We start from the raw sequence: 57,671 nt of genomic DNA, 5'->3' as shown, positions 1-57,671 counted from the left end.
GTCGCAGCCCAACTCTTCAAAGCGCGCACAGGCCGCGACGATATCCGGCACCGAAATGCAGATATGACCAAAACCACGCGGGTCGGTATTGCCGTTGTGATAGGCAAAATCCGCATCGTTTTCGGTGCCGTGGTTATGGGTCAATTCGAGAATGCCCGGGATCGATTTCATCCACTCAGTGCGGGCAGCCGCGTCGGCCGGGATCTGCGCTTTGTCGACCAGTGCGAGGAAGTACAGGCTGAACTCGGCTTCCGGGAAATCGCGTTTCTCCACCAGCGAGAAGCCCAGGACGCGGGTGTAGAAGTCCAGGGATTTGGTGATGTCTTTGACGCGCAACATGGTGTGGTTGAAAACGAAGTTGCGGGTTGCGCTGTCTGGGGTGGCGGTGACGCCGGGGAACGTATTGAGTTCGTGCAGGCTCATGGGCCCTCCAATAACTATGGGCGAGTGAATGGACGCAATGATACGCATGCCTGTCGGCATCGCCAAATGAAAGGGCAGGCTTGCCCTGCGTGCGGGCGAGCCTCAGACTTTACGGCTCAATCTGCGAGTGCGTCCGGCAATGATCCGACTGTTCAAATCCGTGTTTGTTTTTTTTGTGTTGTCGCTTGTGGCGGTCTGCGCGTCAGCGGACGAACCAAGCATTACCTGGCCAGCCGGTTGGCAAGTCGAGGCGCTGCCCGAGGCAGCTGCACAGGTTTCCCGTCAGCGCGCGGTCAAGAATGACGCCGATGGCAATCAGGTGATGGTCATGGAATTGACCATGACTCATGTCGAAGCAGGGCATCAGGTCAATTTGCAGGGCGTGCTGCTGGAGATGCGCAAGTCGATACAGAAGGACTTTTTCCAGAGCGGTTACCAAAGTGTCTGCAACAAAGTGCATCCGGCGACGCTGGGTACTTTGCCGGCACTGGAAACCACTTGCACCATCACCGAAAACGGTCGGCATGTGTTGTCGCAAACCCTAGTGGCGGCAGTCAAGGCGGACAAGGCTTATGTTCTTTCCTACGCCGGGCAAGCTGAGATTTATAAGGCCAGCGCAGACGAGATAGTGGCGCTGAGAAACAGCTTGAAACTTTAAGGTGCTGTACTCTTCACGGAGAAGGTTAGATACCCGAACGGATTAAGCACAAAGTTTAATGGCGGCCTTGATCGCAACATCGCGCCGCAAAATGTTTAGCTTTATGACTCAGCAACGTTACAGAAAACCCGCAACTTGTTCGATGAAATTCATTTCATTTGTTAGATATTGTCAACAAAAAAGCCCTGCGTCATGCAGGGCTTTTTTGTTGGCGTTGGATTAACCGCGCAACCAGGAATCAACGGTGGCTGCACCGTATTGTTCCTTCCAGGCTTTCAGGCCACGGTGATTGCCGCCCTTGGTTTCGATCAGTTCACCGGTATGCGGATTCTGATAAACCTTGACCACGCGAGCGCGGCGGGTTTTAGGGGCTGCAGAGGTCTGCAAAGCGGATTTTGCCGGGTTCGGATCGAGGATGGCGACGATGTCCTTCAGGCCTTTGCCGTAGGTTTTCATCAGCCCCTGGAGCTTTTCTTCGAATTCGATTTCTTTCTTGAGCCCGGCATCGTTCTTCAGCGATTCCAGCTGTTTGAGCTGTTCCTGAAGGGCCTTTTCAGCTGCACGAAATTCAGCGAGTCTGGACAATATCTTTACTCCAATAGTGTGTTTGGCTGATACCAACCGCAAACAAAGCTAATAAGCCAAGAGCCTTGAAGCGACTCGGTGATAAATGGCTCCCCTGCCAATCTTGCTCAGGTTGAAAAAATTGTAGTAGTTAATGCGCCAAGAGTAAATCCTGATGTTGTCCTCATGTAACAACAGCGGTCTTTTGTATCAATTTGGTGCGCCTGGCCGGTACGCTCGTCTTAATCCGGCTTAGTTAATGGTGAGTTAATGCGCTGATGAATTCCGTAGCCGGCATCGGTTTGCCGAACAGATACCCTTGCAGGAAGTTGACGTGATGTGCGGTCAGATAATCGGCTTGCGCCTGAGTTTCGACACCTTCGGCAACAATACCCAGATCAAGCTTGGCCGACAGGTCGATAATGGTATCGAGAATGTGTCGGGACAACGCATCGACACCGATCATGGCGACGAAACTCTGATCGATCTTGAGGAAATCCACATTGAATTTGCGCAAGTAGCCCAGGCTTGAGTGGCCGGTGCCGAAGTCGTCAATCGCGATCTTCACGCCCAGCGCGTGCAGTTGCTCGAACAGCTGGCGAGTGATGTCGGTCGGCTCGATCAATTCGCGCTCGGTCAACTCCAGCACCAGGTTGATGCTGTCGGCGGCGAACGCGGCGAGAAACGTTCGACAATCCTCCACCAGTTCCAGGTCTTTGCAATGGCTCGCGGTGATATTGATGCCGATATGAAATGGCGCGGTGAACGTTGCTGATAGCGGCCCCAGCAGCGCGGCAGTTTGTTGCATCAGGGCGCGGGTCATCGGCACGATCAACCCCGAATGCTCGGCGAATGGAATAAACAGATCCGGACGTACCAGGCCTTCTTTCGGGTGAGTCCAGCGCATCAACACTTCAGCTCCCGACCATGCCTTGCTGTCGCCATGCACCACGGGCTGGAAGTAGGGAATGAACTCGCCAGCCTCGAGCGCGCGGAGCATTTCGTGGCTCGGTGAAGTGGAGCGCTTCTGCAGGACATGGCCGATGGCCCCCGACACCACGCCAAAAAAAATCAGCAGACTGAACAGCGGCGGATATTCATCGACCATGTAGCGCCAGGTTTCGCCCTCGGGAAACCCGGCAGAAACACTGAACGCATAACGGGAGGAGGCTAGGGTGTTTTGCGCTATCGGCAGCGTGGGGAGGGTACCGGTGTGGACTTTGCCGTCGCCCGACAGCCAGTTATCGCCCACTTGCAGCACCAGCAACATGTGCCGGCCGATCAAACGCAACATGTTGCTTAGATGGTAACCGTCCAGTGTCGTCAATGCGCCGCCGCGACCTTCGCTGAGCCGATAAACCAACAGCGCGGTGTTGGGGGTGACCGGATTGCCGTTCATCAGCCACAACTTGCCCTGGTTGTAGTCGCCCGCGTTGACGGCTTCCTTGAAGTCGCCAAACAAAGAGCTGCAATAAAGGTTGTCGTCCCACACCAGATTGGTCGAGCGCACGAACGGGCGGCGGGTTACTTGCTCGCGCAAGGCGAGTTTGACGTTTTCGCAATTCTGACCGGCCAATGGCAGCAATTCGCGCGCCGCTTGCGCGGTGTTGTCGAGCATCAACTCGAACTGGTGCAGCGCCTCTTCGGCGGTCTGTTGTGAGCCTTGCTCCAGCGTGCGTCCGGCCTGCATGTAAAGAATGGCGCTGCCCAGCAGCACCGGAAGCAAACCGCTGAACAGCGTGACGGCGATGCGGGTGCTGCGTTTGCGGCGGGGTCTGACGGTCAACGGCATGGGCGCATCCTGTTGCGGGGGAGTGGGACTCTCGAACGCAGGCCGGATAACGGCGCGCCGCTGAAAAGCATAGTGCAACAAAGCCCTTGCGCCGGGCGCCAAAAAGCGGATTTTATAGGGAGGGCAGACAAGCCTATTTACGCTGTGTAGAATCGGGTTACGCATACAATAATAATCGTCTTCTGGCAGCAGAAGCCTCGCCCGCAAGAGCCTTGGGTCGACAATGAAGATATTCGGGTTTCAACTGATCTACGGTGACTTCCTCGCCCGCAGTGTGCGTGGCATCTCCTGTGCGCCACCCACCGACCTCGCATGACTGACAAATAACCCTGGTTAATTGATAAGAAATGATGAGGCGCCACCATGGCAGATTTATACGAAAACCCAATGGGCCTGATGGGCTTTGAATTCATTGAGCTCGCATCGCCGGTGCCGGGCACCCTGGAGCCGATCTTCGAGATCATGGGCTTCACCAAAGTCGCGACCCACCGCTCCAAGAACGTGCACCTGTACCGTCAAGGCGCAATCAACCTGATCCTCAACAACGAACCGAACAGCGTGGCGTCGTACTTCGCCGCCGAACACGGCCCATCCGTGTGCGGCATGGCGTTCCGCGTCAAGGATTCGCAAAAAGCCTACAACCGCGCACTGGAACTCGGCGCTCAGCCGATCCATATCGAAACCGGTCCGATGGAGCTGAACCTGCCGGCGATCAAAGGCATTGGCGGCGCGCCGCTGTACCTGATCGACCGTTTCGGCGAAGGCAGCTCGATCTATGACATCGACTTCGTGTTCCTCGAAGGCGTTGATCGCAACCCGGTCGGTGCCGGCCTGAAGATCATCGACCACCTGACCCACAACGTCTATCGCGGTCGCATGGCCTACTGGGCGAACTTCTACGAGAAGCTGTTCAACTTCCGCGAGATCCGTTACTTCGACATCAAGGGCGAGTACACCGGCCTGACCTCGAAAGCGATGACCGCACCGGACGGCATGATCCGCATCCCGTTGAACGAAGAGTCGTCCAAAGGCGCTGGCCAGATAGAAGAGTTCCTGATGCAGTTCAACGGTGAGGGCATCCAGCACGTTGCGTTCCTCACCGATGACCTGATCAAGACCTGGGATCAGTTAAAGAAGATCGGCATGCGTTTCATGACCGCGCCGCCAGATACTTACTACGAAATGCTCGAAGGTCGCCTGCCGAACCACGGCGAGCCGGTTGATCAGCTGCAATCGCGCGGCATCCTGCTCGACGGCGCCTCGGAGCAGGGCGATAAGCGCCTGCTCCTGCAGATCTTTTCGGAAACCCTGATGGGCCCGGTGTTCTTCGAATTCATCCAGCGCAAAGGCGATGATGGTTTCGGCGAAGGCAACTTCAAGGCCCTGTTCGAGTCGATCGAGCGCGATCAGGTGCGTCGTGGTGTGCTTGCCACTGAGTAATCCGCCACTGAAATGAAAAAATCCCGGCCTGCTGAAATGCAGAGTCGGGATTTTTTTTGTAGATCAAAAGATCGCAGCCTTCGGCAGCTCCTACAGGAAAAACGCATTCCAAATGTAGGAGCTGCCGAAGGCTGCGATCTTTCGCTTTTAAGGACGGCGTTGGCGCATCAGGTGTTTGAAGCCTTCGAAGACCAGCACCACAACGGCCAGCCAGATCGGAATATACGTCAGCCACTCCCCGGACTTGATGCTCTCACCGAGCAACAACGCCACACCGAGCAACAGCACCGGCTCAACATAACTCAACAAGCCAAACAGACTGAACGGCAGCAAGCGGCTGGCAATGATGTACACCACCAGTGCCGACGCACTGATCAATCCCAGCAACGGAATCAGCCACATCAGCCCCGGGTACTGATCGAACACGCCGAAGCCTTGCTCGCCACCCTGCACAAACCAGTACGCCACCGGCAGCATCAGGGTCATGTCGACCCACAAGCCACCCAGGTTGTCAGTCTTGAGGTATTTGCGCAGCACGAAGTACAGCGGATAGCCGACCACCACCACCAGTGTTGCCCAGGAAAATCCGCCGACTTGATACAGCTCGTTCAAAACGCCCAGGGTGGCGAAGAACACCGCGATCTTTTGCAAATAAGACAGGCTCTCGCCGTAGGCAATCCGTCCGGTCAGCACCATCGCCAGTGGCAACAGAAAGTAGCCCAGCGACACGTCGAGGCTGTAGCCATTGAGCGGCGCCCACATGAACAGCCACAGTTGCACGCCGAGCAGGGCAGAGGAGACGAGCAGGCCGGCGATCAATTTCGGCTTTGCCGCCATCAACCGCACCAGCTCCAGCACCCGCCGCCATTCCCCGGACACCAGCATGAACACGGTCATGCACGGCACCGTCAGGAGCATCCGCCAGCCAAAGATCTCCACGCCGCTCAACGGTGTGAGCAACGAGGTGTAGTAATACATGACGGCAAACAGCACCGAGGCCGAAACCGATAGAGCGATACCTTTAGACAAACTGTCCTCGCGGGTTGATGGTCAAACGGGGCGCGAAGGATACGTGGTTTTTGTGCTGAATATTGGGCAGATGCTCAATATTCTTCACACATATACCGTCTAGGCGTTGCCGCAGGCTGCGATCTTTTGGTCTTGCCTTTAAAAGTCGAAGATCGCAGCCTGCGGCCATTCCTCCACAAGCGTAGTCAGTGCCAGGAAAACATCACTGAGCAACCTTCAACGGATTACCGAAGCGCTTGAGGTACATCTCGCCGAACTTGTAAGAGGCGTAATCGGTGACGTGACCAATATCACGATAGACCGGCAAGCCATCGACGGTGGTCATACACGCGTCGTCTTTGCATTGCACGATTTTCGGGTCAATGACGATCAAGCCGGGATATTCAGCCTTCAGGTCATTGAAGAGTTTTTCCAGCACCGGCTCTTTGGCACCTGACCATGGCGCTGTGGCGCAGAGACTGCTTTGCTCGGCACTGCCCATCAAGCCGCGCAACTTGACCTGTTGCAGCAGGCAGGTGTTGATCCCGGCAGGCATGGGCAGCGTGTTTTCCAGAAGGACCGGCGTAGCGCCTGACTCGACAATCTTGTCCAGCGCCTTGCGGATCGCGGTGCCGAGGCGTTGTTGCGACAGTTCCGGGCTGCGCGGGTCGTCCCGTCTGGTGACGATGTCGTCGTCGAGATAGGCCTCCCAGAACTGACCCACGATCACATACTTGAAATGCTGCTTCGCAATCATCTCGTAATAGCGTTGAGTGGCGTTATGGCATTTTTGATACAGCCCGTTCGTGTATTTACTCTCGTCATAGAGGTAGATCCCGGGCAAGGCCAGGCACGCCGGGTAACCCTGTGTGAGGACGGCAAGGTTGGCATCCCTGGCCAGTGTTTCAACGAAACCCCAGTAATGATTCGAAAACGAATCGCCCATCAGCAATATTTGCGGCGCGGCCTGCACGGCGCCTGATATGCAGCCAGGATCGGCGCCATCGCTGACGCCCAGGCATCCTTCCCGATTGGCTGGAACAGAGGCTTTCAAGCCATTGAACACCTCGTTATAGCCTTGGTTGAAACGGTCGGGCCAGCCTTCATGTCTGACGCTGGCAGCGTGGAGCAGCGACAGACCGATAGCCGGTACGATCATTAGCACGACCAGCGTTTTGGCAAAGCCGAGCCTGGCCTTTCGAAACCGGTTTTCGACCAGCACATAGCAGAGCCAGGCCAGGACGAACGTCGAAACAAAGTAAAAGATGATCATCGGCGGGGTGAGGGCGATGCCCATGTAACTTATCACTGCCAGGATCGGCCAGTGCCACAAATACAAGGAGTACGAGAGCGTGCCGATAAACACCAGCGGTTTGAAGGCCAGCAGTTTCGAGGTGATGCTTGCATCACCAATACCCTGGAACAGCAACGCTGCAGTGGCCAGGCACACGGCAATGGCGTGGTACTGCGGGAAGCCCGGCAGGATATCGTCGAGGGTGGCGCAATAGATAATCGTGACAAGCGCAAGTGCACAGACCATAGAGGCGCTCAGGCGATTGAGCCTGAACTTGCCTGTGCCGAAGATGACTGCGCAGGAGCCAATCATCAATTCGAAAATTCGCGCGGTGAAGAAGTAGTAATTTTTTTCTGGATTGGTGTAAGACAGGTACAGCGCGAGCGCCATTGCCGCCAGGGTCAAACCGAGCACCGCCGCTTTGAAAACGCTTTTTGCCAGATAGCGGTTAAGCAACCAGAGGCCCAGTGGCAGGGCCAGATACCACTGCCATTCGATGGCCAGTGACCAGGTGTGCAGCAGTGGCAGGCTCGCCGTATCCGGCGTGGCGTAACCCGTTGTCACTTTGGAAAAGTATTGGTTGGAGATGATTAACGACGTGTACTTTTCGCTTTTGAGAAAATCGACATAGTCATCGGGCAAATACAGCAGCGTGCTGACTATCAGCGTAACGACCAGCAACGCAATCACGGCCGGTTGCAAGCGCCAGATTCGACGCGTGTAGAACCCCGAGAAAGTGAACGTGCCGTTGTTCAGCGATTTCATGATGATCGCGGTCGTCAGATAACCCGAGATCACGAAGAAGATATCGACGCCAATAAAACCGGACGGAAAAAGCGCCAGACCGCCGTGAAAAATCAATACCAACAACACCGCGATTGCGCGCAGTCCGTCAATATCCGCACGGTATTCAATCGATGGTTTGCGCTTGCCGGTAGTCGCGTTTGCTTGCGAGGAAGAGGGATCGCGCAGCTTATCGCCTGGCAGTTTGAACAGCAGACTGCGCAAAAGCTTGCTGGAAACCGCAACGGGGCGATTGGGCATTTATCAGTCCTTGGTTATTTCTGAACGATCAATCAACTCATTCCGTTTGATCGCGCTTTGATCCGCTGAAAAAACAGCCGAGGGTGTCGGCTGTCGAAGAGAGGCGGGCAAACTCAAGCCTGGTGCGGTTTACGCCCCGACACAAAATGACTCACATCGTTGAATCCAGGTGTCGATGAGTGCCCTGGCGTGACCAGCGAATCGATAAATGCCTCATCTTCAGCGCTGATCTTCACGGTCTGCGCCTTGGTGTACGCATCCCATTGCTGCTCCGTCCGCGGGCCGACGATCGCCGACGTCACGGCACTGTTGTTCAACACCCAAGCGATTGCAAACTCCACAATTGCGACGCCGCGCTGCTCGGTGTACTGCTGAATCTGTTGGGCAATACGCAGCGACTCGACGCGCCATTCGGTTTCCAGAATGCGCTTGTCCTGACGTCCGGCGCGGCTGTTGGCGTCCGGTTTGGCGTCCGGTGCGTATTTGCCGCTCAGCACGCCCCGGGCCAGCGGGCTGTAAGGCACCACACCAAGGCCATAGCTTTGCGCTGCTGTGATCTGCTCGGTCTCGGCCTGACGGTTAACGATGTTGTACAGCGGCTGGCTGATCACCGGGCGGTCAACACCGAGTTTATCGGCGATACGAATCACCTCGGCGATCCGCCAGCCGCGATAGTTGGACAACCCCCAGTAGCGAATCTTGCCCTGACGGATCAGATCGCCAATCGCCGACACGCTGACTTCAAGTGGTGTGTTGTGGTCTTCACGGTGCAGGTAATAAATGTCGAGATAGTCGGTGCCGAGCCGGGTCAGGCTGGCATCGATGCCATTGAAGATATGTTTGCGGCTCAAGCCGCTGCGGTTTGGCACGCCGTCCACCGGGCCGAAACCGACCTTGGTCGCCAGCACCCATTCATGCCGATGCCGGGCAATTGCTTCACCGACGATCTCTTCGGAGCGGCCGTTGGTGTAGACATCGGCGGTGTCGATGAAATTGATCCCCTGATCCCAGGCTTTGTCGATGATGCGCAGCGAATCCTCTGCGCTGGTCTGCTCGCCAAACATCATCGTGCCGAGGGTGAGGGTGGACACCTGTAACCCTGAGTGCCCGAGAGTGCGAAAGCTCATGCCGAAATCCTTTTGTCGGTGGGAAAGCCCTAATCAAATACCAGAAGCGCGTGACGCGGCAAAGTGAATTATTAGCTCAATACAACCCTCACCTTAACCCTCTCCCGGAGGGAGAGGGGACCGACCGAAGTGTTTCAAAGAGGTACGCCGACGTGCAATACCGAGTCGAATTCAGATCCTGAATAGCCCGGCAATCGGCTCCCTTTCCCCCTCGCCCCCCTGGGGGAGAGGGCTGGGGTGAGGGGGAAAAGGATCTACAGAACACCACAAACTCCAAGCCGAACCCCCAATAAAAAACGACCCTGAAAAGGGCCGTTCTTCCGTGCATCAAAAACTCAAGCCCGCAACGTCCGCGTCATGCGCAACGCCAGCAGACTCCCGCCCACAATCACACCCGCCAACAGATACAACGCCGCGTCGGTCGAACCGGTGCTGTCCTTTACCCAACCCACCAGGTACGGACTGAGGAACCCGGCCATCTGCCCCATCGAGTTGATCAACGCCAGACCACCGGCCGCAGCCCCGGCGCTCAACATGGCTGTCGGCACTGGCCAGAACATCGGCAGGCCGGTCAGCGCGCCCATGGTGGCGATGGTCAAACCCAGAATCGCAATGGCCGGGTTGGCCGCGAAATTCACCGCAATCACCAGACCGATCGCGCCCATCAGCATCGGCACCACCAAATGCCAGCGGCGTTCTTTGCGCAGGTCCGCCGAGCGCCCGACCACCAGCATGAACACCGCCGCCAGCAGATACGGAATCGCACTCAGCCAGCCAATCACCAGGTTATCGCTGAAGCCAAGGTTCTTGATGATCGACGGCAGCCAGAAGTTGATCGCGTACACGCCGCTCTGGATGCAGAAGTAGATCAGGCCAAACGCCCAGATCGCCGGGTTCTTGAACACCGCCAGCAGCGAGTCGGAGGTGGTTTTCGGTTTGTTCGCCAAATCTTCGGCCTGATCCGCTTCCAGCACTGCACGCTCATGCGGGCTCAGCCACTTGGCGTTGGCGAAGCTGTCGCTCAGCAGGAAATAGGCGAGGGCGCCGAGGATGACGGTAGGAATGCCTTGCAGCAGAAACATCCACTGCCAGCCGGCCAGACCGCCCTGGCCCGCAGCAAAGTGATTGAGGATCCAGCCAGAGAACGGGCTGCCGAGCAATCCGGAAACCGGGATCGCCGACATGAACAACGCCATGATCCGGCCACGGCGGAAGGTCGGGAACCACTGCGAGAGGTACAAAACAACGCCCGGGAAGAACCCGGCTTCAGCCGCACCGGTGAACAGCCGCAGGGTGTAGAACTCGGTCGGGGTGGTGACGAACAACAGGCAGGTCGACAGCGTGCCCCAAGTGATCATCATCACCGCGATCCAGCGCCGTGGGCCGAATTTGGTCAACGCCAGATTGCTCGGCACGCCGCACAGCACGTAGCCGATGAAGAAGATACCGGCACCGAGGCCGTACACGGTTTCGCTGAATTTCAGGGCATCAAGCATCTGCAATTTGGCAAATCCAACGTTGACCCGGTCGAGGTAGTTGAACAAGTAGCAGATGAAAATGAAGGGGATCAAACGCAGGGTGATGCGTTTATAAACGGCGTTTTTACCGTCATCGATGGTCTGGGTAGCTGCGGCGCTCTGCGACATAGCGGCTCTCTCTTTATTATGATTTTTTGCGATGCAAAGGTTAACGTTGATCGCCCCGAGAGTCTCGGCCACCTTTGGCTGGATTGTCTTTGTGCCTGCGCACAGGGTTTGCCGTCAGACCCTGTGCGGGTGAACAACCGCCAGTGCCATAAATCAAGGATTGCCGCCGCTATGTTTGAACTCGATCACGACCTCGCCCAGGATATCGTCGACCGGGCCATGGCCATTTTGCCCTACAACGTCAACGTCATGGACAGCCAGGGGCTGATCCTCGGCAGCGGTGAACCGGAGCGCATCAACACCCGTCACGAAGGCGCGCAACTGGTGTTGGCCAACGGTCGCGTGGTCGAGATCGACGCGCAGACCGCCGTGCATTTGAAGGGCGTGCAACCGGGGATCAACCTGCCGCTGTTGCTCGATCAGCGCTTGATCGGAGTACTTGGCATCACTGGCGAACCGGAGCAGTTGCGCACTTACGCCGAACTGGTGCGCATGACCGCCGAAATGCTCGTTGGCCAGCGCAATCAGCAGGCCGAGCAGCAATGGCGGCGCCAGCGTTGTGATGATTTGCTGGCGCTGCTGCTGAGCGAGGCGGGGGATTCGCCGCGTCTGGTCGATGAGGCGCAGCAACTTGGCCTCAAACCGCAGTTGACGCGGGTGCCGTATCTGTTCGAGCTGGGTCTTGAGCATGGGCCGGGGCAAACCGTTGAGGCGTTGAGTGCCTGGCTGACGTCGCGTTATCCCGATAGCTGGTGCGTGAGTTCGGCGAAGTCGTCACTGCTGTGGTGTCGGCCGGCGAGTCAAAACGTCGAGCATGATCGCTTGCTGGAAAAACTCGACGGCCTCGGCTGGAAGATTCTGCGCATTGCCGTGGGCGGGCAGGCCGATGGACTCGCCGGGCTGCGCCGTTGTTATCGCCGCGTGGGCGACTTGCTCGCCTATGGTCGCGAAGTGTTGCCGCATTCGCGATTGCTGACGCTGAACCGCTATCGATTGCCAGTGATGTTGTGGCGGCATCGTAACGATGATGCACTGGACGAATTGCTCAAACCGTTGCGCAAGGTGATCGCTAAGGACGGCAACGGCCAGTTGCTGGCGACGTTGCGCAGTTGGTGTGAGCACGATGGCCAGAGTCAGGCCTGCGCCGATGCCTTGGGCATTCATCGCAACAGTTTGCGTTATCGGATGGAGCGGATTGCTGAACTGAGTGGGGTTGATCCGTTAAGACTGGACGGGATGCTGGCGCTTTATCTTGGGGTGCAGCTGTTGCCCCAGACAGATCTGTCGGCGTGAGGTGATTTTGAGGCCGCCATCGCTGGCAAGCCAGCTCCCACAAGGGTTGATGGTGTTCACTACATTTGTGTTCACCGACAATCCCTGTGGGAGCTGGCTTGCCAGCGATGGCGGCCGAACATTCACCGCCACTTTCCCTGTCTTTGTGAAAATGAACAATAAACGCCCCCGCCACTTGTGCAGCGGACAGGCGTCAAGGCGCAGGCCGACTGGCAGCATGAGGGGCATTGCAACCGGAGAATTCCCATGAAGATCGTCATCGCCCCCGACTCGTTCAAGGACAGCCTCAGTGCCCAAGGCGTCGCCGAAGCCATTGCCCTCGGCCTGGCCCAGATCTGGCCGCAGGCAACGATGATCAAATGCCCGATGGCTGATGGCGGCGAAGGCACGGTCGAATCGATTCTGGCTGCCTGCGAAGGCGAACTGCGCCGTACCCGCGTGCGTGGCCCGCTGGGCACAGCCGTCGACGCCGCGTGGGGCTGGTTGCCGCACAACCACACGGCAATTATCGAAATGGCCGAGGCCAGTGGCTTGCAATTGGTACCGCTGGGGCAACGCGATGCCTGCATCAGCAGCACCTTCGGTACCGGCGAACTGATTCGCGCAGCGCTGGATGCCGGCGCGCAACGGGTGATTCTGGCGATTGGCGGCAGTGCCACCAACGATGGTGGCGCCGGGGCGATGCAGGCGCTGGGCGTGAAGTTGCTCGATGCACAGAATCAAGCGTTGGTGGCCGGTGGCTTGGCCCTGGCGCAACTGGCACGCTTGGACTTGAGCGAACTCGACCCGCGACTGGCGCAGGTGCGTTTCGATATCGCCGCTGATGTGAACAATCCGCTGTGTGGCCCACACGGTGCCTCGGCGATTTTCGGCCCGCAGAAAGGTGCATCGCCGGCGCAAGTGCAGCAACTCGATCAGGCGTTGGGCCACTTCGCCGAACTGTGTGCACAAGCGTTGGGCAAAGACGTCCGCGATGAACCGGGGAGCGGTGCGGCGGGCGGTTTGGGGTTTGCGGCGAAGGCTTTTCTCGGCGCGCAGTTTCAAGCCGGGGTGGAAGTGGTCGCCGAACTGGTTGGCCTTGCCGAAGCGGTCAAAGGCGCTGATCTGGTGATCACCGGAGAAGGGCGATTCGATGCGCAGACCTTGCGCGGCAAGACCCCGTTCGGTGTTGCGCGGATTGCCAGGCAGCACGACGTCCCGGTCATTGTCATCGCCGGGACGTTGGGCGAGGGTTATCAAGAACTTTACGAACACGGTATCGATGCGGCATTTGCCGTGACCAGCGGCCCGATGACACTGGAACACGCCTGTGCCGAAGCACCGCGTCTGTTGCGTGAACGCGCCACCGACATCGCCCGCGTCTGGCAGCTTGCCGCCAAACGCTGAGCCAGATCGGGATCTACCCCTGAAGGAGCTGCCGCAGGCTGCGATCTTTTGATTTTGCTTTTAAAAGCTCAAATCAAAAGATCGTCCGATCGCGGCCCGAGCCTTCGGCAGCTCCTACACCAAGCGATCAACAGTGTTTCATTGTTGTAACACCCGGAAAAATAGTTGCTATTGACCCGCAATCTTCCTAAAGCCTGGCCGATACAGCTAACAGGCGCGCACATAACTTCCTAAAACAGCGACGCCAGACTGAGCCCGCCCCCCTCGGGCCAGTGACGACGCATGGACGCTCGTAGTTTCTATCTTTCGAGAGCTCAACTATGTCCCTGCGTAACCTGAATATCGCGCCCCGTGCCTTCCTCGGTTTTGCCTTTATCGCCTTGTTGGTGATCGTGCTCGGCGTGTTCGCCGTCAATCGCATGTCGATCATCCGTCAGGCTTCGATCGATATGGACTCGACGCAATTGCCCAGTGTCACCCACCTCAGTGCGGTAACGGAAAACGTCCTGCGCATGCGCATCCTGTCGTTCCGTGTACTGGTCAATCGCGAGCCGGCCAGCCTGCAAGAGGCGCAAACGCGCATTGCCGTGCTGGTCGACAAGGCGCGCAAGGCTCAGGCCAGCTATGCCGCGCTGCCGGCAGGCCCTGAAGAACGTGAAATCTACCAGACCTTCTCAACCACCCTGGACAACTACCTGCAAGCGCAGAGTCAGATGATTGAGCTGTCGCGTCAGGACAAACTCGACGAGATGCGCACCCTGATCAACACGCGGATCAAGGAGGGTACTGACCAGATGGGCGAGCAGCTCAACAAGCTGATTGCAATCAACACGACCGATGCGAAAACGGCGGCCACCAAGGCTGGTGAACACTACGACAGCGCCGTGACCGGGATCATCATCGTTGCCGTGATCGCAGCGCTGGCCACCGTGCTACTGGCCTGGCTGCTGACCCGCAGCATCGTCACCCCGCTGAACCGTGCCGTACTGGCCGCACAAACCATTGCCGACGGCAACCTGAGCAAAACCATCGAAGTCGACGGCAAGGACGAAGCGACGCAGTTGCTGCAGGCGCTCGCCACCATGCAGAGCAACCTGCGCAAAACCATCGAACAGATCGCCGGTTCCGCCACACAACTGGGCGCCGCTGCCGAAGAGCTCAGCGCGGTGACCGAAGAAGCCTCCCGTGGCCTGCAGCAGCAGAACAACGAAATCGAACAAGCCGCCACCGCCGTAAACGAGATGACCGCCGCTGTCGAAGAAGTGGCGCGCAACGCCGTGTCGACCTCCGAAGCCTCGAACCAGTCGACCCACGCCGCCCGCGAAGGTCGCGATCAAGTGGTGAAAACCGTCGACGCGATCCAGACCATGACCCACGACGTGCAGAACACCGCGCAGATGATCGAAGGCCTGGCCGCGCAGGGCCGTGATATCGGCAAAGTGCTCGATGTGATCCGCGCCATCGCCGAACAGACCAACCTGCTGGCCCTCAACGCAGCGATCGAAGCCGCACGCGCCGGTGAGGCCGGGCGCGGTTTTGCCGTGGTCGCGGACGAGGTTCGGGCATTGGCTCATCGCACCGCGCAGTCGACCCAGGAAATCGAAAAAATGGTCGCCGGCATCCAGAACGGCACCGGCGAAGCGGTGTCGTCGATGCAGCAAAGCAACCAGCGCACCCAGACCACCCTGGAAATGGCCCGCGCCGCTGGGGTTGCGCTGGAGCAGATCACCCAGTCGATCCATCAGATCAACGAACGCAATCTGGTGATCGCCAGCGCCTCGGAAGAGCAGGCGCAAGTCTCGCGCGAGGTCGACCGCAACCTGGTCAACATCCGCGATCTGGCTACGCAATCGGCCGCCGGGGCCAACCAGACCAGCGCCGCGACCCACGAACTGTCGCGACTGGCGGTGGATTTGAACGCCATGGTGGCGCGTTTCGTGATTTGAGATACGGTGAAGGCTGGAGACCGCGCAATCAGGAGACGTACATGCGCTATTCAGCCTTGACCCAACGAATCGCCGGGGAGGGAGCCGCTGCCTGGCAGATTCACGACCGAGCGCTGGAGCTGCGCGCCGAGGGTGTCGATATCTTGCTGCTGAGCGTGGGCGACCCGGATTTCGATACACCGCTGCCGATTGTCCACGGCGCGATCGACAGTTTGCTGGCGGGCGATACCCATTACTCCGAAGTGCGTGGTCGTCTGGCGCTGCGCAAGCTGATTGCCGACCGCCATCGTCGGCGTAGCGGGCAAGCGGTGGATGCCGACCACGTAATCATCATGCCCGGCGCGCAATGCGCGGTGTATTCGGTGGCGCAATGTCTGCTCGATCCCGGCGATGAAGTGATCGTCGCCGAACCGATGTACGTCACCTACGAAGGCGTGTTTGGCGCGTGTGGCGCAACGGTGGTGCCGGTGCCGGTGCGTCCGGAAAACGGCTTTCGCGTCGACCCGGTGGATGTTGCCGCGCGTATCACCCCGAAAACCCGCGCCATGCTGCTCAACAGTCCGAACAACCCCAGCGGCGCAAGCCTGTCACTGCTGATCTGGCAAGAACTGGCGGCGCTGTGCATCCGCCATGACTTGTGGCTGATCAGCGACGAGGTCTACAGCGATTTGCTTTACGAAGGTCAGCACGTCAGCCCGGCGAGCCTGCCGGGCATGGCCGAGCGCACGGCGACGATCAACAGCCTGTCGAAATCCCACGCCATGACCGGCTGGCGCATCGGCTGGATGATCGGGCCGAAGTCGTTGGCCGAGCATTTGGTCAATTTGTCGCTGAGCATGTTGTTTGGCCTGCCGGATTTTGTGCAGAAAGCCGCAGAGATTGCGTTGCAGTCAGACCTGCCGGAAGTGACGCAGATGCGCGAGGAATATCGCCTGCGCCGGGATCTGGTGTGCGAGCGTTTGAGCGGTTGCCCGGGGCTGTATCCGATCCGTCCAGATGGTGGCATGTTCGTGATGGTCGATGTGCGCCAGACCGGTCTCGGCGCACAGGCGTTTGCCGAACGGTTGCTGGAGGGCTATGGGGTTTCGGTGCTGGCGGGTGAGGCGTTCGGACCGAGTGCGGCGGGGCATATTCGCATCGGGCTGGTGCTGGACCGGGTGAAACTGGCGGATGCCTGTGCGCGGATTGCGTTGTGTGCGGCGCAGCTTTTACAGGCGCGTAGTGCTTGATGGTGTTGGGTTGCCTGCACTGGCCCATCGCTGGCAAGCCAGCTCCCACAGTGATTTGAGGTGGACATGATAGTTGTGTCCGCCCGAAAACCCTGTGGGAGCTGGCTTGCCAGCGATTAGGCAAGAACAGGCACTGAAGATCTCAACCCTGCCAGGCCGATGGATTCACCAGATTCGCCGGCCTCTCTCCCTTCAACGCAGCCAACAAATTCTCCACCGCACACCGCGCCATCGCCTCCCGCGTCTCATACGTCGCCGAGCCCATGTGCGGCGTCGCCACCACATTATTGAGTTGCAACAACGGCGAATCGTGATTCAGCGGCTCACGCTCGAACACATCCAGCCCCGCCGCCCGAATCCGTTGATGACGCAGCGACTCGATCATCGCCGCCTCATCGACCACCTTGCCCCGCGAGATATTGATGAAGATGCTTTCCGGGCGCATCAGCGCGAACTGCTCGGCGCCGATCAAACCTTCGGTCTGCGCCGTCAGCGGCAAGGTCAGGCAAATGAAGTCGGCCTGCTTGAGCAGATCTTCGAGGCTGCGGTATTGCGCATCGAATCGCGCCTCGACCGCCGGTTTGCGCGACTGGCTGTGATAGATCACCGGCATACCGAATCCGAAATGCCCACGCTGCGCCAGCGCTTCGCCGATACGGCCCATGCCGATAATCCCCAGCGTCTTGCCATGTACATCGGTGCCGAAATGCGCCGGGCCGATATTGCGGCTCCATTGGCCGCTGCGCACCATGTTCGCCAGTTCCACCACACGCCGGGCAGCGGCGAGGATCAGGGCGAAACCGGTGTCGGCGGTGGTTTCAGTGAGCACGTCCGGGGTGTTGCTCAGGAGGATCTTGCGCTGACTCAGGTAATTGATGTCGTAGTTATCGACGCCGACCGAGACGCTGGCGATGGCTTCGAGTCGCGGCGCGAGATCGAGCAAGGCTGCGTCGAGTTTCAGGCTGGCGCCGAGTAAACCTTGGGCGCGGGGCAGGGCATCACGCAGTTGCATGAGGCCGTCGGCGTCGAGGCTGTTGATCAGCGTCACCTCACACTGCTCTTGCAGACGAGTCATCAGCGCGGGTGAAAGTTTCTTGTACAACACGACCTGTTTTTTCATGGCAAAAATCTCTTCAGGAGTGCGCCGGCACGGCACGCGTGGCGACGGCTTTGGCGACGACGCGATCACTGGCGCCGGGCTTGAGAAAAATCGTTAACACCACCGACAGCAGCAACGCGCCGCTCATCAATAGGTACGAAGCGCCGGGCGAACCGGTGGAGCTGTTCAGGTAACCGACCAGATACGAGCCGCCGAACGAACCGAGCGCGCCCATGCTGTTAATCAGCGCCATGGCGCCACCGGCAACGTTGGCCGGGAGAATCTCCGGGACGATGGCAAAGAACGGCCCGTAAGGCGCGTACATGCACGCGCCGGCAATTACCAGTAGCGTGTACGACCACCAGAAGTGTTCTGCGCCCAGCGCGTAGGAGCCGTAAAACGCGATCGATGCGATCAGCAGTGGCGGCCAGACGAAGCGTTTGCGCTTTTGCAACTTGTCCGAACCCCACGACACCACAAGCATGCCGATCACCGCCGCCAGATACGGCAGCGCCGACAGCCAGCCGGCTTCGATCATGTCCATTTGCGCGCCGGCCTTGAGGATCGACGGCAGCCACAGCACAAAGCCGTAAACGCCGATGCTCCAGCAGAAAAACTGCAGCGCGAGAATGATCACCTTCGGCGAACGGAACGCCTCGGCGTAGTTCTTCACTGCTTTGATACCGACCTGTTCAGCAGCCAGTGCGCTTTCCAGATCCTGCTTTTCCTGCTCGTTGAGCCACTTGGCCTGCGCTGGACGATCATCGGCCAGACGCCACCAGATAAACGCCCAGAGTACCGCCGGCAGGCCCTCAATGATGAACATCCAGCGCCAGCTGAAATGCTGCACCAGATAACCCGAAACCACCGACATCCACAGCATCGTCACCGGGTTGCCAAGGATCAGAAAGGTATTGGCCCGTGAGCGTTCGGCACGGGTAAACCAATGGCACAGATACACCAGCATCGCCGGCATTACAGCGGCTTCGACCACGCCGAGCATGAAGCGGATGACGATCAGCCAATAGGCGTTGGAGACCACGCCGGTCAACGTGGCGAGGCCGCCCCAGAGAATCAGGCTGACGAAAATCAGTTTCTTCACGCTGTGTTTTTGCGCGTAGATCGCACCCGGCACCTGGAAGAAAAAGTAACCGAGGAAGAACAGCGCACCGAGCAGCGATGACAGGCCCGGGGTGATCATCAGGTCTTCGGCCATGCCCGATGCGGCGGCGAAGCCGTAGTTGGCGCGATCCAGATACGCCAGGCTGTAGGTGATGAACACGATAGGCATGATGTACCACCAGCGGCGGGTGGCGAGGGTTGCGGTTTTCATGGGTCTTGCTCCTGAGCTTGTTGTTTTTGTCGCAGCAGGTTCAATGAATCGGTTGCCTGTCAGGGCCTCATCGCTGGCAAGCCAGCTCCCACAGGGATCTCGGGTATGTCAAAGATTGCATTGCCAACATCAACCCTTGTGGGAGCTGGCTTGCCAGCGATGGCGGCCTCAAATTCGCTGAAGAGTTCAGCCCGAGTTGGAAGGCCCTCCATATCCCCGCGACTCTGCACCGCCCGACTGCCAATCCAGTTCGCACGCTGCACCGCCTCGGCAAAACTCTGGTGCTCAAGCAGGGCACTGATCATCCCCACCGCAAAACCATCACCGGCACCGACCGTGTCGACGACATGCGCCACCGGCACACCGGCGACAAATCCCGATGCCAGATGCGTTCGGTAATAAGCGCCTTCCGGGCCAAGCTTGATCGCCACCGCTTCGGCACCTTGATCAAGATAAAACGCAGCAATGTCCGCCGGGTCTTCGAAACCGGTGAGCAAACGGCCTTCGCTCAACCCCGGCAGCACCCAATGGGCGAGAGCGGCGAGGCGGTTGATCTCGCCGATCATCTCGCGCTCGCTGGCCCACAGGCTCGGACGCAGATTGGGATCGAACGACACACTGCGTCCGGCGTTGCGCATGCGTGTCATCAATTCAAAGGACATCTCCCGCGCCGAGGCCGAGAGCGCTGGAGGAATGCCAGTCGCATGAAGATGGCGAGCGCTCAGCAGATTGGTCGTAATCGACTGCGGCGACAAATGACTGGCCGCCGAACCGCGTCGGAAATACTCGACCTGCGGGTCGCTGCCATCGTCATTGCGCGATTTGAACTGGAAACCGGTCGGGTGCTGTTTGTCGACGTCGACGTGGCTGCAATCCAGACCTTCCTTGATCAAGGCTTCGACCACAAAGCGCCCGAGCGAATCGTCGCCGACCCGGCTCAGCCACGCGACGTTGAAACCCAGGCGCGACAGCCCGATCGCGACATTGCTGTCGGCCCCGGCGATGCGCTTGTGAAAGTGTTCGACTGCCGCCAGATCACCGGTCTGCTCGGCGACCAGCATCGCCATGGTTTCGCCGAACGAGAGAATATCGATCTCAGACATGAGCAGGCTCCAGACGCGATTGGCCGAGGCGGGCGAGGGCGGCGACGTGCTCGGTGGTCAGTTGCACCAGATCATCACCCTGCAACGGATATTCGGCGGCGCGCATAACGCCTTGGGCCATGTGCCGCAACAGTTGTTCCCACAGATGCAGGTCACTGACGGCCGGCGGCACCGCCACCAGTTTGCCGTCGGCGCGACGGGCCACGGCTTTGCAGTGCACATAGCCGACATGGCGGCCGAGCAGGCGGGCTGCGCTGGTGGCGGACTGGTCCTGCCACTGCCAGTTGCCAATGTCGAAAGTCATTTTGATCGGCAGATTGTGCTGCTCGACGGCGGCGAAGAAGCGCTGAAACGGTTCGATGCGTCCGCCGTGCAGAGTCTGGTCGTTTTCCACCAGCAACTGCACCGGGCTGAGCTTCAAACGTTCGGCCAGGGCTTGCAGATCGTTGGTGTCGGTGAAGTAGCCGAGGGAGACTTTCAGCCATTTCGAGCCGAACGCTTCGGCTTGTTGCAGTGCGGTGATCAACTCGGGATTGGGCTGCGCCTGACCGGCCAGCCACAGTTCGGTCGGTGAGGAATAGATGCTTAGCAAGCCCTGCGCCTGCGTGGCCTGCGCCAGCTGCGCAGGGTCTTCACGCGTCAGCAGTTCCTCGCGCCACTCAATGCGATTGGCCCCGGCGGCAGCCAGAACCTCGATGAAAGCATCCTGCCCGCGCTGGCGTACAAGCTCGGCGCCGTAGCTGGACAGGCTGATGGAAACGGCGGGTTTATTCATTGTTATTGACCTCTGAAACCGGTTTCATTTTTGTTCAAAAAAATATCAGGTGTTTCTGTGTTGTCCTTTTGGGCCTCATCGCTGGCAAGCCAGCTCCCACAGTGTTCGGGTCGTACACAAAGGCTTGGTACACCTCTGAACCTGTGGGAGCTGGCTTGCCAGCGATAGCGTCAGCTCAAACACCGCCAACCTCACGGGTTGACCCACGCTCAACCAGCACCGGCGCAAAATCCACCACCCGCGCCACCTCATCATCCCCACGCAACCGCTTGAGCAAACACTCAAACGCCCGCGCGCCAATCTCCTGCGTCGGCTGAGCCAGCGCGGTAATCCCGCTGCCCACCAACGGATACCAATCCAGATCGTCCAGGGCAATCAGCCCGACATCCTCGAACAACCGCACACCCATCTCCCGCAATGTCGTTGTGGCAGTAAGCGCCGCCACACCATTGGCGCAAAACAATGCTTTCGGGCCGTCGCCGGGAGTGTTTAAAAAGGTTTGAAGTTGCGTGTTCAGGTCATCGCCGGTTTCTAGCACCGCCCCGGCCAGGTTCGAGTGCAGCGCGATCTGCGCCTGAAAACTGCTGACCCGCTCGATCCGCGAGCTGGTGCCGTCATACGGTTCAGTCACCAGCACCAGATCCCGATATCCATGCTGCTCCAGATGCGTGATCGCCATCTCAACGGCTTGCGGGTTGTTCAGCCCGACCATGTCGCTGTCGAGCCCGTCGACCTTGCGATCCACCAGCACCAGCGGCATCTCGCGGCGCAGTTCATGCAGTTCGTCACGGTGATGGCCAAGGGTGTTCACGATCAGCCCTTCGATGTTGTACGAACGCAACAGCGCCAGGTGCTGGCGTTCCTGCTCGTCATCGCGGTCGGTGTTGCACACCACCAGGCTGTAGCCATGCGCACGGCAAGCGGTTTCCACCCCGTGCATTACGGCAATCGAATAAGGGTTACGGATATCGGCGACGAGCATACCGATCAGGCGTGTGCGCCCGCGCTTCAGCCCGCGAGCCATCTGGTTAGGTCGGTACCCGAGCTCGGCGATGGCGTGCTCGATGCGCAGAGCGATGGCATCGGAGAGCAGGGCGCGGTCATCGCCGATGAAGCGCGAGACACTGGCCTTGGACACGCCGGCGCGCTCGGCGACGTCGAGCATGGTTACACGGCTGCGTCGGGCGGTGGAGAAGACGTTCATGGTGGCAACTTTATTTTTGTTGGATGAGTTTTGTTAATCGTTGAAACCGGTTTCAGATAACACCAAATACTCCGCCTTCGTCAAGACACGCCTACTACCTGAAGACGTATGCAACCTGAAAATCCCGACAAGCGGTCACGTACCCTGTCAGATCTGACAGTAGGCGGAACTCATTTTGAAGCGCCTAATAAAAGTCATAGCGTTGCAAGCCGATTCAAGCAGGTACGTCAAATGAACGATCCAAAAACAACAAACCTAGCGGGGCGGCCTGGCACTGATCCAATCGGTGTATTTGATTACGACCCCCCGGTAGTTATTGAGGTCGATGCGAATGGAGTCATTCTTCCTATTGCCCATCAAAATGGCTTGACTGTAATAGTACCGAGATGGCCTTTTCCGGCGCCGGTTGGGTCATCGAATTTTCTTTATATTTATTTGGAGGGGGACGAGGTTTTTAATCAAAACTATCCGAGTCCACTAACCGAGCCAGATTATCGGCCAGTCATTGCGCCTAGGTTCTTCGCCGCCGATGGAACGTACCGTTTGCATTACGAGACCATCACGGAAGGAAATCCCGCTTACTCGGGCGACACAATTCTTGTCGTTAGACGCACGCCACCTGTTTTATTGGTTGAGCCTGAATTTCCGAGTAGAAATCTGAACGGATATTTGAATTGCCATTCGACTCCCAAGTTATGGGAGAAGGTGATCGTGCGCATTCCAGTGCCAACGCTGGTGGATTGGTTCGAGAACGACGAGTTGCGTTTGGAGTGGACCGGGTATGCAAGTTTGAATGCTTCCGGTCCAGTGCTGTTTACCCACGAACTGAAGAAGGTATTGACCGCTCAGGAAGTGGTAGAGGGATATGATTTTTTGATAACCGATTATGTGCAATATGTAAAACCGTTGGAAAAAAATTCCTCGGCGTTGGCGGTCTATTCGATATACCGAAACGGTGTGCCTTTTGCGAAGTCATCTCCTGGGCTTATTAAGGTAGACAGGATAATTCCTGGAGAAAATCGCAGCTGTGAACCTTGATTGTTATTGTTTTTTGAAACTTGCTGGATTGCGTTGTTTTTTTGCTGGCGTCGTTAATAAACGGAAGGGAGCTGTTAACATGACAATCGATATGAAGCTAAGCGCTGTACAACAGGCCGCGGAGAACTCTCGGAAAGAACTCAGAAAAAATCGATTAAATATAGGCGTTTCGGCAGATTCGCCAAAACCTGTGATTGTGGGTGTGGCAGATGGTGGAGTAGTGCCCGTTACGATATTGAAAAGCGCCGCGGCACAGGCGGGGACTACAACAGTTGCACGCCAGCCCGATCTTCCCATTACGGTTACTGTTTTCGCATGGGAGTTTCCGAGTGACAGAGACGAAGTAGTTATCGAGGGCTATGCCTTTCAGGAGGGTATCGACGACCCGGATGCTCCTGATAGCTGGGCATGGGTGGAGTGGCTGCGTCAACCGGCCCCCCCTGTTTCCGGTCGGCCTACTCAATGGAATGTCACGTTGCCTGCGGGCAGGCTCACGGATATTCTCACGACGGGTTCTGCCTCACCTACCCAGTGGAAAATCCAAAGTTCGGGACAACTGGACGGCAACCCTCAATACTCTGAAATCACCACTTGTTTCGTGGATACTTTCGCGCCTTTCCACAACAAGGGCGATGTCCGTGTTCTGGCACCCACCCGAGTGGACTTTCCACTGCCTGCGAACGCTAAAATTGATACGGCCTATCTTGAAACCATTCGAACTACCGGGATGGAGTTCACGTTGCCGGTCACAGATGGCAAGTGGGAAATTAAAGCTACAGATAAATGCTTTATTTACTTGAGCCCAACGCTAAGGCCTACACGTCAGCTCACCCCGACTTTGACTGTTGATCCTGTACCAGCGGATGGGAAGGTGTCTATCCCGATGCTGGACATCAGTAAACTGGCAAACGGTACCGTGTGGCTGATCATGGCCTATGAAGATGCGGCGGGTAACCGCAGCGCAGATATGCTCGCCTACAGTCGAATCGTCGAATTTGTCCCACTTCCTGTCCCCGCTCCTCCGATCATTGACGCTGCCAACACCGCCGGCGATAACGTCATTGACCTCGCCGATGTGAGGTTCTACGGAACTTCAGGGGTACCGATTAGAGTTTTACGTCCTCTAAATACGCAAGACACCGACAAGGCTACTGTGTTTTTCGAGAATTTTGAAACAATTGACCTTGATCCTCCGGTGCAAGAGTTTGGAACCAATACCGAGTTGACCTTCAGGATTAAATGGAATGACTTGAAAACGATTTACGCCTCTCTTGCTGGAGGAGACCCTGACGTTCGTGAAGTTGGCACGCGTGTCGTGTGGACCTGGATGCGTGGTCTCACTCCGAAAGACTCCCCGGCGGCAACTCCCGATCTGGATTTCTCCTACCCAGGTGAGGAAAACCCGGATGAGCCTGATGAAATCAATAAATTGCTGGCGAAAGTGCAACTTCGTGGGGTCGACAAGATTCTGAATACACTGAATCCTCCGGATCTGCTGACAGATCCGGAGGTCATTATTCCATTGCCGACCACCGAGCCATTGGGTAACGACGTTGTTTGTAAGTGGTTCTACAACGGACTTGTCGTCAATGAGTTTTCACCGGAAGGTTTGACGGAATACAAAGGTACTTTGCCCGCCCAGAGAGTGGTTGATGGTCAAGCCGGGGACAAATTGACCTACTGGAGCTTCTCGTATATCGGCGGTATCAACCCGCAACGGTCTCTGGATGAAACGGTCACGGTGACAACTGTCGCGAAGGAAGTGCCTGACCCGGTCATTGACAGGTTGTTCGACAACGGCACGATTATCAACTGCCCAACCGTTGGATTCATCCGAGGCGTCAAACCACCTCTGCCGTTTTTGACTTTCAGGGTCGCGGCGAATCCTGTTCTGGCTGGCTTGCAAAGCATTACCGCCCATTGGGTTGGGACTACTGATGCTGCCGGACAATCGCCAATCACTGATACCGATCAAGATGTGCCTATTACTGTAACCGGAACCGAAGCCACGACGGGCATCACGGGTCAGATCGCGGAGTATCTGACCAAGATTGTACCGATCCAGACGCGCCCGGATCCTTTCCCTGCACCTGCGCCGGCCATTACTTATGCATCACTCAAGTACACGGTGGTGTGGACCGATGGTACTCGAGCAACATCGAATGCCACAGTGAAGATTATTTCTCTGGTCAATGGGAACCGTGAGTTCTGTCATGAAGTGAGGTGATTAGAGGGAGAGTCAATAAAACCGGGTCCGATTAAACGGGAGGCATGAGAAATGCCTTCCCGTTTGGTTTTTTCAACGGCGCAGATTTTTCTTTCAGTAGTTAAGGATTAGTCCTACAGAAAAGCGAGAACTTGGTCTGTAGCCTTCTGGCCATTCTGGGGGAGGAAACTTTAATGGGAAGCCCCCCCAAGTTATCCTTGTTGATTTATTTTTGGGTGGTAATTCTTATGCCTTTGCATTGTTTTGACAAAAAACTGATGGCGGGTCGTGCAGGAAAATTCTGGTTTCTCGCTTTTTCCGTATTGTCCACATCGATGGCTCATGCTCGCGCCATCATCACCGATGAAACGATCAATAATAGTGCGCCAGTGGAGGACTTTATTATTGGGCGGGGTGCTACGTTGACCGTGAATAATGCTGAGACATTAAATATTTCTTCGAATGCTTCAAAGCTGGTTGTTAATGCCGGAACCTTGCAAGATATTCGAGCAACTAACGGTTCGACAGTGACGCTCGATCGTGCCACGGTCACGGCGCGTGCAAATCAGCCGGCTGTCACCATTACCAACTCAACCGCTGTCATCACAAACAGCACGATTACCAGTGATACCACAGGGTTGCAGGTTGGGCGTATACCTAGCGCGCCTCGTGAGACAGTGGTGTCCCTGATTGGAACTACGGTTACCGGCGGTATAGAAGCAGCGGTCGTCAGCGCGCAAACTACACTCAACCTGACCCGTTCTGATCTGATTTCCAATAGCGCCAATGGTTACGGTTTACGCTTGGCCAGCGGCGATGTTTTCGCACAAGGCGGCAGTATCGTCGGAGGAATGAATGGCATCTTGCTGAGCGGGGATAATTTTATCGATCGCGCCAATACCCTGGTGCTGGATGGCACGCGCGTGTCGGGAGGCAGCGGTGCCGCTATAGCGGTCGATAGCGCCGGGCGTTCGATTGTTACTAACGTACACGTACGCAATGGTGCCGATCTGGTTAGCGGAAATGGCAATTTGTTAGAGGTTGGCAACGGTGGATTAGTTAACCTGACTGTTGATAACAGCGCACTCACTGGAAACGTCGAAATTGCAAATGGCGCGTCTGCCAATATCACATTGCAAAATGATAGCTCGTTGTCCGGTAATCTTCACAATGCGGCAGCAGTTAATGTGAATAACCGAAGCTTTCTCAAAGGGGATATTGTTAACGATGTGCCTGGCGGTGCTTCTGTAGTAATTGACTCTGCGTCTGTCGTCCAGGGGAATATTTACAACTCCACGAGCGTCGATGTGAATAATGGCGCTCAGTGGAAAATGACCGGAAACAACCTGGTCAGTAAACTGCATCTTAATGGCGGCACTGTTGATTTGACTGGCGGTGATGCGTTTAATCGTGTTGATATCGTCAATCTGTCGGGCACTGGTATTTTTGCGATGAGAGCAGATCTTGCCGCTGATGAAAGTGATTTTTTGAATGTTTCCGGTACGGCTACAGGGAGCCACCAGTTATTGATAGCTGCCAGTGCCAACGATCCAGCTTCGGGTAATCCTTTGAAAATCGGTAACATTGCGACTGGCGATGCCGCTTTCTCTTTACTGAATGGTTCTGTGGATGCGGGAGCATTCACTTATAAACTGTTAAAGGAAGGGGAGGGGTTGTACCTTGCTCCGGACAAAGAGACGGTCAGCACAGGTACCAATACGGCCTTGGCAATTGCTGCAACTGCACCGACTATTCTCTATGCAGAAATGACTACGTTGAATAATCGGCTCGGTGATCGACGTTTGAATGGCGCTGAGCCGAGTGTCAGCGCCCGATCGACAGGACAATCTCAAGCCGGGGTCTGGATCCGAACCTATAGCAATCAATACAATGTTGACAATGCCTATGGTGACGGTTATTCACAAAGCCAGAAAGGTGTATCGGTGGGGGCAGACGCACCTTTACCGATAGGAGATGGCCAATGGCTGGCGGGAGGCTTTATCGGTTATAGCAAAACCGAGATGGATCTGAAACGAGGGAGCAACGCGACTGTCAACAGCGGATATCTTGGCGGCTATCTAACCTGGTACGACGCAGCGACGGGCTTTTACGTTGATACGGTCACCAAAATCAACCAGTTCGATAACAGTGCCAAAGTCACTATGAGCGATGGAACACGAACCAAAGGTGATTATAAGAATCTGGCACTCAGTGGTTCGGTCGAGGTTGGCAAACATATCGCTTTTGAAAATGGCGTGTTCCTGGAACCCTTTACCCAAGTCGCGGCTGCCATCGCTCAGGGCAAGGACTACACGCTTGATAATGGCTTGCGCGTCAGTAATGATCACACCCGCTCACTGGTCGGCAAGGTCGGTACCACGGTCGGCAGCGAAATGGCCTTGGCCAATGGTGGAAAATTGCAACCCCGATTAAAAGTCGCACTTTCACAAGAATTTATAAAAAATAACAAGGTCACTGTGAATGACACTCAATTTAATGATGATCTGTCGGCTACTGCTGTGGAGTTGGGCGCAGGAATAAACTGGACGCCGACGAAAAAAGCCTGGCAGGTTTACAGTGAGGTCAATACCAGTACGAGTAAAACCGTCAGCCAGGATTGGAGCGCTAGCGTCGGAGTGAGTTATAACTTCTAATGTTTGTATAAGAATCATAAAATAAAAAGGAAGCCAGGCTTCCTTTTTATTGTTCGCTATTTTTCAAATGATTGCGGTGTCGTAACTTAATTGGCCGGAGATTTTGAATGAGCTGCCTTCGGTGTCGCTAACGGTTATATCAAAATTCCCATCGATTTTGCTGACTTCATCACCTTTGCGTATTAGGTTCAGAAATACTGTGCCTTGGATGGCAGAATAAATATGAGGCTCGGCATCAGCTGTGTCGATGTAGTCAATTTTGAGTCCCTTGGTTGTAGCGGGAATGAAGAAAGTTCCGCCTTCAGTGCCTTCAGGGAAAAGCAGGGTAATCGTTTTCGTGTCGATTCGGGTTTCATCTACTCTAACAATGTGCTCGGCTGTGAATACCCATTGTTTGCCACCTAATTCCGGGTAGTCTTCCAGTTTCAGATTGAAGTAATTGGCGTTAAAGTTTACTACGTCGTTATTGCGCAAGATTTGGGCAGTGAATGAATTTATGGTTTGGATGGTTACATTGAGCGGCGCATTCATGAACGTTCTCCGAATTTAGTTGGGTACCTATCCATAAGCCAGATCCAGCTTAATGCATGGATGTCACATATAAACGTGTGTGCGCAACTTTGTATACTGTCAGAGTTGACAGGTGTACAGGCGGGTAGTTTTATGCTTCTGCAGATTGCAAGGGTGTTTCTTTATATGCAGTACGGTTTTTATACTTTAAAGCGTGATGCCCTGATTTCCCATGTTGGAAAGCGTATCAAGTCATCGTTCGCTGGCTCGTATGGTAATCAAATTGCAGGCGGTAATCCTGAAAGGCTTCGCACCGCCGTCAGCCGAACAGCCCCGCTGCAATATTGATCGAAAACCCCAGGATTGCTGTGTTGAAAACAAATCCGATCAACGACTGCGCCAGCACGATTTTCCGTATATCCCGTGTCGCCACGCCTACATCCGCTGTCTGCACTGCCACACCGATGGTGAACGAGAAGTACAAGAAGTCCCAGTAGTTGGGCGTGGTCAGACCTTCGGCAAAACGCAGGGCCGGCTCCTTGCTATCGCAGGTGTAATACAACCTCGCGTAGTGCACGCAGAAAATCACTCCGATCAGCAGCCACGAACCGATCACCGTGAGGGCGGTAAAGCCGTAGTGCAGGAGCTTGCGCGTGGTTTCCAGATCTTTGCTGCCCGCGAGTTCGAAGGTGATGGTCGCCAGACTAGCGAGGGCAGCGATGCACACCACAAACAGCACCAGCCCGGCATTTTCGTCTTCGACTTCAGCGATACGTTTGACGTCCGGCGCCTTGGCGCGCACGGTCAGCCAGAACATCAGGATCAGGTAAGTCCAGACACCGGCGTTCCAGCCGATGAGGATTTTGCTGACGATGGAATCGGCGGGGGCCAACAGACCAGTGGCGAGGCCGAAGAGGGCGGCGGCAGACAGGCGAGGGTGGGTGCGGGCGAGCAAGCGCATGGGGACTCGATGGGCCAGGGTAGTTCAGACACCTTAGCCCAGCGATGCAGGATATGACCACTGACTCGAGTTTACGAAGAACCCTGTGGGAGCGAGCCTGCTCGCGAAGGCGTCGGTAGATTCAACATAGATGTTGGCAGACCGGACGCTTTCGCGAGCAGGCTCGCTCCCACAATTGGTATCAGTGGGGTTTGGTGAATCGTTGTACGAGCTTCATGACCACGACGAAGAACACCGGGACGAAGATGACCGCCAGCGTCGCGGTGATCATCCCGCCAATCACGCCGGTTCCGATCGCCTGCTGACTCGCCGAGCTGGCGCCGGTGGCAATGGCCAGTGGCACCACGCCGAGAATGAATGCCAGCGAAGTCATCACGATCGGTCGCAGACGCAAACGCGCGGCCTGCAACGTCGCATCGATCAGGTCGTGACCTTCGTCATACAGGCTCTTGGCAAACTCGATGATCAGGATCGCGTTCTTCGCCGACAGACCGATGATGGTGATCAGGCCAACCTTGAAGAACACATCATTGGGCATGCCGCGCAATGTCACCGCCAGCACCGCGCCGAGCACGCCCAGCGGCACTACCAGCAACACCGAGGTCGGAATCGACCAGCTCTCGTACAGCGCCGCCAGACACAGGAACACCACCAGCAACGACAGCCCAAGCAGGATCGGCGCCTGGTTGCCGGACAAGCGTTCCTGCAACGACAGCCCTGTCCATTCCTGGCCCAGACCTTTCGGCCCCTGCGCCACCAGACGTTCAATCTCCGCCATGGCCTCACCCGTGCTGTGCCCCGGCGACGGTTCGCCGGAAATCGCAATCGCCGGATAGCCGTTGTAACGGGTCAACTGCGCCGGGCCTTGAATCCAGTTGGCCTGCACGAACGCAGACAGCGGCACCATGTGCCCGGTGTTGTTACGTACATGCATTTTCAGCAGATCGGCCACCTGGCTGCGTTGATCGCCTTCGGCTTGCACGACAACACGCTGCATGCGCCCCTGATTGGGGAAATCGTTGATGTAGCTGGAGCCGACGGCAGTGGACAGCACATTGCCGATATCGGCGAACGATACGCCCAGGGCATTGGCCTGCTTGCGGTCGACCACCAACTGCACCTGCGGCGCTTCGGCCAGCGCGCTTTCACGCACGTTCATCAGTACCGGGCTTTTCTCGGCGGCTGCGAGCAGTTCGGTGCGCGCTTGCATCAAGGTCGCATGGCCGAGGCCGCCGCGATCCTGCAAGCGGAACTCGAAACCGCTCGATGTGCCGAGGCCATCCACGGGCGGTGGCAGCACCGAGAACGCCATGGCGTCCTTGATTTCAGTCAGTGCGATATTGGCGCGATCGGCAATCGAGCTGGCGGCATCATCACTGCTGCGCTGCGACCAGTCCTTCAGCGTCGAGAACGCCAAGGCTGCGTTCTGGCCGCTCCCGGAGAAACTGAAACCGAGAATCACCACGGTGTCACTGATCCCCGGCTCGCTGGCGTTATGTGCCTCAAGCTGTTCAGCCACGGCCACCGTGCGGTTCTTGGTAGCGCCGGGCGGCAGTTGAATATCCGTGATGGTGTAGCCCTGATCTTCCACCGGCAGGAACGAGGAGGGCAGACGCGCGAAGCACAGGCCCAGTCCAACCAGCAGCACAGCGTAGATCAGCAGGTAACGGCCGCTGCGTTTCAGCGCATAGCCGACCCAGCCCTGATAGCGATCAGTCAGGTGCTCGAAGCGGCGGTTGAACCAGCCGAAGAAGCCGGATTTTTCGTGGTGTTCGCCCTTGGCAATCGGCTTGAGCAGCGTCGCGCACAGTGCCGGCGTGAGGGTCAGGGCGAGGAACGCTGAGAACAGAATCGATGTCGCCATCGACAGCGAGAACTGCTGGTAAATCACCCCGACCGAGCCTTGCATGAACGCCATCGGAATGAACACCGCGACCAGCACCAGCGTGATACCGATGATCGCGCCGGTAATCTGTGTCATCGCCTTGCGTGTGGCTTCCTTGGGCGACAGGCCCTCGGTGGCCATGATCCGCTCGACGTTCTCCACCACGACGATGGCGTCGTCCACCAGAATACCGATGGCCAAGACCATGCCGAACATGGTCAGCACGTTGATCGAGAAGCCCAGCGCGAGCATGGTCGCGAACGTGCCCATCAGCGCCACCGGCACCACTAGCGTCGGGATCAACGTGTAGCGCACGTTCTGCAGGAACAGGAACATCACCGCAAACACCAGCAGCATCGCTTCGCCCAAGGTGTAAATCACTTTGGTGATCGAGACTTTGACGAACGGCGAAGTGTCGTACGGAATCTTGTATTCCACGCCCGCCGGGAAGTAGCGCGACAGCTCATCCATCTTCGCCCGCACCAGGGTCGCGGTGTTCAGCGCGTTGGCGCCCGGCGACAACTGCACGCCGACAGCGGTCGACGGTTTGCCGTTGAGACGCGTACCGAACTGGTATTCCTGACTGCCGATCTCGACCCGCGCGACGTCACCGATGCGCACGGTGGAGCCGTCGCGATTGGCCTTGAGCACGATGTCGGCGAACTCTTGCGGCGTCGACAACTGCCCCTTCACCAGAATGGTCGCAGTAATTTCCTGGCTGGACGGATTGGGCAGATCGCCGATGCTGCCAGCGGACACCTGGGCGTTCTGCGCCACGATAGCTTCATTGACGTCAGCCGGTGTCAGGTTGAACGCGATCAGCTTCTGCGGATCGATCCAGATGCGCATGGCCCGTTCGGCGCCGTACAACTGCGCCTTGCCGACACCTTCCAGACGTTTGATCTCGTTCATCACGTTACGCGCCAGATAATCGCTGAGCGCCACGTCATCGAGCTTGCCGTCGCTGGAGGTCAGGGTGATCAGCAAGAGGAAACCGGACGAAACCTTTTCGACCTGCAAACCTTGCTGATTGACCGCTTGCGGCAGGCGCGACTCGACTACCTTGAGGCGGTTTTGCACGTCGACTTGCGCCAGCTCCGGGTTGGTGCCCGGCTGGAACGTGGCTTTGATCGTCGCGCTGCCGAGGCTGCTTTGCGATTCGAAATACAGCAAGTGATCGGCGCCGTTGAGCTCTTCCTCGATAAGGCTGACCACGCTTTCATCGACGGTCTGCGCCGAGGCGCCGGGATACACGGCGTAGATTTCGATCTGCGGCGGGGCGACGTCGGGGTATTGCGCCACCGGCAACTGTGGGATGGCCAGCGCACCGGCCAACAGGATGAACAGCGCGACGACCCAGGCAAACACCGGGCGGTCGATAAAGAACTGCGGCATAGAAAAGCGTCCTGCTTACTGACCAGAGGTCTGGGCAAGTGGAAGAGGGGTGTTGTCGATCTGCACGGTTTCGCCGGGGCGGGCGTGTTGCAGGCCTTCGATGACGATGCGGTCGCCGGGCTTGAGGCCGCCGGTGACGATCCAGCGATTGTTCTGCACCGCGCCCAGTTGCACCGGTTGCTCAGCGACGCGCATCTGCTCATCGACGGTCAGCACCTGAGCAATGCCGGCGCTGTCACGCTGCACGGCACGCTGCGGCACGGTAATGCCGTTCTGGATGGTTGCCTGTTCCAGACGCACGCGGATGAAACTGCCCGGCAGCAAGTCGAGATCCGGATTTGGGAATTCGCTGCGCAGGATGATCTGACCCGTGCCCGGGTCGACGGTGATGTCGCTGAAGAGTAATTTGCCTGGCAGCGGATACAGGCTGCCGTCATCCTGAATCAGCGTGGCTTTGACCTGATCCTGGCCGACTTCCTGCAGTTGCCCGGAACGGAACGCGCGGCGCAACTCGTTGAGTTCACGGGTCGACTGGGTGAGGTCGGCGTGAATCGGGTTGAGCTGCTGAATCAGTGCCAACGGTGTGGTTTCGTTCTGCCCGACCAGTGCGCCTTCGGTGACCAGCGCACGGCCGACGCGACCGGAAATCGGCGCGGTGACGGTGGCATAACCCAGATTCAGTTTCGCCCGTTCGACGGCAGCCTTGTTGGCCGCAACGTCAGCGGCGGTTTGCCGGGCATTGGCGCGGGCGTTGTCGTAGTCCTGAGCGCTGATGGCTTTGTCATCGATCAACTGGGCGTAGCGTTGCTCTTGCAGTTTCGCTTGAAAGGCATTGGCTTCTGCCTTGCGCAGCGCAGCTTCGGCGCTGTCGAGGTCAGCCTTGAACGGCGCCGGGTCAATGCGGAACAGCACATCGCCTTTTTTCACGTCGCTGCCTTCGCGGAAGGTGCGTTGCAAGACCACACCGGCCACCCGTGCGCGCACTTCGGCGATGCGTGGCGCGGCGATGCGGCCGCTGAGTTCGCTGCTGATCGTCAGGGGATGCGCTTCGAGCGTCTCGATGCGCACCGTGGCCGGTGATGCCTGATCCTCGGCTTTCGAGGATGAATCACAGGCGCTCAGTGTCAGCGCCATCGCGATCAGGCCGAGTCCGGCCAGCAGTTTCTTCGACATGTACAACCCCCAATATTGATGTCCGCATCCTACGGGCAGACGCCGAGATTAGCGGTGAAGCTTTGTAGGCGCTGTGTGAAATTGTGTAAGGGTTTTGCTCAGGGATGGGCGAGGGCGTATATCCTTCAGGTCTTGAAATTTATTGCGACAGATAGATAGCTTTCGCGAGCAGGCTCGCTCCCACAGGGGATCGCATTCCAAGTGTGGGAGCGAGCCTGCTCGCGAATGGGCCTTATCAGTCGCCACAGCACTTTCTGGATCACCCCATGCCCAACATCCTCCTGGTCGAAGACGACACCGCCCTCGCCGAACTGATTTCCAGCTACCTGGAGCGCAACGGATACTCCGTCAGCGTGATCGGCCGTGGCGACCATGTGCGCGAGCGGGCGCGAGTCAATCCGCCGGATCTGGTGATCCTCGACCTGATGCTGCCCGGCCTTGATGGCCTGCAAGTCTGCCGTTTATTGCGCGCCGATTCGGCGACGTTGCCGATCCTGATGCTGACGGCTCGCGATGACAGTCACGATCAAGTGCTGGGCCTGGAAATGGGCGCCGACGATTACGTCACCAAACCCTGCGAGCCGCGCGTGTTGTTGGCACGGGTGCGCACCTTGTTGCGCCGCAGCAGCCTCGGCGAACCGCTGACCGCCAATGACCGCATTCTCATGGGCAATCTGTGCATCGACCTGTCCGAGCGCACCGTGACGTGGCGCGATCAGCCGGTCGAGCTGTCCAGCGGCGAATACAACTTGCTCGTGGTGCTGGCTCGCCATGCCGGCGAAGTGTTGAGCCGCGATCAGATCCTGCAACGCCTGCGCGGTATCGAATTCAACGGCACCGATCGCTCGGTGGACGTGGCGATTTCCAAGCTGCGCCGCAAGTTCGACGACCATGCGGGCGAGGCGCGCAAGATCAAGACCGTGTGGGGCAAGGGCTATCTGTTCAGCCGCTCAGAGTGGGAATGCTGAGCTGATGTTTCGCATCCTGTTTCGCCTGTATCTGGTGACGATCGTCTCCTACAGCGCGGCGATCTATCTGGTGCCGGATCTGGTGGTCATGGCGTTCCGGGATCGCTTCGTCACTTACAACCTCGATTATTCGCGCGGTCTGCAATCGCTGATTACCCGTCAGTTTCACGCCGTGCCGCACGAGCAGTGGCCGGCGCTGGCGGCGTCGATGGACAAGGATTTCCAGCCGCTGCACATCGCCCTCGCGCGGATCGACGATGCCGGGTTCACCGCTCTCGAGCAGCAACGCCTGCGCCGTGGTGAAAACGTCGTACGCATTGGCGACTGGGGCTGGCGCACGTTGGCGGTGACGCCGCTGGACGACACCACCGCCGTGCAAATGGTCGTGCCGCCGGATCCGCTGGACGTCAATCTGTTGTACTGGAGCATCAACGTCCTGATCGGCGCGAGTCTGCTCGCCTGCCTGTTGATGTGGCTGCGCCCGCATTGGCGTGATCTGGAACGCCTCAAAGGCACTGCCGAACGCTTCGGTAAAGGTCACTTGAGCGAGCGCACAAAAATCGCTCCGAGCTCCAACATCGGCAGCCTCGCCAATGTTTTCGACACCATGGCGGGCGATATCGAAAACCTGCTCAATCAGCAGCGTGACCTGCTCAACGCCGTGTCCCATGAACTGCGTACGCCACTGACTCGTCTGGATTTCGGCCTGGCTCTCGCCCTGTCCGATGACTTGCCGAGCGCCAGCCGCGAGCGCTTGTTGGGCCTGGTCGCGCACATTCGTGAGCTGGATGAGTTGGTACTGGAATTGCTCTCTTACAGCCGTTTGCAGAACCCGGCGCAACTGCCGGAGCAGGTCGAGGTGTCGCTGGATGAGTTCATCGACAGCATTCTGGGCAGTGTCGATGAAGAGCTGGAGTCGCCGGAGATCGTCATCGATGTGTTGCTGCACGGTCAGCTCGAACGCTTCTCGCTCGATCCACGCCTGACCGCGCGGGCGATCCAGAACCTGCTGCGCAATGCCATGCGCTATTGCGAAAAACGCATTCAGATTGGCGTGCAGGTCAATGCCGAGGGCTGTGAGATCTGGGTCGATGATGACGGCATCGGTATTCCCGATGATGAGCGAGAGCGGATTTTCGAGCCGTTCTATCGACTTGATCGCAGTCGTGATCGGGCTACGGGTGGGTTTGGTCTTGGTCTGGCGATCAGCCGTCGCGCGCTGGAAGCACAGGGCGGCACACTGACCGTTGAGTCTTCACCGTTGGGCGGGGCCCGCTTTCGGTTGTGGTTGCCCAATAACGCCTGAGCTGCGTGACGCTGAAAATCTGCCTTTGGGAGCGAGCTTGCTCGCGAAAGCGTCGGGTCAGTCAACGCATACTTGGCTGACATACCGCCTTCGCGAGCAGGCTCGCTCCTACAGGGAATTGCGTTGTTCAGACCAGCTCTGTGGATTGAATCAACCCGACCCCGGCACTTTGCATCCGCTCAATCGCTGCCGCCAGTGATCCATTCAGATCGATCGCCCGGCACGCATCCATCACCACATAAGTATTGAACCCCGCCGCCCGCGCATCCAGCGCCGAAAACATCACGCAGAAATCCAGTGCCAGCCCCACCATGTAGACCGTATCGATCCCGCGCTCTTTCAGGTAGCCGGACAGCCCCGTGGTGGTATGACGATCGGCCTCCAGAAAGGCCGAATAGCTGTCGATATCCGGATTGCAGCCCTTGCGAATGATCAGTTGGGCGTGAGGCAGGTCAAGTTCCCGGTGAAACTCGGCCCCCGGTGTCGATTGCACACAATGGTCGGGCCAGAGCGTCTGCTCGCCATAAGGCAACTGGATGACATCGTAGGGCTGGTGCCCGGGATGACTGGACGCGAATGAGGCGTGACCGGTCGGATGCCAGTCCTGTGCGACGACAACCTGGGTGAACTGGCGGGCGAGCCGGTTGATCAGCGGTACAATCAGGTCTCCTTCGGGGACCGCTAATCGACCGCCGGGGGTGAAGTCGTTTTGAACGTCGATCACCAGTAAGGCAGAACGGGATGAATCTGGCATCGTGGAGGCATCCTCGGAAAAAATACGCGCTGAGCATAGTGCAGGAACTAGCTGGTGATTAAGCGGCTTTTTAACAGTTTTGCCTTGTCTTCCAGCGCTATCGGGGCGTCGTGTCCGATCAGCATCCAGGCGTGTTCACGTTCAGTCCAATACACCACGTTCATCTCACGCCGACGCTCATGGGCCAACGGCTGACTGCCGCTGTTCGAGCGGGTCACACACAGCGCCAATGGCCCATGTTTCGCATCCAGATAAACGATCTGCGCAATCGGTACGCCGTCGTACTCCAGCATCTGCGCCCGTTTGAATTCGGCATCAGGCAGCTTCAAAGTGGCTGGCGCAAGGTTCAGGCCCAGGCGCGCATCGACGGTGCGCAGTTGCACGCGTTGGGAGGCTTCGTCGGTGGGCAGGTGATCGAGCGTTTGCGGCACATACAGCGCCATGTAATCGCCCACCAATGCCCGCCAGTTGTTCGATTGCGCGGCGTGCCAGCCGAGGAATAACCGGTCGGCCAACACGCCACCGGCCAACAGCGCAGCGGCGGCGCCACCGATAAACCAGCGGCGATTGAAGCCCGGAGGCTGCGGCGCTGGAATGGCGTCCAGCCGCGCTTGCAGACGCTCCAGCGGGGCCTGTTGCGCCAGCTCGTCATAGGCGTTCTTGTACGGCAGGTTGCTGCGGCTGAGCCATTGCACGCGCAGACTCAGCAGTGAGTCTTCGGCAATGGCATTGTCGAGTTGATGGCGATAGTCGCCGTCGAGTTCGCCGTCGAGGTAGGCGACCAGTTGCTCATCCGAAGGTGGGTTCATGATCGGTCTCCTTCGGTGGATTTCGGCACGGTCTGCAGCGGTGGGTATTCGGCGAGTTTGAGGCGGGCGGTGGCCAGACGGCTCATGACCGTGCCGATCGGCACTTGCAGGATTTCAGCGACTTCGCGGTAGGACAAGCCTTCGACATAGGCCAAATACACTGTTTCGCGCTGGGTTTCCGGCAGCGCGTCGACGCGGCGGATCACTTGCGCGGCCATCACATGCGTCTGCGCGGCGTACTCACCATCGAACGCCAGTTGACCATCGGCATCGACCTGCCCCGTCCCCTGACGCACGCGACGAGCGCGTACTTCATTGAGCCAGATCGAATGCAGAATGCTCAGCAACCAGCGATCCATGCGCGTACCGGCGATGTACTGATTGGCGCGCTCCAGCGCTCGCACGCAGGTGGCTTGCACCAGATCCTCGGCCACGTGTCGATTGCGCGACAGTAGTAGACCGTAGCGCCACAGTCGCGCCAGGTGCTGCCCGAGTTCTGCTCTGAATGCCTGATCGTTGAAGATGATGGCGGCCCTTATAAGTGCTCAGGTTTTCGATGAGTCGTTGATGGCTTCGGCCAGGTCCTGGTATTCCTCGCACGACGTGCCGCAAATCGATTGGATCTGCTGCAACTGCTCTTGCGCCAGGTCGACGCGGCCTTTGATCACATAGGCCTCGCCGAGGTATTCGCGCACTTGCGCGTACTGCGGATCGAGTTTCACCGATTGCAGGTAATAACCGATGCCCTCGTCAGTGCGCCCCAGCTTGCGCGTGGCGTAACCGCGATAGTTGAGGGCCTTGGCGGTGTGCGGTTGCTTGAGCGTATCGAGCAGTGCCAGGGCTTCATCGTAGCGACCGGCCTTGGCGAGGCGATAGGCGTAATCGGTACGGTCAGCGTCCGGCAGCAGGCTGCTGGTTTGCAGTACGCATTTCTGCGTTTTGCTGTCCCAGACCTGGCCTTTCGGGCATTCCGGTTTCTGCACCGGCGCTTCTTCATCACCATTGGCCAAGGCCAACTGGCTGGACATCGCGGCGACCACCAGCAACGGGGCGGCGAACATAACGGAACGGATAGTCATGGGCAAGGCTCCACAGGGGGTTATGTTTCACTTTGAACACCACAGGGTGAATTTTTATTCATTGCTTTATCAGTGACTGTTCAAGTTCAGCGTAAATTCAAGCGCTATGCTCGTCAGCGTCTGCCGTCGATCCGATGTTTTGTCGTAAGGAGCGTTGCCATGACCGATCACGTCCATCACTCAGCCGCTGCCGGCTACAAAACCGCCGCCGACACCTATGTGAAAGGGCGGCCGGACTATCCGCCGCAGGTGACTGAGTGGCTGAATGTAACGCTGGGTCTGGACAGGCATAAAACCGTGATCGATCTGGGCGCCGGCACCGGAAAATTCACCGGGCGTCTGGTAGCGACCGGCGCGCAAGTGATCGCCGTAGAACCGGTGGCGCAGATGCTGGAAAAGCTGTCTGACGCCTGGCCCGATGTGCTGACCGTAAGCGGCACCGCGACCGATCTGCCGTTGCCGGACGCTTCAGTCGATGCGGTGATTTGCGCGCAAGCGTTTCACTGGTTTGCCAGTGCCGAGGCGCTGAGCGAAATCGCCCGGGTGCTCAAGCCCGGTGGCAAGTTGGGGTTGATCTGGAACCTGCGCGACACCGACGTCAGTTGGGTGCCGAAACTGGATGCCATCGTCAACGCACTGGAAGGGGACACGCCGCGCTATTACACCGGTGCCTGGCGCGAAGCGTTTCCGCACCCGGCATTCGCGCCTCTGCAGATCGAGCGGTTTCACCATGGCCATACCGGCTCGCCGGAAGACGTGATTCTCAATCGGGTGCGCTCGACCAGTTTCATCGCCGCGCTGCCGGAGGCGCAGCGGGCGAAGGTTGATGAACAGATTCGTGCGTTAATCGCCACAGAGCCGGAACTGCGTGGCAGGGATGTGGTGACGGTGCCGTATGAAACGGCGGCGTTCGTCGCCGTAAAAAAGGGCTGAATGCCACGACATTCCAGTGTAGGAGTGAGCCTGCTCGCGATAGCGGAGTGTCAGTTACCTCATTTTTGGCTGACACTCCGCTATCGCGAGCAGGCTCACTCCTACAGGGTTTTCAGGTGTTCATAGTATCTGGCTGCACTTTGCCACCGCCTTGCGCCGTTCGCGAACCCCACGCACCACCAGATACAACAACGGCCCGATCGATACGAAAACCGCCGTCAACAACAAATAAGGCAGCACCGACCAAGTCGACTGCCCACGCGACCGGGCATCCTTGACCATCCACACGCCCGCCAGCGTGGCCAGCAGATACAGATCAATCACCACCTGCGCGGTATCGGGCCGCGACATCAGGCTGATGCCAAAGTCGATCAACGACTGTTCAGCCTGGAGCATCACCGAAACGGTGTAACCGCTAAACGCGAGCAAAGCCGCGAGGGGCAGGGCGATCGACATCATGCATTCCTTCCGTGGTGTGATGAGAGAGTCGCCAGACTAACGCTGCCGCGCAAAATTGGCCATTGACTCGGCAATAGCGCACAGGCTAATTTCCAGCCCATGACTTCGACTGTATCGCGCTGCCAGCCAATGATTATTACCGCCATTCCTCATTTGGCGGGCTAGCTCACGACTGCAGCACCCAACCCGCCCTAGAGGCGGGTTTTTACTTTCTGTCTCCGGGGTTTTTGAAGTGTGGCTCATGTAGGAGCTGCCGAAGGCTCGGGCCGCGATCGGACGATCTTTTGATCTTGTTTTTGATTTAGAAAAACCAAAGTCAAAAGATCGCAGCCTTCGGCAGTTCCTACAGGGACCGTGTGAAATTCTGCCAAGGAGATGTTCATGAGTTACACATACGATCAGCAAACCCTGCTTGAGCACTACGTGAAAAAGATCCTCGCCGCGCCAGTGTACGACCTCGCGGTGCGCACGCCTTTGCAAGCGGCACCGGCGCTGTCGGAGGTGCTGGGCAACCGGATTCTGCTCAAGCGCGAAGACCTGCAACCGACGTTCTCTTTCAAGATCCGTGGCGCCTACAACAAACTGGTGCAGCTCAGTGAAGAGCAAAAGGCGCGCGGGGTAATCACCGCCTCGGCCGGCAATCACGCGCAAGGAGTGGCATTGGCAGCACGCGAGCTGGGGATTGCGGCGACCATCGTCATGCCAGCGACAACGCCGGAACTGAAAGTGCTCGGTGTGCGCAGTCGTGGCGCTGAAGCGCTGCTGCATGGCGAGAGTTTCCCGTTCGCCCTGGCGCATGCGCTGCAACTGGCAGAACAGAGCGGACGCACCTTCGTGTCACCGTTCGATGACCCGGAGGTGATCGCCGGGCAGGGCACCGTGGCGATGGAAATCCTCCGCCAGCATCAAGGTTCGCTGGATGCGATTTTTATCCCGGTAGGTGGTGGCGGTCTGATCGCCGGCATCGCGGCCTACGTCAAATACCTGCGCCCGGAAGTGCGGATCATCGGGGTTGAATCGGAACATTCAGCGTGCCTGAAGGCTGCGCTCGAAGCTGATCAACGCGTCGTGCTGCCCACTGTGGGGACGTTCGCCGATGGCGTGGCGGTAGCGCAGATCGGCGCGTTCGGGTTTGAGGTCTGCCGCTTTTGCGTCGACGAGGTGATCACCGTCAGCAACGACGACCTCTGCGCAGCGATCAAGAATATCTACGACGATACCCGCTCGATCACCGAACCTTCCGGCGCGCTGGCCGTGGCGGGGATCAAGCAATACGTCGCGCGGACCGGGGTGCGCGAGCAGACATTCGTGGCGATCGACTCGGGCGCGAATATCAACTTCGACAGCCTGCGCCATGTCGCCGAGCGCGCCGCAGTCTGCAGCGTCTCGGCGTGAAGCGGCTTACGGCAGCAACGGGCGCAGGAAGCTGCGCTCGTAGCTGACGATGAACTTTTTCTCGACCAGACTGGCGACCAGTGCGGTGCTTTCCGGGTCAGTCATCGCGATGTGCCGATAGCTTTCGTAATCCGCCAGTGACGGAAAACTGAACAGGCAATAAGCGATGTTGCTCGCGCCTTCGGACGGCAGAAAGTAGCCGTGATGCGTGCCGCCCAAGCGCTCGACGATGCCGAGCCAGGCCTTGGCGTAGGCCTCGAACTCAGGCAGTTGGTACGGATCAATGACGTATCGGACGTGGCAGGTAATCAAGCAACGCACTCCTTGTTCTGATTATTCCTGCAGGGCTGTACCGACTTTTTCCGACGCCGACCAGATGCGATAACGCACTTCGACGTCCGACGGCGCATACACCACGACCGGCAACTTGCTGTTGTACCGCAGCATGAAACCGTCACCAACGACCGGCACGAAGGCGCGTTTCTTCTGGCTGCCGGGCGGGCAGGCCATCATCGTGCTCATCGGGCCGATGACCTTTTCCAGTCGATAGAACGGATAACCCCAGCCTTCAAGATTCTTCTCATCGAGAACACCGCCCAAACGCTGGCGATTGCAGTCCACTTCAAGGGTTTTGCCGGCGAGGATTTCCACCTGGAAGTTTTCTTCCTGCTCTTGCTTGGGCAAATGAATAACCTGGCGGGTGAACCCGGCTTCAGCCTTCGGGTACGGCGCGACGTCTTCAAGCTTGGCGGCGTGGGCGAGGGTGGACAGGCTGGCGATGAACAGCCCGGTGGTCGCGTAAACGCGTAAAGAACCCATGGAAGCCTCCGTGCGGGTGTAGGGTGGATAACGGGCATTCTTACCGTCATGGGCCGTGATTGCAAACCAGCGTCGAGTTGCAAATTGCAGTACCCGCCGAGGCCATTCTTGCAAATTGCAAGTAGCCAAATACTGGCGCCGCCGCCAAGTGCTTGATTTCATGAGGGTGAAAATGAACCGATGAAAGGCACGCTTTATGCGTCTTTTCAGTGCGGCGCACCGGCCTTGGGCGCCTACACTCCAATGGGCATTTCGCAGTACCACCGCTTGTCGCACCAGGGAAACAGCGGGGACACACCCGTGCAGGGGCAGCAACGGTCAGCGTGAATACTTGATTGGCATCTCACAGTAAGGAGAGGGTTTCGCCATGTTTCTGTCTGCCTTGGAACTACGCAATATCATTGAAAGCAGTTTTCTGCCGAAACGCTGCCAGTGCACGCTGTCGCCGGACTTGTCGATGACCGTCAAGGTTTTCGGCGATCACCAGACCGATCAAGTCGATCTGTTGGTCAGTGGCATCGACGCCAGCCACCTCAATGGCTGTCGTGAAATCAACGAACTGATCGCCGGGCTGCGCTCGGATCTGAACCAGCAAACTGTGCAACATCACTACAGCCCACGCTCCAGAGTCGTTTAACGCACCGTTTCACCCAGTTCGACCGTCACGCGCCGGGCCTGCACAAAACCAAGGCCCAGCGCGAACTCGACCAGCACCGCGAGCAAAATCCCGGGGCCGGCATGGCCGTTCAGCCATTCCGCAAAACCCAGCGCCGCCAAACCAAAACAACCGACGATAAACCCGTTGCTCAGCGCATTGCGCCCCAGCGACGGCGGTGCGTTGCGCACCAGATAAAACATCACCCCCAACGCCGCAAACAGCACCGCACTGCGCCGCGCGACAAACCCTGCAGCGTCGGAATACTCGATGCTCCAGATCGCCAGCAGGCTCTGCGGGAAAACGCCCCAGGCCAGCGCCAGCAAAAAACACAACGAACACGTGAAGCCCGACAACGAGCGAAACGACAACTGCATGGCGAATCCTTGCGGCAGTGAGGAGGGCTCCGAGCATAACCGCCGAAACTCCCCACGCCTACCGCAAACCCGCAAATCAGACGTTTCTGTCAGTTCTGGAAGTTGCACGCGTCAGACAATTTCCGATAACTGATTTCCTCAGGCTTACCGGCGTTATCGATGTACTTCATGTCGGCCGTAACCACTTTGCACAGTTGCGTTGGCGGCTCGGTCAACGACACCACTTTGGCCACATGCAGCGGCATACCGTACTCATACGGCACGGCTTTGGACGTGGCGGAAGTGTCATTGGCCTGGACCAGCCCGGCAAACGCGGTGCAGGCGAGGGCGGCAGTGAGCAATAAAGGACGAATGTTCATGAAAGGACTCCCGAGTGGCGGTTCTAGCGTTCGGCGTGATGCACCCGAACCTGCCGCACTGGGCAACAGCCAGAATGGCTGAGGGCGTGCGGTTCAGTAGAGTTTTTGACCACGGCGTTAAGAGATGGTTAACCGAGCTGAACGCCGGCTGTCAGGGAGTGCGGCGGTTTTCTCAGGAAGGTTTGGCGAATTCCTACAAAGGCTGGTGCCTTGTCTGCTTTCGGCGGCTGGAGCGGGGCAGTTATTGTCGGTTGCCGCTGCAAAATCAGTGGTTCGGGTTTGGTCACCCGGGAATAATCGATTGCATATGTGCCATCATTTGCACCGCGGAGTTCTTTGACCGTGAAGTGCATAGCTGTGGCGGCCGTGTGCGGGACGCCTTCGGGCGAGCTGAGTTGATTGTTCTCGGTTGACCAAGCCTGTACACGGTCCGCCTCCCACCGTTTGGTCACGGTGTCGGCGGTTACTTTTGAAACAATCGAGTAATCAATATGCCAATAATCAAACTGCTACAAAACCGCTATCTCCCCCTCAGCAGCAACGTCACCGAAACTCCGACACTGCTCATCGACACCCAAGCCAACCCGAAAGACATCCTCGAAGCCGCCGTCCAGCGCATCCGCGCCGCCGCCGACCTGCTCGAAACCCTGCATTGCCTGTGCTTCAAGCACGCCGACGTGCAAGACATTCCACACATTACCCATGCGCTTTACCTGCTGACGCAGGATGGCAATGACTTGCTCCAGGTCGCGCAGCAGCAAATGTTGAACTGGAAAGCGCCTGCTTGAGTTCACCGCTCAAAAAAGCCTGCCGTCGAAAGAGGGCAGGCTGAGTGGTGGGTGGCTGGATTCGAAAAGCTCATTGTGGTTGCTGGCTGCGAGCGTATTCGACCAGATCTTTGGGGTAGACCATGTGATCGATTTTGCTGTCGTCTATACCGTATAGAAATGCAATTGCTCCAGCCTCTATAGCCCAGTAACCGACGTAGTTTCCATTTTCTCCCTGCAGATGTAAGTCGTGCCATGGGGCTTGTTCAAATGCTGAATACCATTGGCAGCAGTATTGCTCTAGGCGAGAGGATGCTTCCTCTTTGCTTTCTGCGTAGATAGCCTGAACTAAAGGGGTATAGATATCGTGAAACCATTGGTCCACATCTTTTCTGTCGGGTAATAATTTAATTAGCAGGTCTTCAAATAAAGTATCACTGCCGACATAGCCCGCATCGTCCATTAGTTTTACAAAGCGCTTAAGAAGGTCGGTACGATGCAGTAATATACAGAAGCCTATAACTTGTACGCACTCTTCATATAGGTAGGGCCAGTCATCAATCGCAAGTGGTGATATTTCAGGAGTGTTTTCGAATATTGCAAGTTTTGCTTGTCTGGTCTCGTACTTCTCGATCAAGTCACTTAAGAGGGGAGGTAGTGAAGTGATCTCTTCGCCCGCAGTATAAGCCGCCAAAAGCCGGTCAAGCGCGAGTTTTTGCAAATGCCGAGAGCGAAGTGCTGCCTCTTCCTCAGGGGAGTCTGACTCAAAGGTGTTTGTTTTCAAGAAATCTATAACTTCGTCGTGCTCCCTCAGGAAGTTCTTGTAATGAGTCTCGCTGAAGAATTTTTGTCTCTTTTTCACGTCTCTACACCTCCGCTTGCTTTAGTCGGCTTGCGCCGGCGTAAACCAATTTCCTGTCATGACTACTGGGTAGGCCAGCATCTAAACGAGCGCTCCTGGCTTATTAGAAAGTTGATGATTTCTGGCGTATTCGACTAGGTCCTTTGGATAAACCATATGATCGATTTTGCCGTCATCTATTCCATATAAAAATGCGATAGCTCCTGCTTCTATAGCCCAATACCCCACGTAATTGCCATCTTCGCCCTGTAAGTGCAAGTCATGCCATGGGGCCTGCTTAAAAGCGGGGTACCATTTGCTACAGTATTTTCTCAGAAGTTTCGCTGCTTGCTCTTCGCTGTCTGCGTATATAGCCTGTATTAGAGATGAATAAATATCGTGAAACCATTGATCCACATCGTGTCGATTCGGAAGTATCTTTGAGAGGAGATCCTCGTATAAGGTGTCATCCCCGGCGTAACCAGCTTGGTCTATTAGTTTTACAAACCGTTCAAGTAGGTCGATGCGATGTAAGAGTATGCATAGTCCTATAACTTGAACGCATTCTTCATATTCATCAGGCCAATCACTTATCGCTAGCGGTGAAATATCTGGTGTCTTTTGATATATGGCAAGTGTCGCTTGCCTTATCTCGTATTTCGCTATTAGGTCTTCAAGTAATGGCTTTAGGGAGTCGATGTTTTCTCCGGCTGTGTACGCGGCAAAAACTCTATCCAGCGCGAGTTGCTTAAAAAATGTTGCACGCAGCGACGCTTCTTCTTCCTGCGAGTCAGACTGGAAGTTGTTTGTTTTGAAGAACTCAATGACTTCGTCATGCTCTTTCAAAAATTTACTATATTGATAATCGCTGAAGAACTTCTGTCTGATATCCATTTTTTGCCAAATCCGTGTTAGTCGGTTTTGTCGAAGTAGTAGGACAGCTTTCTCTTTCGATCAATGCCAGCGAGCTGCCTCAGTGGGAGTACATGATGTAGGATAAGATGTCACCTTCTAAAATATCGGCGTAATTTTTTATGGACTACCGTGAACAAATAACCATTAATGGTTGCTGGTTGACCAGCATTTATACGAGCAAGCTAAGATTTATTGGAAGGTTGATAATTCCTAGCGTATTCGACGAGGTCTTTTGGATAAGCCATATGATCGATTTTGCTGTCATCGATGCTATACAAAAAAGCGATAGCGCCCGCTTCGATAGCCCAATAGCCTACATAGCTACCGTCCTCTCCTTGATGATGTGTGTCGTGCCAAGGAGCATGCTCGAAAGCTGCATACCACTCACGGCAATACCGTTCAAGATGAGCAGAGGCATCTTCCGCTGTTTCCGAATAAATCGCCTGGACCAGCGGTGAGTACACGTCGTGATACCACTGATCTATATCGTGTCTGCCAGGTAGAACTTTGCAAAGCAAATCTTCATAAAGTGTATCGGTGCCTTCGTAACCGGCATTATCGATCAAAGATACAAAACGCTGAAGCAGATCCGTGCGATGTAATAAAATGCAAAACCCAATGACTTGAACGCATTCTTCATATTGATAGGGGTAATCACTAATCGCTAATGGTGATATGTTAGGATTCATTTCGTATTGTGCCAGTTTCCCTTGCCTCTCTTCATACTTGGAAACTAGATCTTCAAGTATCGGAGTGAGCGAGGGGACTGCTTCTCCTGCTGTGTAAGTCGCTAAAAGCTTATCCAGAGAGAGTCTTTGAAAAATCTAGAGCGAAGCATTTCTTCTTCTTCGGAAGAATCAGATTTAAATGTTCTAGTGCGGTAAAAATTTATAGCATCGTCAGATGCCTTCAGAAAGATATTGTAATGATTTTCGCTATAAAAATTTTGTCTTTTCATTATGGTTAGTTCGAAGGGGGATCGGTTTGGTCGAACCGTGCATACCAACGAATTGTGCTTTCTTCTTCAAAACAGTTTTCATGCTGAGAATATGTATGCAGTTGACTAGGTGTTGGTATGCGCAACGGTTTAAAAACGCGATTTACCGCTACATACACTGCCGGTAATGGTTCATCGATGGGGCCTAGATCCGGTAGTTCGCCGGCACGAATCACCAAGCCGTATTGGTATTTCAGAATTTCTACATCGTTGCGACCGCTAAACGATTGACTTATAGCATTTATGCCGCCCAGTCGTGCCGTGAATCGATTGCCGATAACGGTATACCAATTGATTCCTTTAATATGGTCGAGAAGTTCTCGTTTGAAATTGGTCACTAAAGAGTCAACTTCGAGCCCCGTGTAACGCTGAGCCAGTTGGAATTCCATGGGCATATAGCTATCGCAATCGAAGGGCAAAATACTCGAAAGCCCGCCATATCCATGTTCCGCTTTAACTTGGTTAGCCAAGTAACCTATCCAGTCCCGATAACGGGTAGCCCCATCGGGCTCTTTCAAGATGCTCCATGGCAGTGTCATCTTCAGAAATGAGCGTTTTTTATCACCATGTACTTCAAAAGAATTTAACGCAGATAAACTATATTCGCCGGCCTCATTGGCTGTAGCGGCACTGCTGATATGCCACTCGTATTGTTCGTTTGGGGGCGTCTTGAGGATTTTTGAAGTTTTTTTATCGAAACTCGTATCAGTTAGTTTTTTGTAGCGGTGATCAAACTGTCCTTTCAGGTGCTGACCAAATTCTTCCTTGAAACGCGCGAAACACTGCATGACAGCCTGCTTGCACTGCAACGTGTAACCGTCCTTGAAGTACAAGGTAACGATCAAGCCGAGTCTTACCACCGAGGTTCCGTCCGGTAACTCGAACGATAAATCTGGAGCATTTTCTGAAAGCTTCTGGAGTTTATTCATTTTCTGAGCGCAGTTGATAATTTCTGGCGTATTCGACCAAGTCCTTTGGATAAACCATGTGATCGATTTTGCTGTCGTCTATGCCATATAAAAATGCAATAGCTGCTGCTTCGATGGCCCAGTACCCGACATAGTTACCATCCTCTCCTTGTAAATGAGTATCGTGCCAAGGAGCCTGTTTAAAGGCTGGGTACCATTGTTGGCAATATTTCTTTAGAAGCTTTGAAGATTCTTCTTTATTGTTAATGTATAGGGCTTGTACAAGTGGTGTATATACGTCGTGATACCAGCGATCGACGTTGTGGCGGTTTGGCAGAACTTTCTTTAATAAGTCTTCGTAAAGAGTGTCATCACCAGCATACCCTGCTTGGTCAATGAGTTTTACGAAGCGAGGTAATAGGTCAGTTCGATGCAACAAGATACAGAGACTGATAACTTGAACGGCTTCCTCGTACTGATCCGGCCAGTCATCAAGTGCCAATGGCGATATTTTGGATGATTTTTCATATTCGGCCAGAGTTTTTTGACGGATCTCGTATTTTTCAATTAGATCCTCCAACAGAGGGACGAGTTTCTCTATGTTTTCCCCTGCGGTATAGCTGGCAAGAAGCTTGTCAAGAGCTAGAGTCTGAAAAAAATCTGAGCGAAGTGACGCTTCTTCCTCGGCAGTGTCGGATTTGAATTTGTTACTCTTGAAGAACTCGATTACTTCGTCGTGTTCTCTTAAGAAGTTTTTATAATGGTTTTCGCTAAAATAAGCTTGTCTTATTTTCATGTTAGCCAGTCTCATCTTGAGCGAGTCTGATGCAACGTGTTTATAGTGTATGGTGAGTTATGTGGAGGCGTATTTACTATTTGGATTGCAGGGGTTGTAATAGTGTGCCATGAGTAGTTCGCTCAGAACTGTTGGCCAAGTTCTGAGCGAATAGGAAGCAATTTTATTCTTCGCCTGACCAATACCAAATAGTTTCACCCCATTTGGAGTCACTGAAACTCGGCATGGTTTCACCTTGAAGGAAGTGACGTCTTGAATTCGCTTGTGCCGGTGTGAACCAATAGCCAGTCATACTGCATGGTTGACCAGCATCTATGCGAGCAACCTGGTATTCATTAGCAGGCTTATAATTCCGGGCGTATTCGACCAAGTCCTTTGGATAAACCATGTGATCAATTTTGCTGTCATCTATCCCATATAAAAATGCGATAGCTCCTGCCTCGAACGCCCAGTATCCGACATAATTTCCTTCTTCGCCTTGCAGGTGAGTATCATGCCAAGGAGCTTGTTTAAACGCCGGATACCATTGGCTGCAATATTTTTTTAAAAAACTTGTGGCCTCTTCTTTTGTTTTTGCATATGTAGCTTGCACTAATGGAGAATAAACATCATGGTACCATTGGTCTACATCAGCTCTGCCGGGTAATATTTTGCAGAGTAAATCTTCGTACAGTGTATCATCGCCCGCATAACCAGCATTATCTATCAACTTAACAAAGCGCTTAAGCAGGTCTGTGCGATGTAATAGAATGCAAAGACCTATAACTTGCACGCACTCCTCATATTCGTGTGGCCAATCGTCTATTGCGAGTGGTGAAATTTCAGGAGATTGTTCAGATACGGCTAGTGCGGCCTGCCGGATCTCATATTTTTCAACTAGATATTCAAGTTGAGGAACCAGTGAGGATATTTCTTCGCCTGCTGTATACATGGCCATTAGCTTTCGAAGTGCTAAGCGCTGAGCAAATCTTGAGCGAAGTGTCGCCTCACCTTCAGGCGTGTCGGACTTAAATTTGGTTGTCTTCAAAAGCTCACTAGCTTCATCATGTTCTTTCAAGAAGTTATTGTAATGAGCTTCACTGAAAAATTTTTGTCTCTTTATCATGTTCTTATGCCTCAAGCTTAAGCGAATCTAATGCACCATGTTTTTTTATCAAGGATTTCTTCCGTTTGTTTACGAAGCTTTTTACTTCTGCTTCACTGTAATGGAAGGCTTTATGGTTCTGGTGGGACGATTCGTCTGTGTTGTTAAGGCGCGCACTGGCATGTTCTTTTGGGCTTAAACTAGTGTGATATAACGGAGTGTAAAATAAGTGCCTGCTGTAAGATTCCGCAATTTGAAGGTGCAATGAAAATCCAGAAACTGCTTTTTCCAGATTGTCCTCGATCCATTCATCACTCATTTGAACCAATATTCTTTTTGTTTTTTTAGAGGTGCGTTTTTCATTCTTGGTGGTAGTGGTCTTATTTTTTCCACTACTTACTTTTGCTTTGTTTCCATTGGAGGTATTGGCTTCCGTGTTCTCAATCGGCTCTATCAGTTCGTTCGGTTCTGTAAGTCCCGAGACCCCTAACTTGGATGCAACGCCAGGCTGGCGAGTATTATTCGGTTTGCGCATAAATTTCGGCGCATCTTCATCGCGGCTAGCCTTCGCTTCTACAATGGCGAACTTTTCGCCGCCATTGTTGGCCGGGTTGGCGCGCCAAACAGCATCGATGCCCGTTCCGTTTGCGCCGTCAGACAATTTATAAAGCACATGCTTCGCCTTAGGACTCCCGCCTGCCGAAAGCTTGCCCATCTTGCTTCCACTCGGCACGCCCTCGAGCCACTTCCCATCAGCACCCTTGTCATGCCCGTCCCAATCCTTGCCCCAGCCAAACTCCACTGCACAGATGTAGTCCGCAATGTGTTCGCCACTCACTCCCAAACCTTCGTTCAAAATGCTCGAAGGGGCCTGAAGGCCCATTTTCGAGGCTTCGACCTGGTTGGAGTGGGTGCCACTGGCGCCATCGGTGCCTTTCGCTGCAACCGACGAGTCTTTGTTGGCGGGTTTTTCCGCTCTTTTCGGGTGGCTGGAGCCAGAGCCGGCGGCTGAGCTGTTGCGCTGCATGCCTTTCCATTTCACCAGTCGCTTTTCAACGATCCCGACCATGGCCGGCATGTTGTCGCGGGAGGAGGCGAGGACGGTGACGACGGAGGTTTTTGCCCAGTTGGGCAGGCTCTGGAACGTCGAGGAGCCTTTGACGCCGGTGATGATTTCATCGAGTTCGCCGCGTAGCTTGCCAGCGTTGAATATCTGCTTGAGCAGTTCTTCGGGGCTGGTTTTGATTCCGCATTCTTGCAGGACGAAGCGGAGCAGGTCGAACAGTACCGGGGCATAGCGCTGCGGGTCTTTGTTGACGATGCGCAGGCTTTTTTTCAGGCCGTCGCCGGGGCCTGGAATCCAGCCGATGACGGCCATCAGCAGGTCAAACTGTGCGTCTTCCTTGCCATCGGTCGACTCTGCGTTGTAGAGGACGATCGCGGATTCAATGGTGTCGTAGGCATCGATGGCTTGCCCCAGAAACGGCACTGCGCCTAGCGCGATGCCTTTTGCCAGCTCAACGGCGGCTTCTTGATAGGCGGCGCTACGGTCTTCGCCGCCGTCGTTTGCGCTCTCAGCTACTGCCTCGCTCATGTCAGCCTCCCTGCGGCTTTCTCCACTAATGCTTGTAAATCAACCTGGTTCGGGTCCAGGCCGAGCTTGCGTAAATCTTCGTTAACTTTTTCGTCCGAGTTCTGCACCACCGCGACACTTTCGCGGCTGAACGGCCGCGGATCTTCGCCGTAATACACTTTGGCCGGTCCTTTCGGCACGTCTTCCAACCGGGCGAAGCCGTCATCGTCCAGCACGCCTTCACGGGTCGAACCGTCGGCAAAATCAACGCGATAAGACGCGCCCGGCACTGGCTCCAGATTGTCGTAGTGCAAATTCAACTCAAGCCACGTCGGGTTGGCCTTGGCTTTTTCCATCAGCCTTCCGGCGATGTCTGCCGCTGCCAACCCCGGAATCAACGGCACCAAAATCCCGATCCCGGTGCCCACGCCAGGCGCGCCGCCGGTATTGACATTCACTTCTGCGCCGCTGATGGTCACGCCGCCGGCGTCGACCTTGACGAAACTGCCGCCAGCCTTGGCGGTGAGTTCCATGCCGGCGTCTATCACGACCTTGTCGCCGGCGTGGTAGTGGATTTCGCTGCCGGCTTCGACGAATTGAGCGGTGCCGATTTTTACGTGCTGGGTCACGCCGACGGTCAGGTGCTCGTCGGCGCGCATTTCGCTGATGCGGTCCAGATGGGTGATGCGGTGTTCTTCAACCTTGAATTCGCTCAGCGTGTTGGCTTCGACGGTGTCGTGCCGTTCGTTGCCGACGCGGATTTTCTGGTCGTGCTCGATGTTTTCGTCCCAATCGCGTTGGGCGTGGATGTAGATCTGCTCGACGCCTTTTTTGTCTTCGATACGGAATTCGTTGTAGCCCTTGCCGCCCGGTGAACTCAGGGTTTTGAAGGTGCTGCGGGTCTTGTTTGCTGGCAGGTCGTAGGGGACGACGTTTTCCTTGTGGTACAGGCAACCGGTGACCAGTGGCTGGTCGGGATCGCCTTCGAGGAAGGTGACGAGGACTTCCATGCCGATGCGCGGGATGGCGATGCCGCCGTACGCGGCGCCGGCCCAGCCGCTGGCGACGCGCATCCAGCAGGTGGTTTTGTCGTTGGACTGACCGTCGCGGTCCCAGTGGAATTGCACCTTGATGCGGCCGTACTGGTCGCAGTGGATTTCTTCGCCTGAAGGGCCGGTGACGACGGCGGTCTGGCTGCCGAGGACTTTCGGTTTCGGGTGTTCAAGGGCAGGGCGGTAGTGCGCATCCCACGGGGTGGCGAGGAAGCTGTTGCGGTAGCCCTGGTGGAAATCGCTTTTGTTGTCGGTGACGTCGCTGGTGACGTTTTCGCCGAGGACTTGCGGTTGTTTGCCTTCGTGGAAGACTTCCAGCAGCAGCCACAGGTCGTTCCATTCGGCGCGCGGGTGTTCGGCGAGCGTGAGGAAATGGCCACTGGTCAGCGTCGGTTCGTCACCTTTGCCTTCGGCGAGTTTGTAGTCGCTGCGATGGCGTTCGAGGGCGCGGGTGGAAAGGAACTTGCCGCGCTCGCGGGTGGTGAAGCGGCCGGGGTAGTCGTAGTCTTCGAGGTCCGGGGCAAAGGTGCTTTTCGCCGTGCCTTCGGGGAGGATCTGCGGTTTTTCGAAGTCGTAGTCGCGGCGGCTGACGCGGGTGGTGCGGGTTTCCAGACGCAGGTTGAAACGCTTGATCACCGGTTTGTCGGCGGCCATGCCGGAGTCTTGCTGGTAGCTCACCGGTTTCAGCTTACGGAACACGGTCTGGTCGTCGCCGAACACCAGTTTGTGGCCGCTGCTGCTGTGCTGGAAGTGGAAGTGAATGCCTTCTTCCTCGCAAAGGCGCTGGATGAAATGCAGGTCGGATTCGTCGTACTGCACGCAGTACTCGCGTTCCGGGTATTCGGCGTTGAGCTGGAAGCTGTAGGCGTCGGCAAGAATGCCGCGATCTTCCAGGACCTGGGCGATGATCTTCGGCACGGTCAGTTGCTGGAAAATCTGCTGATCGTGGTTGTGCCGCAGGTAGGCCAGTTGTGGCACCAGGCTGAGGCTGTAACGGGTCAGGGTCTTGCCGGAGTCGCCTTGCTCGATGCGATAGACCAGACCGTGGATCTTGCCTTCGCCGGTCGGGCCGAAAGTCAGGACGCCGGGCTTGTGCAACAGCTCTTCGAGTTTGAGGTCGGGGCGCGCGCTGACGAGTTCGAGGTCGAAACGGAACGGTTGGTTGAGGGCTTCGCGACCGGTGAAGCTGAGGACTTGCAGGTCGGCGTTGGCGCCTTCAAGCGTGAGGGTAATGTGGGTTGCGTTGGCGTCCAGCATGCCTTGAATTCCGTCCGTTGAAAAAGCAGGTGACGGATGATGGAGGATTCAGCGGCCTCGTTCAAGGCACAAAAGCCGTAGGTCTGGCAGGTTTGCGGTATAGGGAAAACCCTTAGATGAGGTGTTTTGCCCAATGAAACCGGGTGTTTGCTGCGAATTGGCGTTCATTGCCGGCAACTTTTCCCACGACCCGGCGTTGAAGAATCCTCAGTCAGATTCAGACTAAAGTCGCCTGTAGCCCGTCAAAGCCATCTGCCATCATTGCCGCTCACCCCTGCGTGTTCACTTTCTCCTGGTTCAATTCGACCCGGGACGGGAGCTATTTTTCTGGCTTGTTGCGCGCTTGCGCAAACGCTGCATTGTTGGAGTTTTTCATGCGTCCCCCATTTCCCCTCATCACCCCGCGCCAGTCGTTTGGCTTCGGAGCCTTTGTGCTGTGCGCAGGTTTTACCGCACAGGTTCAGGCCAGCGGATTCCTTGAAGACACCACGGCGAAAATCGAGTCGCGCACGGTGTACTTCAACCGCGATTTCCGTGATGGGCACACCACGAACGATCAGGGCGCCTCCAAGCGTGAAGAGTCGGCACAGGGCTTTATTCTCAACCTGCAATCGGGCTACACCGAAGGCACGGTGGGTTTTGGTATCGATGCGCTGGGCATGCTCGGCTTTCAACTCGATTCCAGCCCCGACCGCAGCAACAGCGGCTTGCTGCCTTCCAGCGGCAACGACCCGCGCGGATCGAAGGGCCAGTACGCGAAAATGGGTCTAACCGCCAAGGTCAAGGTTTCGGACACGGTGCTGAAGTACGGCGCGCTGCTGCCGGATCTGCCGTTGCTGAAATACAACGACGGTCGTTTGCTACCGACCATGTTCAACGGCGCCATGCTCACCTCTAAAGAGCTGAAAGACTTGACGTTCATGGCCGCGCGCCTGGACAAGTACACCGCGCGGGATTCCACCGATTCGCAAGATATCCGCGTGCACTGCAAGAACAAGCGCTACGCCTGCAACACCACCGCCGATCATTTCGACATGTACGGCTTCGATTACAAGATCAACGATCGCCTGACTGCGCAGTATCACTACGCCGAACTGGAAGACATTTATCGTCAGCACTTTGTCGGGCTGTTGGGTAATCAACCGTTAGCTGGGGGTGTGCTTAAAGCGGATTTGCGTGTGCTGAAGAGTGCCGATAGCGGTGATGCCAAGGCCGGTTCTATCGATAACCGGGCGTTGAGCGGCATGTTGTCCTATGCGCACAGCGGTCACACGTTCAGCGCCGGTTGGCAGCGTATGAACGGCGACAACTCGATGCCGTACCTCGATGGCAGCAATCCGTATCTGGTCAACTATGTGCAGGTCAACGACTTCGCGGCAGCGCAGGAACGCTCGTGGCAGTTGCGTTATGACTATGACTTCAAGGCTATTGGCATTAACGGTTTGAGCTTCCTGACCCGTTATGTGAACGGTGATCACATCAAGGTGTTGGGCAGTGATCAGGAAGGCAAGGAGTGGGAGCGCGACAGCGAGTTGAAGTATGTGATTCAGACGGGCACGTTCAAGGATGTGAGTCTGCGTTTGAGGAATGCGACTTACCGGACCAACTATGAGAAGTTTGCCCGGGATGTGGATGAGACCCGGTTGATTGTGAGTTATAGCTTTTCGGTGTTGTAAAAGGGCCAGAGGCGATGCTCCCCTGGCCCAATAACAGGTCAGGGCAGTGTGCTTATGAAGGCTCTGATTTTCGAGCCTGCCTGAAACGAGCCGACCGCTTCCAATGCCGAGCTTGATATTGCTTCTCCTACGTATTCGTCAGTTCCCGCAGCAGGTTGAATACTGTTCAAGCCACCATTCAGGCTCCAGGTAAAGACAGTATTGGGTATGGAGAGGTCCTCGGAGGCGCAAGTCATGAGGGCTGTATCAACACTCACGGCCAAGGCGTCAACACGGCAGTTATTGAAGTTTTGCGGCGTTGGCAGCGGGTCTGCATCGTCTGTTGAAGTGCGCCAGAAGGCCGGGATTTCATGGTTCTGTGAGTGCAGGACTTTAACGATGGCGGAGCCGTTGTTATTGAAATGTACGACTTCCACCGGATAGTTTTCGGTGGACACCAGTGTTTTCGCCTCTGCATCAGGTCCTGACCAGTAGGTTGCAGCGGTAAAGTTGTTGGCGTAATGGCAAGTGCCTGCAGCCTGACTCTGGCTATTGATGCCGACCACCTCGCAATACGTCGCCGCTGGGGGGAGTTTCAGCGCTTTCATGACGTACTTTGTGCCATTGAACGTGGCGATTGTGGCTTTCGGGTTTCCCAACAGGTGCGGACAATTGAGTGCCACGAGGGTCGAGCTATCGGCATTGGAATCAACAATAGCGGCGACCCGACAATTGTCATTTCGGACCGAGACCTGGACCGGTTCACCTCTTTTTTCAAAAGGCCACACCACGGCGGTGTTACCCAAAAGGGTAATACTTTGGCCCGCCACATTGCCAAAGAGCGTCGCGGCGCGTAGTTCTGCTCCGGTATCAAGCGCCAAGGGTTGCAGGCGTTTGGGCTCCTCGTTGGGGACGGCAACGCGCCAGAACACTGGCACCCTGCCCAAGACAGGTCCCAGAAGCTGATCACAGGTACCTGTCATGATGTTCAGTGTCAGAAAGCTACTGTCGCAGGACCGATTGGCCTGCAAAGGTTTGAGGTAAATCAGCTTGGTCGGATTTGCATTTCTGAACCAGGCCTTTTTCACTCCGTTCTCGACGCAATAGCCCAAAGCTCGGGTTGTTTCCACCACGCCAGATGCCCGGCATTCTCCTGTGTCAGGACCAACAGGTACTGGTTGGCTGGCTTGCACGCTGTTTACCAGTGCGAACATGGGGAACAATGAGGCGACAATGATGAGTGGTTTCACGAACGCTTTCATAAGCTTTTCTTCCATGAGTGATAACGGATCGCCAGCGCTCTCCTGCATCCAGTAGACAAACAAAAAACTCCCCTGCCTAGCTGTCAGAGTTGACAGCTAGGCAGGGGAGTTTTTTTCGTATAGAGCACCATCAATGTCGCCGATGCAGGAGGCGCCGCAGGCTGCGATCTTTTGACGTTGATTGTTAAAAACAAGATCAAAATATCGCAGCCTTCGGCAGCTCCTACACGGGACCCCGGAACTACTACAACCAATGCCAGAACCGGCTCCAGAACCCCCGATTCAAATCCTCTTTGCACCCGGCATATTGCCGCGCATACACATCCGAACGGTTCTGCACTTTGCGCGCCGTCGGCATCAGCCAGGCTTTGCTCGCGTAAGTCTTGTTGCGGAACCCGCCCCAGCCTTCGTGGTAGTTGAGGTATTGGTTGTAGGCGTCGTACTTGTAGACGCCATTGATCGAAT

Annotated in this window: 50 protein-coding genes and 1 pseudogene (2 of these 51 running past the window's edge); 16 read left to right on the top strand and 35 right to left on the bottom strand. The window is 56.2% G+C overall.

What is annotated here, in order from left to right; translation table 11 throughout:
• Positions 1-423, bottom strand: the 5' portion of a protein-coding gene (gene gloA, locus J0G10_RS16955; RefSeq protein ID WP_007963339.1) for a lactoylglutathione lyase. 99 nt of this gene lie to the left of the window's left edge; only the first 423 of its 522 coding nucleotides appear in the window; it begins with the start codon at positions 421-423; the stop codon falls past the left edge of the window.
• Positions 424-562: 139 nt separating this feature from the next.
• On the opposite strand from gloA, the gene J0G10_RS16950 reads away from it, so the two are divergent.
• A complete protein-coding gene (locus J0G10_RS16950) occupies positions 563-1,081 on the top strand; it encodes a DUF4946 domain-containing protein (RefSeq protein ID WP_220556301.1) in 519 nt (172 codons plus the stop codon).
• 219 nt (positions 1,082-1,300) lie between these two features.
• On the opposite strand, the gene J0G10_RS16945 is transcribed toward J0G10_RS16950, so the two are convergent.
• Complete coding sequence (locus tag J0G10_RS16945; RefSeq protein WP_093431101.1) at positions 1,301-1,666, bottom strand: histone-like nucleoid-structuring protein, MvaT/MvaU family; 366 nt, start codon at positions 1,664-1,666, stop codon at positions 1,301-1,303.
• 235 nt (positions 1,667-1,901) lie between these two features.
• The gene (locus J0G10_RS16940; RefSeq protein WP_095047778.1) at positions 1,902-3,437 is read right to left on the bottom strand and encodes an EAL domain-containing protein; all 1,536 of its coding nucleotides are present in this window, start codon (positions 3,435-3,437) and stop codon (positions 1,902-1,904) included.
• A 363-nt stretch (positions 3,438-3,800) separates the two neighbouring features.
• On the opposite strand from J0G10_RS16940, the gene hppD reads away from it, so the two are divergent.
• Positions 3,801-4,877 (top strand): 4-hydroxyphenylpyruvate dioxygenase, encoded by a 1,077-nt coding sequence (gene hppD, locus J0G10_RS16935; protein WP_093431113.1) that lies wholly within the window; start codon positions 3,801-3,803, stop codon positions 4,875-4,877.
• A gap of 147 nt (positions 4,878-5,024) precedes the next feature.
• Here hppD and rarD read toward each other — a convergent pair whose 3' ends face one another.
• The 4 genes from rarD to J0G10_RS16915 all read right to left on the bottom strand — a co-directional run bounded on the left by rarD (position 5,025) and on the right by J0G10_RS16915 (position 10,996).
• A complete protein-coding gene (gene rarD / locus J0G10_RS16930; RefSeq protein ID WP_220556300.1) occupies positions 5,025-5,906 on the bottom strand; it encodes an EamA family transporter RarD in 882 nt (293 codons plus the stop codon).
• A 202-nt stretch (positions 5,907-6,108) separates the two neighbouring features.
• A complete protein-coding gene (locus J0G10_RS16925) occupies positions 6,109-8,223 on the bottom strand; it encodes an acyltransferase family protein (RefSeq protein WP_220556299.1) in 2,115 nt (704 codons plus the stop codon).
• A 113-nt stretch (positions 8,224-8,336) separates the two neighbouring features.
• Complete coding sequence (locus tag J0G10_RS16920; RefSeq protein WP_095047776.1) at positions 8,337-9,350, bottom strand: aldo/keto reductase; 1,014 nt, start codon at positions 9,348-9,350, stop codon at positions 8,337-8,339.
• A gap of 335 nt (positions 9,351-9,685) precedes the next feature.
• Positions 9,686-10,996 (bottom strand): MFS transporter, encoded by a 1,311-nt coding sequence (locus J0G10_RS16915; RefSeq protein ID WP_220556298.1) that lies wholly within the window; start codon positions 10,994-10,996, stop codon positions 9,686-9,688.
• Between the two features lie 171 nt (positions 10,997-11,167).
• Between J0G10_RS16915 and J0G10_RS16910 the strand changes: the two genes are divergently transcribed.
• The 4 genes from J0G10_RS16910 to J0G10_RS16895 all read left to right on the top strand — a co-directional run bounded on the left by J0G10_RS16910 (position 11,168) and on the right by J0G10_RS16895 (position 16,850).
• Positions 11,168-12,289 (top strand): sugar diacid recognition domain-containing protein, encoded by a 1,122-nt coding sequence (locus J0G10_RS16910; RefSeq protein WP_095050898.1) that lies wholly within the window; start codon positions 11,168-11,170, stop codon positions 12,287-12,289.
• A 246-nt stretch (positions 12,290-12,535) separates the two neighbouring features.
• Positions 12,536-13,675, top strand: a complete 1,140-nt coding sequence (locus tag J0G10_RS16905; RefSeq protein ID WP_220556297.1) for a glycerate kinase — start codon at positions 12,536-12,538, stop codon at positions 13,673-13,675.
• Between the two features lie 320 nt (positions 13,676-13,995).
• Positions 13,996-15,621: a methyl-accepting chemotaxis protein gene (locus tag J0G10_RS16900; RefSeq protein WP_095050896.1), complete on the top strand. Its 1,626-nt coding sequence runs from the start codon at positions 13,996-13,998 to the stop codon at positions 15,619-15,621.
• 41 nt (positions 15,622-15,662) lie between these two features.
• The gene (locus J0G10_RS16895) at positions 15,663-16,850 is read left to right on the top strand and encodes a pyridoxal phosphate-dependent aminotransferase (RefSeq protein ID WP_220556296.1); all 1,188 of its coding nucleotides are present in this window, start codon (positions 15,663-15,665) and stop codon (positions 16,848-16,850) included.
• Positions 16,851-16,992: 142 nt separating this feature from the next.
• Here the strand turns inward: J0G10_RS16895 and J0G10_RS16890 are convergent, their stop codons facing one another.
• From J0G10_RS16890 to J0G10_RS16870, 5 genes are all read right to left on the bottom strand, one after another.
• Positions 16,993-17,970, bottom strand: a complete 978-nt coding sequence (locus J0G10_RS16890; protein ID WP_220556295.1) for a 2-hydroxyacid dehydrogenase — start codon at positions 17,968-17,970, stop codon at positions 16,993-16,995.
• A gap of 13 nt (positions 17,971-17,983) precedes the next feature.
• Complete coding sequence (locus J0G10_RS16885; protein WP_095050893.1) at positions 17,984-19,282, bottom strand: MFS transporter; 1,299 nt, start codon at positions 19,280-19,282, stop codon at positions 17,984-17,986.
• A gap of 59 nt (positions 19,283-19,341) precedes the next feature.
• Positions 19,342-20,385 (bottom strand): sugar kinase, encoded by a 1,044-nt coding sequence (locus J0G10_RS16880; protein ID WP_220556294.1) that lies wholly within the window; start codon positions 20,383-20,385, stop codon positions 19,342-19,344.
• Positions 20,378-21,160, bottom strand: coding sequence for a sugar phosphate isomerase/epimerase family protein (locus J0G10_RS16875; protein ID WP_220556293.1), 783 nt, complete (start codon positions 21,158-21,160; stop codon positions 20,378-20,380). Before J0G10_RS16875 ends, J0G10_RS16880 begins: the two co-directional genes overlap by 8 nt.
• Before the next feature lie 175 nt (positions 21,161-21,335).
• Complete coding sequence (locus J0G10_RS16870; RefSeq protein ID WP_220556292.1) at positions 21,336-22,364, bottom strand: LacI family DNA-binding transcriptional regulator; 1,029 nt, start codon at positions 22,362-22,364, stop codon at positions 21,336-21,338.
• Positions 22,365-22,595: 231 nt separating this feature from the next.
• Here J0G10_RS16870 and J0G10_RS16865 point away from each other — a divergent pair, with 231 nt between their 5' ends.
• From J0G10_RS16865 to J0G10_RS16855, 3 genes are all read left to right on the top strand, one after another.
• Positions 22,596-23,402 carry a hypothetical protein gene (locus tag J0G10_RS16865; RefSeq protein ID WP_220556291.1) on the top strand — a complete coding sequence of 269 codons (807 nt, stop codon included), beginning with the start codon at positions 22,596-22,598 and terminating at the stop codon, positions 23,400-23,402.
• Between the two features lie 79 nt (positions 23,403-23,481).
• Positions 23,482-25,629, top strand: a complete 2,148-nt coding sequence (locus tag J0G10_RS16860) for a hypothetical protein (RefSeq protein ID WP_220556290.1) — start codon at positions 23,482-23,484, stop codon at positions 25,627-25,629.
• Positions 25,630-25,802: 173 nt separating this feature from the next.
• Complete coding sequence (locus J0G10_RS16855; RefSeq protein WP_220556289.1) at positions 25,803-28,262, top strand: autotransporter outer membrane beta-barrel domain-containing protein; 2,460 nt, start codon at positions 25,803-25,805, stop codon at positions 28,260-28,262.
• A 63-nt stretch (positions 28,263-28,325) separates the two neighbouring features.
• On the opposite strand, the gene J0G10_RS16850 is transcribed toward J0G10_RS16855, so the two are convergent.
• The 4 genes from J0G10_RS16850 to J0G10_RS16835 form a co-directional block, all read right to left on the bottom strand.
• The gene (locus J0G10_RS16850) at positions 28,326-28,793 is read right to left on the bottom strand and encodes a dimerization/docking domain-containing protein (protein ID WP_095126335.1); all 468 of its coding nucleotides are present in this window, start codon (positions 28,791-28,793) and stop codon (positions 28,326-28,328) included.
• A gap of 298 nt (positions 28,794-29,091) precedes the next feature.
• A complete protein-coding gene (locus J0G10_RS16845) occupies positions 29,092-29,733 on the bottom strand; it encodes a DUF1345 domain-containing protein (protein WP_220556288.1) in 642 nt (213 codons plus the stop codon).
• A 181-nt stretch (positions 29,734-29,914) separates the two neighbouring features.
• The gene (locus J0G10_RS16840; protein WP_095050886.1) at positions 29,915-33,013 is read right to left on the bottom strand and encodes an efflux RND transporter permease subunit; all 3,099 of its coding nucleotides are present in this window, start codon (positions 33,011-33,013) and stop codon (positions 29,915-29,917) included.
• Between the two features lie 15 nt (positions 33,014-33,028).
• Positions 33,029-34,186 (bottom strand): efflux RND transporter periplasmic adaptor subunit, encoded by a 1,158-nt coding sequence (locus J0G10_RS16835; RefSeq protein WP_095050885.1) that lies wholly within the window; start codon positions 34,184-34,186, stop codon positions 33,029-33,031.
• Between the two features lie 266 nt (positions 34,187-34,452).
• Between J0G10_RS16835 and J0G10_RS16830 the strand changes: the two genes are divergently transcribed.
• Complete coding sequence (locus J0G10_RS16830) at positions 34,453-35,154, top strand: response regulator transcription factor (RefSeq protein WP_007912171.1); 702 nt, start codon at positions 34,453-34,455, stop codon at positions 35,152-35,154.
• A gap of 4 nt (positions 35,155-35,158) precedes the next feature.
• Complete coding sequence (locus tag J0G10_RS16825) at positions 35,159-36,460, top strand: ATP-binding protein (protein WP_095126333.1); 1,302 nt, start codon at positions 35,159-35,161, stop codon at positions 36,458-36,460.
• 127 nt (positions 36,461-36,587) lie between these two features.
• Here J0G10_RS16825 and pncA read toward each other — a convergent pair whose 3' ends face one another.
• The 4 genes from pncA to J0G10_RS16805 form a co-directional block, all read right to left on the bottom strand.
• The gene (gene pncA / locus J0G10_RS16820; RefSeq protein ID WP_220556287.1) at positions 36,588-37,214 is read right to left on the bottom strand and encodes a bifunctional nicotinamidase/pyrazinamidase; all 627 of its coding nucleotides are present in this window, start codon (positions 37,212-37,214) and stop codon (positions 36,588-36,590) included.
• 47 nt (positions 37,215-37,261) lie between these two features.
• Positions 37,262-38,023, bottom strand: a complete 762-nt coding sequence (locus tag J0G10_RS16815; RefSeq protein WP_220556286.1) for an anti-sigma factor family protein — start codon at positions 38,021-38,023, stop codon at positions 37,262-37,264.
• The gene (locus J0G10_RS16810) at positions 38,020-38,505 is read right to left on the bottom strand and encodes a sigma-70 family RNA polymerase sigma factor (RefSeq protein WP_425355402.1); all 486 of its coding nucleotides are present in this window, start codon (positions 38,503-38,505) and stop codon (positions 38,020-38,022) included. Before J0G10_RS16810 ends, J0G10_RS16815 begins: the two co-directional genes overlap by 4 nt.
• A 63-nt stretch (positions 38,506-38,568) precedes the next feature.
• The gene (locus tag J0G10_RS16805; protein ID WP_220556285.1) at positions 38,569-39,102 is read right to left on the bottom strand and encodes a tetratricopeptide repeat protein; all 534 of its coding nucleotides are present in this window, start codon (positions 39,100-39,102) and stop codon (positions 38,569-38,571) included.
• A 159-nt stretch (positions 39,103-39,261) separates the two neighbouring features.
• Here J0G10_RS16805 and J0G10_RS16800 point away from each other — a divergent pair, with 159 nt between their 5' ends.
• A complete protein-coding gene (locus J0G10_RS16800) occupies positions 39,262-40,035 on the top strand; it encodes a class I SAM-dependent methyltransferase (protein WP_220556284.1) in 774 nt (257 codons plus the stop codon).
• Positions 40,036-40,155: 120 nt separating this feature from the next.
• On the opposite strand, the gene J0G10_RS16795 is transcribed toward J0G10_RS16800, so the two are convergent.
• A complete protein-coding gene (locus J0G10_RS16795) occupies positions 40,156-40,494 on the bottom strand; it encodes a DUF2834 domain-containing protein (protein ID WP_220556283.1) in 339 nt (112 codons plus the stop codon).
• 375 nt (positions 40,495-40,869) lie between these two features.
• Between J0G10_RS16795 and ilvA the strand changes: the two are divergent.
• Positions 40,870-41,865, top strand: a pseudogene (ilvA, locus tag J0G10_RS16790) (threonine ammonia-lyase, biosynthetic); the annotation flags it as partial.
• A 30-nt stretch (positions 41,866-41,895) separates the two neighbouring features.
• Here the strand turns inward: ilvA and J0G10_RS16785 are convergent.
• Complete coding sequence (locus tag J0G10_RS16785; RefSeq protein WP_064362707.1) at positions 41,896-42,201, bottom strand: NIPSNAP family protein; 306 nt, start codon at positions 42,199-42,201, stop codon at positions 41,896-41,898.
• A 21-nt stretch (positions 42,202-42,222) separates the two neighbouring features.
• The gene (eco, locus tag J0G10_RS16780) at positions 42,223-42,708 is read right to left on the bottom strand and encodes a serine protease inhibitor ecotin (protein WP_095050876.1); all 486 of its coding nucleotides are present in this window, start codon (positions 42,706-42,708) and stop codon (positions 42,223-42,225) included.
• 367 nt (positions 42,709-43,075) lie between these two features.
• Between eco and J0G10_RS16775 the strand changes: the two genes are divergently transcribed.
• Complete coding sequence (locus tag J0G10_RS16775) at positions 43,076-43,345, top strand: DUF1652 domain-containing protein (protein ID WP_007912157.1); 270 nt, start codon at positions 43,076-43,078, stop codon at positions 43,343-43,345.
• Here J0G10_RS16775 and J0G10_RS16770 read toward each other — a convergent pair.
• Together J0G10_RS16770 and J0G10_RS16765 are read right to left on the bottom strand one after the other, a co-directional pair.
• The gene (locus tag J0G10_RS16770) at positions 43,342-43,740 is read right to left on the bottom strand and encodes a hypothetical protein (RefSeq protein WP_220556281.1); all 399 of its coding nucleotides are present in this window, start codon (positions 43,738-43,740) and stop codon (positions 43,342-43,344) included. The two genes, J0G10_RS16775 and J0G10_RS16770, sit on opposite strands and share 4 nt — an antisense overlap.
• Positions 43,741-43,829: 89 nt before the next feature.
• A complete protein-coding gene (locus J0G10_RS16765; protein ID WP_220556280.1) occupies positions 43,830-44,099 on the bottom strand; it encodes a DUF2790 domain-containing protein in 270 nt (89 codons plus the stop codon).
• Positions 44,100-44,590: 491 nt separating this feature from the next.
• Between J0G10_RS16765 and J0G10_RS16760 the strand changes: the two genes are divergently transcribed.
• Entirely contained in the window at positions 44,591-44,887 is a 297-nt protein-coding gene (locus J0G10_RS16760; protein WP_038368500.1) for a hypothetical protein, read from the top strand.
• Positions 44,888-44,957: 70 nt separating this feature from the next.
• On the opposite strand, the gene J0G10_RS16755 is transcribed toward J0G10_RS16760, so the two are convergent.
• From J0G10_RS16755 to J0G10_RS16720, 8 genes are all read right to left on the bottom strand, one after another.
• Entirely contained in the window at positions 44,958-45,728 is a 771-nt protein-coding gene (locus J0G10_RS16755) for a PoNe immunity protein domain-containing protein (protein WP_220556279.1), read from the bottom strand.
• Positions 45,729-45,809: 81 nt separating this feature from the next.
• Complete coding sequence (locus J0G10_RS16750; RefSeq protein WP_220556278.1) at positions 45,810-46,601, bottom strand: PoNe immunity protein domain-containing protein; 792 nt, start codon at positions 46,599-46,601, stop codon at positions 45,810-45,812.
• 203 nt (positions 46,602-46,804) lie between these two features.
• The gene (locus tag J0G10_RS16745) at positions 46,805-47,311 is read right to left on the bottom strand and encodes a PoNe immunity protein domain-containing protein (RefSeq protein WP_245397984.1); all 507 of its coding nucleotides are present in this window, start codon (positions 47,309-47,311) and stop codon (positions 46,805-46,807) included.
• Between the two features lie 274 nt (positions 47,312-47,585).
• The gene (locus J0G10_RS16740) at positions 47,586-48,548 is read right to left on the bottom strand and encodes a type VI immunity family protein (RefSeq protein WP_220556277.1); all 963 of its coding nucleotides are present in this window, start codon (positions 48,546-48,548) and stop codon (positions 47,586-47,588) included.
• Positions 48,541-49,323 carry a PoNe immunity protein domain-containing protein gene (locus J0G10_RS16735; protein ID WP_220556276.1) on the bottom strand — a complete coding sequence of 261 codons (783 nt, stop codon included), beginning with the start codon at positions 49,321-49,323 and terminating at the stop codon, positions 48,541-48,543. Before J0G10_RS16735 ends, J0G10_RS16740 begins: the two co-directional genes overlap by 8 nt.
• A 163-nt stretch (positions 49,324-49,486) precedes the next feature.
• Positions 49,487-50,428, bottom strand: a complete 942-nt coding sequence (locus J0G10_RS16730) for a PoNe immunity protein domain-containing protein (protein WP_220556275.1) — start codon at positions 50,426-50,428, stop codon at positions 49,487-49,489.
• 4 nt (positions 50,429-50,432) lie between these two features.
• Positions 50,433-52,001 (bottom strand): hypothetical protein, encoded by a 1,569-nt coding sequence (locus J0G10_RS16725; protein WP_220556274.1) that lies wholly within the window; start codon positions 51,999-52,001, stop codon positions 50,433-50,435.
• Positions 51,998-54,289, bottom strand: coding sequence for a type VI secretion system Vgr family protein (locus tag J0G10_RS16720; protein WP_220556273.1), 2,292 nt, complete (start codon positions 54,287-54,289; stop codon positions 51,998-52,000). The genes J0G10_RS16725 and J0G10_RS16720 overlap by 4 nt, the downstream gene beginning before the upstream one ends.
• A 374-nt stretch (positions 54,290-54,663) precedes the next feature.
• On the opposite strand from J0G10_RS16720, the gene J0G10_RS16715 reads away from it, so the two are divergent.
• Positions 54,664-55,965 (top strand): OprD family porin, encoded by a 1,302-nt coding sequence (locus J0G10_RS16715; RefSeq protein ID WP_220556272.1) that lies wholly within the window; start codon positions 54,664-54,666, stop codon positions 55,963-55,965.
• Positions 55,966-56,003: 38 nt separating this feature from the next.
• On the opposite strand, the gene J0G10_RS16710 is transcribed toward J0G10_RS16715, so the two are convergent.
• Complete coding sequence (locus J0G10_RS16710) at positions 56,004-57,269, bottom strand: hypothetical protein (RefSeq protein WP_220556271.1); 1,266 nt, start codon at positions 57,267-57,269, stop codon at positions 56,004-56,006.
• A gap of 181 nt (positions 57,270-57,450) precedes the next feature.
• Positions 57,451-57,671, bottom strand: the 3' portion of a protein-coding gene (locus J0G10_RS16705; protein ID WP_007912129.1) for a transglycosylase SLT domain-containing protein. 400 nt of this gene lie beyond the right edge of the window; only the last 221 of its 621 coding nucleotides appear in the window; its start codon lies beyond the right edge, outside the window; the stop codon is at positions 57,451-57,453.

Source organism: Pseudomonas germanica (genome assembly GCF_019614655.1).
Lineage (GTDB): Bacteria > Pseudomonadota > Gammaproteobacteria > Pseudomonadales > Pseudomonadaceae > Aquipseudomonas > Aquipseudomonas neuropathica.
This window is presented reverse-complemented; position numbering and strand designations above follow the sequence as displayed.

Bases quoted from the DNA above. Each gene is read 5' to 3' on its own strand.
- J0G10_RS16720 (WP_220556273.1), bottom strand. From the start codon at position 54,289: ATGCTGGACGCCAACGCAACCCACATTACCCTCACGCTTGAAGGCGCC.
- J0G10_RS16725 (WP_220556274.1), bottom strand. From the start codon at position 52,001: ATGAGCGAGGCAGTAGCTGAGAGCGCAAACGACGGCGGCGAAGACCGT.
- J0G10_RS16770 (WP_220556281.1), bottom strand. From the start codon at position 43,740: ATGCAGTTGTCGTTTCGCTCGTTGTCGGGCTTCACGTGTTCGTTGTGT.
- J0G10_RS16835 (WP_095050885.1), bottom strand. From the start codon at position 34,186: ATGTCGAAGAAACTGCTGGCCGGACTCGGCCTGATCGCGATGGCGCTG.
- J0G10_RS16855 (WP_220556289.1), top strand. From the start codon at position 25,803: ATGGGAAGCCCCCCCAAGTTATCCTTGTTGATTTATTTTTGGGTGGTA.
- J0G10_RS16880 (WP_220556294.1), bottom strand. From the start codon at position 20,385: ATGTCTGAGATCGATATTCTCTCGTTCGGCGAAACCATGGCGATGCTG.
- pncA (WP_220556287.1), bottom strand. From the start codon at position 37,214: ATGCCAGATTCATCCCGTTCTGCCTTACTGGTGATCGACGTTCAAAAC.
- eco (WP_095050876.1), bottom strand. From the start codon at position 42,708: ATGGGTTCTTTACGCGTTTACGCGACCACCGGGCTGTTCATCGCCAGC.
- J0G10_RS16940 (WP_095047778.1), bottom strand. From the start codon at position 3,437: ATGCCGTTGACCGTCAGACCCCGCCGCAAACGCAGCACCCGCATCGCC.
- J0G10_RS16915 (WP_220556298.1), bottom strand. From the start codon at position 10,996: ATGTCGCAGAGCGCCGCAGCTACCCAGACCATCGATGACGGTAAAAAC.
- J0G10_RS16840 (WP_095050886.1), bottom strand. From the start codon at position 33,013: ATGCCGCAGTTCTTTATCGACCGCCCGGTGTTTGCCTGGGTCGTCGCG.
- J0G10_RS16890 (WP_220556295.1), bottom strand. From the start codon at position 17,970: ATGAAAAAACAGGTCGTGTTGTACAAGAAACTTTCACCCGCGCTGATG.
- J0G10_RS16830 (WP_007912171.1), top strand. From the start codon at position 34,453: ATGCCCAACATCCTCCTGGTCGAAGACGACACCGCCCTCGCCGAACTG.
- J0G10_RS16925 (WP_220556299.1), bottom strand. From the start codon at position 8,223: ATGCCCAATCGCCCCGTTGCGGTTTCCAGCAAGCTTTTGCGCAGTCTG.
- J0G10_RS16730 (WP_220556275.1), bottom strand. From the start codon at position 50,428: ATGATAAAGAGACAAAAATTTTTCAGTGAAGCTCATTACAATAACTTC.
- J0G10_RS16895 (WP_220556296.1), top strand. From the start codon at position 15,663: ATGCGCTATTCAGCCTTGACCCAACGAATCGCCGGGGAGGGAGCCGCT.
- J0G10_RS16850 (WP_095126335.1), bottom strand. From the start codon at position 28,793: ATGAATGCGCCGCTCAATGTAACCATCCAAACCATAAATTCATTCACT.
- J0G10_RS16715 (WP_220556272.1), top strand. From the start codon at position 54,664: ATGCGTCCCCCATTTCCCCTCATCACCCCGCGCCAGTCGTTTGGCTTC.
- J0G10_RS16775 (WP_007912157.1), top strand. From the start codon at position 43,076: ATGTTTCTGTCTGCCTTGGAACTACGCAATATCATTGAAAGCAGTTTT.
- J0G10_RS16865 (WP_220556291.1), top strand. From the start codon at position 22,596: ATGAACGATCCAAAAACAACAAACCTAGCGGGGCGGCCTGGCACTGAT.
- J0G10_RS16745 (WP_245397984.1), bottom strand. From the start codon at position 47,311: ATGAATCCTAACATATCACCATTAGCGATTAGTGATTACCCCTATCAA.
- J0G10_RS16750 (WP_220556278.1), bottom strand. From the start codon at position 46,601: ATGGATATCAGACAGAAGTTCTTCAGCGATTATCAATATAGTAAATTT.
- J0G10_RS16910 (WP_095050898.1), top strand. From the start codon at position 11,168: ATGTTTGAACTCGATCACGACCTCGCCCAGGATATCGTCGACCGGGCC.
- J0G10_RS16765 (WP_220556280.1), bottom strand. From the start codon at position 44,099: ATGAACATTCGTCCTTTATTGCTCACTGCCGCCCTCGCCTGCACCGCG.
- J0G10_RS16735 (WP_220556276.1), bottom strand. From the start codon at position 49,323: ATGAAAATAAGACAAGCTTATTTTAGCGAAAACCATTATAAAAACTTC.
- J0G10_RS16900 (WP_095050896.1), top strand. From the start codon at position 13,996: ATGTCCCTGCGTAACCTGAATATCGCGCCCCGTGCCTTCCTCGGTTTT.
- J0G10_RS16920 (WP_095047776.1), bottom strand. From the start codon at position 9,350: ATGAGCTTTCGCACTCTCGGGCACTCAGGGTTACAGGTGTCCACCCTC.
- J0G10_RS16860 (WP_220556290.1), top strand. From the start codon at position 23,482: ATGACAATCGATATGAAGCTAAGCGCTGTACAACAGGCCGCGGAGAAC.
- J0G10_RS16950 (WP_220556301.1), top strand. From the start codon at position 563: ATGATCCGACTGTTCAAATCCGTGTTTGTTTTTTTTGTGTTGTCGCTT.
- J0G10_RS16740 (WP_220556277.1), bottom strand. From the start codon at position 48,548: ATGAATAAACTCCAGAAGCTTTCAGAAAATGCTCCAGATTTATCGTTC.
- hppD (WP_093431113.1), top strand. From the start codon at position 3,801: ATGGCAGATTTATACGAAAACCCAATGGGCCTGATGGGCTTTGAATTC.
- J0G10_RS16795 (WP_220556283.1), bottom strand. From the start codon at position 40,494: ATGATGTCGATCGCCCTGCCCCTCGCGGCTTTGCTCGCGTTTAGCGGT.
- J0G10_RS16845 (WP_220556288.1), bottom strand. From the start codon at position 29,733: ATGCGCTTGCTCGCCCGCACCCACCCTCGCCTGTCTGCCGCCGCCCTC.
- J0G10_RS16905 (WP_220556297.1), top strand. From the start codon at position 12,536: ATGAAGATCGTCATCGCCCCCGACTCGTTCAAGGACAGCCTCAGTGCC.
- J0G10_RS16885 (WP_095050893.1), bottom strand. From the start codon at position 19,282: ATGAAAACCGCAACCCTCGCCACCCGCCGCTGGTGGTACATCATGCCT.
- J0G10_RS16800 (WP_220556284.1), top strand. From the start codon at position 39,262: ATGACCGATCACGTCCATCACTCAGCCGCTGCCGGCTACAAAACCGCC.
- J0G10_RS16870 (WP_220556292.1), bottom strand. From the start codon at position 22,364: ATGAACGTCTTCTCCACCGCCCGACGCAGCCGTGTAACCATGCTCGAC.
- J0G10_RS16760 (WP_038368500.1), top strand. From the start codon at position 44,591: ATGCCAATAATCAAACTGCTACAAAACCGCTATCTCCCCCTCAGCAGC.
- J0G10_RS16815 (WP_220556286.1), bottom strand. From the start codon at position 38,023: ATGAACCCACCTTCGGATGAGCAACTGGTCGCCTACCTCGACGGCGAA.
- J0G10_RS16805 (WP_220556285.1), bottom strand. From the start codon at position 39,102: ATGACTATCCGTTCCGTTATGTTCGCCGCCCCGTTGCTGGTGGTCGCC.
- J0G10_RS16825 (WP_095126333.1), top strand. From the start codon at position 35,159: ATGTTTCGCATCCTGTTTCGCCTGTATCTGGTGACGATCGTCTCCTAC.
- J0G10_RS16875 (WP_220556293.1), bottom strand. From the start codon at position 21,160: ATGAATAAACCCGCCGTTTCCATCAGCCTGTCCAGCTACGGCGCCGAG.